General features: G+C 64.5%; 36 protein-coding genes and 1 pseudogene. 23 read left to right on the top strand and 14 right to left on the bottom strand.

From position 1 onward, the window contains the following. Positions 1-129: 129 nt before the first annotated feature. The 3 genes from ABE456_RS18030 to ABE456_RS18020 all read right to left on the bottom strand — a co-directional run bounded on the left by ABE456_RS18030 (position 130) and on the right by ABE456_RS18020 (position 2945). Positions 130-945, bottom strand: a complete 816-nt coding sequence (locus tag ABE456_RS18030) for a sugar phosphate isomerase/epimerase (RefSeq protein WP_346645115.1) — start codon at positions 943-945, stop codon at positions 130-132. 30 nt (positions 946-975) lie between these two features. Then, on the bottom strand, positions 976-2028 hold the full coding sequence (locus ABE456_RS18025; RefSeq protein ID WP_346645114.1) for a Gfo/Idh/MocA family oxidoreductase: 1053 nt from the start codon (positions 2026-2028) through the stop codon (positions 976-978). Positions 2029-2168: 140 nt separating this feature from the next. Continuing rightward, positions 2169-2945 carry an IclR family transcriptional regulator gene (locus tag ABE456_RS18020; protein WP_346645113.1) on the bottom strand — a complete coding sequence of 259 codons (777 nt, stop codon included), beginning with the start codon at positions 2943-2945 and terminating at the stop codon, positions 2169-2171. Positions 2946-3139: 194 nt separating this feature from the next. Between ABE456_RS18020 and ABE456_RS18015 the strand changes: the two genes are divergently transcribed. The 5 genes from ABE456_RS18015 (at position 3140) to ABE456_RS17995 (ending at position 10626) form a co-directional block, all read left to right on the top strand. Then, positions 3140-4852 carry an FAD-dependent oxidoreductase gene (locus ABE456_RS18015; RefSeq protein ID WP_346645112.1) on the top strand — a complete coding sequence of 571 codons (1713 nt, stop codon included), beginning with the start codon at positions 3140-3142 and terminating at the stop codon, positions 4850-4852. Positions 4853-5185: 333 nt separating this feature from the next. Further along, a complete protein-coding gene (locus tag ABE456_RS18010; protein ID WP_346645111.1) occupies positions 5186-6655 on the top strand; it encodes a benzaldehyde dehydrogenase in 1470 nt (489 codons plus the stop codon). An 18-nt stretch (positions 6656-6673) separates the two neighbouring features. Continuing rightward, complete coding sequence (locus ABE456_RS18005; protein WP_346645110.1) at positions 6674-7798, top strand: NAD(P)-dependent alcohol dehydrogenase; 1125 nt, start codon at positions 6674-6676, stop codon at positions 7796-7798. Positions 7799-7859: 61 nt separating this feature from the next. Continuing rightward, positions 7860-8750, top strand: a complete 891-nt coding sequence (locus ABE456_RS18000; protein ID WP_346645109.1) for a transporter — start codon at positions 7860-7862, stop codon at positions 8748-8750. A gap of 85 nt (positions 8751-8835) precedes the next feature. After that, positions 8836-10626, top strand: coding sequence for a sigma-54-dependent Fis family transcriptional regulator (locus ABE456_RS17995; protein WP_346645108.1), 1791 nt, complete (start codon positions 8836-8838; stop codon positions 10624-10626). 3 nt (positions 10627-10629) lie between these two features. On the opposite strand, the gene ABE456_RS17990 is transcribed toward ABE456_RS17995, so the two are convergent. From ABE456_RS17990 to ABE456_RS17975, 4 genes are all read right to left on the bottom strand, one after another. Then, on the bottom strand, positions 10630-13515 hold the full coding sequence (locus ABE456_RS17990; RefSeq protein ID WP_346645116.1) for an HD domain-containing phosphohydrolase: 2886 nt from the start codon (positions 13513-13515) through the stop codon (positions 10630-10632). 110 nt (positions 13516-13625) lie between these two features. Beyond that, on the bottom strand, positions 13626-15119 hold the full coding sequence (locus tag ABE456_RS17985) for an aldehyde dehydrogenase (protein ID WP_346645107.1): 1494 nt from the start codon (positions 15117-15119) through the stop codon (positions 13626-13628). Between the two features lie 192 nt (positions 15120-15311). Beyond that, on the bottom strand, positions 15312-16694 hold the full coding sequence (locus ABE456_RS17980; RefSeq protein ID WP_346645106.1) for an aspartate aminotransferase family protein: 1383 nt from the start codon (positions 16692-16694) through the stop codon (positions 15312-15314). Positions 16695-16736: 42 nt separating this feature from the next. Further along, positions 16737-17579, bottom strand: a complete 843-nt coding sequence (locus ABE456_RS17975) for a helix-turn-helix transcriptional regulator (protein WP_346645105.1) — start codon at positions 17577-17579, stop codon at positions 16737-16739. A 280-nt stretch (positions 17580-17859) separates the two neighbouring features. On the opposite strand from ABE456_RS17975, the gene ABE456_RS17970 reads away from it, so the two are divergent. The 4 genes from ABE456_RS17970 (at position 17860) to ABE456_RS17955 (ending at position 23738) form a co-directional block, all read left to right on the top strand. Further along, positions 17860-19248: an APC family permease gene (locus ABE456_RS17970; protein WP_346645104.1), complete on the top strand. Its 1389-nt coding sequence runs from the start codon at positions 17860-17862 to the stop codon at positions 19246-19248. An 88-nt stretch (positions 19249-19336) separates the two neighbouring features. Next, positions 19337-20281 carry a LysR family transcriptional regulator gene (locus ABE456_RS17965; RefSeq protein ID WP_346645103.1) on the top strand — a complete coding sequence of 315 codons (945 nt, stop codon included), beginning with the start codon at positions 19337-19339 and terminating at the stop codon, positions 20279-20281. A 110-nt stretch (positions 20282-20391) separates the two neighbouring features. Next, positions 20392-21972 (top strand): aldehyde dehydrogenase (NADP(+)), encoded by a 1581-nt coding sequence (locus ABE456_RS17960; RefSeq protein WP_346645102.1) that lies wholly within the window; start codon positions 20392-20394, stop codon positions 21970-21972. Between the two features lie 407 nt (positions 21973-22379). Continuing rightward, the gene (locus ABE456_RS17955) at positions 22380-23738 is read left to right on the top strand and encodes an 8-oxoguanine deaminase (protein WP_346645101.1); all 1359 of its coding nucleotides are present in this window, start codon (positions 22380-22382) and stop codon (positions 23736-23738) included. Between the two features lie 63 nt (positions 23739-23801). On the opposite strand, the gene ABE456_RS17950 is transcribed toward ABE456_RS17955, so the two are convergent. Next, on the bottom strand, positions 23802-24533 hold the full coding sequence (locus tag ABE456_RS17950) for an SDR family oxidoreductase (RefSeq protein ID WP_346645100.1): 732 nt from the start codon (positions 24531-24533) through the stop codon (positions 23802-23804). 122 nt (positions 24534-24655) lie between these two features. On the opposite strand from ABE456_RS17950, the pseudogene ABE456_RS17945 reads away from it, so the two are divergent. After that, positions 24656-25420: pseudogene (locus ABE456_RS17945) on the top strand (LysR family transcriptional regulator); the annotation flags it as partial. On the opposite strand, the gene ABE456_RS17940 reads toward ABE456_RS17945, so the two are convergent. From ABE456_RS17940 to ABE456_RS17930, 3 genes are all read right to left on the bottom strand, one after another. Next, entirely contained in the window at positions 25398-25937 is a 540-nt protein-coding gene (locus ABE456_RS17940; RefSeq protein ID WP_346645099.1) for a GNAT family N-acetyltransferase, read from the bottom strand. The pseudogene ABE456_RS17945 and the gene ABE456_RS17940 overlap by 23 nt on opposite strands. A gap of 214 nt (positions 25938-26151) precedes the next feature. Then, positions 26152-27387, bottom strand: coding sequence for an aromatic ring-hydroxylating dioxygenase subunit alpha (locus ABE456_RS17935; RefSeq protein WP_346645098.1), 1236 nt, complete (start codon positions 27385-27387; stop codon positions 26152-26154). A 168-nt stretch (positions 27388-27555) separates the two neighbouring features. Continuing rightward, positions 27556-28479, bottom strand: coding sequence for a LysR family transcriptional regulator (locus ABE456_RS17930; RefSeq protein WP_346645097.1), 924 nt, complete (start codon positions 28477-28479; stop codon positions 27556-27558). A gap of 329 nt (positions 28480-28808) precedes the next feature. On the opposite strand from ABE456_RS17930, the gene ABE456_RS17925 reads away from it, so the two are divergent. After that, positions 28809-29822 carry a GlxA family transcriptional regulator gene (locus tag ABE456_RS17925; protein ID WP_346645096.1) on the top strand — a complete coding sequence of 338 codons (1014 nt, stop codon included), beginning with the start codon at positions 28809-28811 and terminating at the stop codon, positions 29820-29822. 163 nt (positions 29823-29985) lie between these two features. Next, positions 29986-31314 (top strand): MFS transporter, encoded by a 1329-nt coding sequence (locus ABE456_RS17920; protein WP_346645095.1) that lies wholly within the window; start codon positions 29986-29988, stop codon positions 31312-31314. A gap of 87 nt (positions 31315-31401) precedes the next feature. On the opposite strand, the gene glcC is transcribed toward ABE456_RS17920, so the two are convergent. Continuing rightward, the gene (gene glcC / locus ABE456_RS17915) at positions 31402-32166 is read right to left on the bottom strand and encodes a transcriptional regulator GlcC (RefSeq protein ID WP_346645094.1); all 765 of its coding nucleotides are present in this window, start codon (positions 32164-32166) and stop codon (positions 31402-31404) included. A gap of 196 nt (positions 32167-32362) precedes the next feature. Here glcC and glcD point away from each other — a divergent pair, with 196 nt between their 5' ends. The 7 genes from glcD (at position 32363) to ABE456_RS17880 (ending at position 40903) form a co-directional block, all read left to right on the top strand. Further along, on the top strand, positions 32363-33862 hold the full coding sequence (gene glcD / locus ABE456_RS17910) for a glycolate oxidase subunit GlcD (protein WP_346645093.1): 1500 nt from the start codon (positions 32363-32365) through the stop codon (positions 33860-33862). Further along, positions 33862-34914 (top strand): glycolate oxidase subunit GlcE, encoded by a 1053-nt coding sequence (glcE, locus tag ABE456_RS17905; RefSeq protein ID WP_346645092.1) that lies wholly within the window; start codon positions 33862-33864, stop codon positions 34912-34914. Before glcD ends, glcE begins: the two co-directional genes overlap by 1 nt. A gap of 9 nt (positions 34915-34923) precedes the next feature. Then, the gene (gene glcF / locus ABE456_RS17900) at positions 34924-36159 is read left to right on the top strand and encodes a glycolate oxidase subunit GlcF (protein ID WP_346645091.1); all 1236 of its coding nucleotides are present in this window, start codon (positions 34924-34926) and stop codon (positions 36157-36159) included. Continuing rightward, positions 36152-36550, top strand: coding sequence for a heme-binding protein (locus ABE456_RS17895; RefSeq protein WP_346645090.1), 399 nt, complete (start codon positions 36152-36154; stop codon positions 36548-36550). Before glcF ends, ABE456_RS17895 begins: the two co-directional genes overlap by 8 nt. Positions 36551-36702: 152 nt before the next feature. Further along, on the top strand, positions 36703-38874 hold the full coding sequence (locus ABE456_RS17890; protein ID WP_346645089.1) for a malate synthase G: 2172 nt from the start codon (positions 36703-36705) through the stop codon (positions 38872-38874). A gap of 163 nt (positions 38875-39037) precedes the next feature. After that, complete coding sequence (locus ABE456_RS17885) at positions 39038-39376, top strand: hypothetical protein (RefSeq protein WP_346645088.1); 339 nt, start codon at positions 39038-39040, stop codon at positions 39374-39376. Positions 39377-39469: 93 nt separating this feature from the next. Continuing rightward, positions 39470-40903, top strand: a complete 1434-nt coding sequence (locus ABE456_RS17880) for a PLP-dependent aminotransferase family protein (RefSeq protein ID WP_346645087.1) — start codon at positions 39470-39472, stop codon at positions 40901-40903. Here the strand turns inward: ABE456_RS17880 and ABE456_RS17875 are convergent. Next, on the bottom strand, positions 40896-42092 hold the full coding sequence (locus ABE456_RS17875; RefSeq protein ID WP_346645086.1) for a CynX/NimT family MFS transporter: 1197 nt from the start codon (positions 42090-42092) through the stop codon (positions 40896-40898). The two genes, ABE456_RS17880 and ABE456_RS17875, sit on opposite strands and share 8 nt — an antisense overlap. Before the next feature lie 201 nt (positions 42093-42293). On the opposite strand from ABE456_RS17875, the gene ABE456_RS17870 reads away from it, so the two are divergent. Beyond that, positions 42294-42731, top strand: coding sequence for a carboxymuconolactone decarboxylase family protein (locus ABE456_RS17870; RefSeq protein ID WP_346645085.1), 438 nt, complete (start codon positions 42294-42296; stop codon positions 42729-42731). A 131-nt stretch (positions 42732-42862) separates the two neighbouring features. Here ABE456_RS17870 and ABE456_RS17865 read toward each other — a convergent pair whose 3' ends face one another. After that, positions 42863-43873 carry an AraC family transcriptional regulator ligand-binding domain-containing protein gene (locus ABE456_RS17865; protein WP_346645084.1) on the bottom strand — a complete coding sequence of 337 codons (1011 nt, stop codon included), beginning with the start codon at positions 43871-43873 and terminating at the stop codon, positions 42863-42865. 168 nt (positions 43874-44041) lie between these two features. Here ABE456_RS17865 and ABE456_RS17860 point away from each other — a divergent pair, with 168 nt between their 5' ends. The 3 genes from ABE456_RS17860 to ABE456_RS17850 are packed head-to-tail and all read left to right on the top strand — an operon-like array spanning position 44042 to position 46682. Next, a complete protein-coding gene (locus ABE456_RS17860) occupies positions 44042-45226 on the top strand; it encodes an acetyl-CoA C-acyltransferase family protein (protein ID WP_346645083.1) in 1185 nt (394 codons plus the stop codon). A 13-nt stretch (positions 45227-45239) separates the two neighbouring features. Further along, positions 45240-46088: a 3-hydroxybutyryl-CoA dehydrogenase gene (locus tag ABE456_RS17855; RefSeq protein ID WP_346645082.1), complete on the top strand. Its 849-nt coding sequence runs from the start codon at positions 45240-45242 to the stop codon at positions 46086-46088. A 12-nt stretch (positions 46089-46100) separates the two neighbouring features. Then, complete coding sequence (locus tag ABE456_RS17850) at positions 46101-46682, top strand: TetR/AcrR family transcriptional regulator (RefSeq protein ID WP_346645081.1); 582 nt, start codon at positions 46101-46103, stop codon at positions 46680-46682. Positions 46683-46760 lie beyond the last annotated feature (78 nt).

The raw sequence follows: 46760 nt of genomic DNA, 5'->3' as shown, positions 1-46760 counted from the left end.
GGCTGCAACGCAGCCCCAGGGTTTCAGCACAGATGCACAAATTGCCGGGACTGCTTCGCAGCCCATCGCGACACAAGGCCGCTCCTACAAAGACTGCGCAAGCTTTTAGATTTTGAACAGGTATTACCGTCAGACCCTGGCCAACACCGCCTTGGCCTTCTCCAGCGCCATGCGTGCGCGCTGTTCACCGCTGATGCCCTGCTCCAGCAACTGGCGCGTGGGGATTTCCAGGCTCAGCGGAACAGTTGCCGGCAATGCCCGCAGCAGGCCGACCAGGTCGGCATCGCCCTCGCCTGGGAAGCGCCGCTCGTTACGGGCCTGGCGCAGGATTTCGTCCATGTCGGCCGGCACCGGGCCGGCAACGTCACACAGCTGCGCATAGCGCATGCGCTGCGGCGCCAGCTGTGCCAGGTCGTCCAGCGAAGACCGGGAACGATTGAAGTGGAAGGCATCCACCAGCACGCAACCATTGCCGTGGTCGGCATTGGCCACTACCCGCATGGCCTGGCGCAGGTCACGCACGTCGGTCCATGGCATGAACTCCAGGTGCGGATGAATGCCGTACCCCGCCGCCAGCTCGCACAAGGCAGCAAAGCGCTCGGTCAGGCGCGCTTCGTCCGGGTCATTGCCAGCCACCAGCAGTTCAGTGCCACCCAACTCGGCGCCCACCGCCAGGATCGGTTCGAAGTCGGCCACGGAGGTTTCCGGCTTCAGGCGCAGGATCTCCAGGTCGAGTACCTTGATGCCGGTGTCGCGCAGACGCGCCTGGGTCTGCCGGCGCAGCCCGCTATCAGCTACCAACGGGAAGTGCTGCTCCTGCTCGGTGGCCGGCACCAGGCGCAGGCCAACATGGCTGTAACCGGCGCGGGCTGCTGCCTCGACCATATCCGGCGGGGATAGCTCCAGCACCGTGAGGGCGGCGAGGGAAAAAATTCGATCAGTCATTGTTCGTCACCAACAAAAGTAGAGGTCGCACTAGGCAATGTGTTCGGGCGCACAGGCCCGGCCGCTTTCGGCTGCCTGGCGAATCGCTTCGATCAGCGCCAGCGTACGGCCACCGTCTGCAGCATCGATCAGCGGCGCCTGCTCACCACGGGCTACCCGCACGAAATGCTGCAACTGCAGGGTCAATGCTTCGCCGGCGGGGATGTTCTCCTCGCTCTGTAGCAGTGGCGTGTGCCAACCCGAGCCGGCCTCGGCGTAGTGCCAGCGCTTGAGCTGGGGAATGCTCAGCGCCCCTTGAGTGCCGGCCAGCAGGTAGCACGGCTGGCCATCCTGGCGCGGGTACACCGGGCTTTCGCCAGAGTCCAGCTCCCAGCTCCACGGTGCGGCGACCGCATCGGAGCCAGTCAGGCTGCCCAACGCGCCATTGGCAAACTGCAGCAGCACTGCGGCGCTGTCTTCGTTGGCGAAACCACGCACATCGTTGCGGGTGAAGGCCTGTACCTGCACCACCTCGCCGCACAGGTGGCGCAGCAGGTCGAGGTCGTGAATCAGGTTGGTCAGCAAAAAGCCGGCTCCCGGCTCGCGGCGCCAGGGTGTTTCGAAATAGCTGTCGGGCTTTTGCAGCTGCCACAGCGCGGTGACGTTAATCAGCCGGCCCAGCTTGCCTTCGCTGATCACCTGGTGCGCCTTGGCGATCAGCGGATTGTGCCGCCGGTGATGGCCGACCAGTACTGGAACACCCCGGCGGCGCGAGGCTTCAACCAGCGCGCGAACCTCATCCAGGTGCACGCCCACCGGTTTCTCGACCAGCACCGGCACGCCGGCTTCGACGCAGTCCAGCGCAGTGGCGACGTGCAGGTTGTTGGGGTTGGCGACAATCACCGCCTCGGGGCGCACGCGCTCCAGCATCTGGCGGTGGTCGGCAAAACAGGGCACGCCGCATTCGGCGGCAAAGGCCTCGGCCTGCGGGCCGGGGTCGGCAACGGCGCACAGCTGGGCTTGCGGCACATTGAGCAAATGCTGGTAATGCTGGCGGCCCATGATGCCGGCGCCGATCAAGGCGATACGTAGGGGTGCGTTCAACAGCCTGTCCTCTTGTCATTGTTGTTGTGAAGATTCTGAAACCAAGTTCCACAATCAGCATTCAACAATTTAGAACCAAGTTCAGCTTTCCAGAAGAACCGGCAGAACAGACTGTGCGGTAATCGACCAGAAATGCACCGTCAGGCGAACAGCTCGCTTGCCCGGCTGGCTGCCGACAGCTCTTGCGCTGCTGCCAGCAGCAATGGCGCCAGCTCTGCCAGGCGGCTTTGCGCCATGCGCGCACTGGGCCCGGCGATGCTCAGCACGCCAATCACTTCATTACTTTGGGGGCGGCGCACCACGGCGGCCAAGGCAGAGGTACCGACCGCCGAGGTTTCCTCGACCCAGGCATAGCCGCACTCGCGGGCGCGGCGCAGGTAGGCGAGCAGCTCGTCGGTGGAGCGTGGCGCGTTCGGGCCAAACTGCGCAGGGTCAGCGATGCCTTGGCGCAACACCATCTGCAGCGCCTGCTCGTCGTCCAGGCTGGCCAGCCAGGCATGCCCGGAGGCGGTATAGAACAGTGGCGCGTCGCGGCCCATGTCCGGGTCGTAGCGCAACCCCGAGCGGGCCCCCTGGGACTTGGCGATCCAGGTCTGGCGGGCACCTTCGATCACGCCCAGGCGCACCAGTTCGCCGCTGTCCTGGGCCAAGCGGTCGAGAATTGGCTGGATGACGTCGGCACCACTGCTGGACAGGTAACGGAAGCCCAGCGCCACCAGCTTGGCCGACAGCTGGTAACGGTTGTTATCACGGTTTTGCCGTACATAGCCCAGCCGCACCAGCTCGGCAAGCATGCGGTGGGCGGCGCTCTTGGGGATGTCCAGGCGCTCGGCCAAGGTTTGCAAAGGCAGCCCCTGCGGTTCACCGGTAAGGCTTTCTACAAGACTGAAGGCGCGTTCGATCTGACTACCAGCCATGACACAGGTCCCTGAAGTTTTTTGCGGATTCTAGAAGATCATTCCACATCGCTGATAGCCACCGCAGCTTAGGCCGTGACTAATGTCCGGTGATCGCCCATTACTTGCTCAACGTGGCCACCCTACCCTTGCAGGCCGCCCCATGACAGTAAGAATATGGAACCTTGTTCCAATAACAACACAGGAATCTCGCAATGCCTTCCGCTCCCTTCGAAACCGAATGCGATGTACTGGTCATAGGTTCTGGCGCCGCCGGGCTGGCAGCGGCCGTGACGGCGGCCTGGCATGGGCAGAAAGTGATCGTGGTGGAGAAGGAACCGGTGTTTGGCGGCGCCACCGCCTGGTCTGGGGGCTGGGCCTGGGTGCCGCGCAACCCGCTGGCGCGCAGGGCCGGCATCGTGGAAGACATCGAGCAACCACGTACTTACCTGCGCAATGAGCTGGGGGCGTATTACAACGCCGAGCGCGTCGACGCCTTTCTTGAAGCCTGCCCGCACATGGTGGCGTTTTTCGAAAAACATACGGCGCTGCAGTTTGCCGACGGCAATGGCATCCCGGACATGCATGGCGACACGCCGGGCGCGGCCCAGGGCGGGCACCAGGTGATTGCCGCACCGTATGATGCCCGCGAGGTTGGCGCCCTGCTGCCACGCCTGCGCAAGACCATGCGCGAAACCTCGTTCATGGGCATGCCGATCATGGCCGGCGCCGACCTTGCCGCATTCCTCAATATGACCCGCTCACCCAAAGCCTTGCTGCATGTGTGCAAACGCTTTGGCCGCCACCTGTACCACTTGGCCCGGCATGGCCGGGCGATGCACCTGGTCAACGGCGTGGCGCTGGTGGCGCGCCTGGCAAAGTCAGCACAAGACTTGGGCGTGCACCTGCAGGAATCGGCGCCGGCCAAACGCCTGCTGGTAGAGGATGGCAAGGTATGTGGGGCGCTGGTGGCTACGCCGCAGGGTGAGCAACTGATCCGCGCCAAGGCTGTGGTGCTCGCAGCGGGGGGATTCCCCAACGACAGCGCCCGGCGCCGGCAGCTGTTCCCGCGCGATGCCAGCGGCCAGGACAACCTGGCCTTGCCGCCCAACGGGTGTTCGGGCGATGGCCTGCGCCTGGGCGAATCGGCCGGCGGCGTGGTGGCTACCGACCTGAAGTCGCCAGTGGCCTGGGCGCCGGTTTCGCAGGTGCCGCACCGCGATGGCAGCATCGGCCACTTCCCGCACATCATCGAGCGCGGAAAGCCGGGCATCATTGGTGTGCTGGCCAACGGCAAGCGCTTCGTCAATGAAGCGCACGGTTACTACGACTATGTATCGGCCATGGTCGCGGCAGTGCCGCAGGATGAAGAGGTTTGTTCGTGGCTGGTCTGCGACCACCGCTTCCTGCGTCGCTACGGCCTGGGCCATGCCCGCCCGGCGCCGCTGCCGGTATGGCCGCATGTGCGCAGTGGCTACCTCAAGCAAGGCTCCACGCTTGAAGCCTTGGCTAACGCCTGTGGCATCGACGCAGCCGGGTTGTGTGCCACAGTTAATGAATTCAACAGCCATGCCCGCAACGGCCAGGACCCGGAATTTGGCCGTGGTTCCACACCGTTCAACCGCAAGCAGGGCGACCCGCAGCACAAAGGGCCCAACCCTTGTGTGGCGCCGATCGAGCATGGGCCGTTCTACGCGGTGAAGGTAAAGCCTGGCTGCTTTGGTACGTTTGCCGGGTTGCGCACCGACGGCCATGCCCGGGTGCTGGATGAGGCTGGGCAGCCTGTTGCTGGCCTGTATGCGGCGGGTACCGACATGGCCAGTGTGTTTGGTGGGTGGTACCCGTCTGGTGGCATCAACCTGGGCCCGGCGCTGACCTTTGGTTATGTGGCCGGTCGGCATACTGCCGGGGTGCGGGGGTATGAGTGAGGCGGGCGCTTTCTCACAGTTTCTGCCCTGATCGCCCTGGAAACGCGATTCATGTGGGAGCGGCCTTGCGTCGCGATAGGGGTGCGAAGCGCCCCCACATTCTCTGCATCATCGCAAAATCGCCGGGGCCGCTTTGCGGCCCTTTCGCGACACAAGGCCGCTCCCACAGGGGCCGCGTAGCAATTGCCTGAAGTGTCCAGAATCTGAACACCGCAAAAGCGGGCCTATGTTCAATTTCTGGACAGCCCTGCAGCCAAAAGCCCGGTATTTTGCCCCCGCACCGTCTTGGCACACCCCCTGCAACAAGCATCCGTGAACACAACAACACACAGGATGCTTCGCGTGAATACCTTACTGCCCAACGAACTCTGGAATGAGCGGCTGTTCACCGGTACCTGGGTACCCGGTGAACTGCCCGCCACCGCCGTCACCTCCCCCGGCAACGGCCAACCACTGGGTACCCTGGCCAACGCCGGTGCCAAACAGGTGGAGCAAAGCGCCCGCGAGGCTGCCAAGGCCCAGCGCAGCTGGTATGCCCTGCCCTACGACGAGCGCGCCAAGGTCCTGCGCCAGGCGGCAGCCATTGCCGAGCAATACCAGGCCGAGATTGCCGACTGGATCGTACGCGAAAGCGGCTCGACCCAGGCCAAGGCCGGCTTTGAAGCGTCCATCACCCTCAAATCGCTGCACGAAGCCTGCGCCCTGCCCTCACGCAGCCAGGGCGAAGTACTGCCCTCCACAGCCGGCCGCCTGAGCATCGCCCGGCGCCGCCCCCTGGGCGTGATCGGGGTGATTTCGCCGTTCAACTTCCCGCTGTACCTGGCCATGCGCGCCGTTGCCCCGGCACTGGCCACGGGCAATGCGGTAGTGCTCAAGCCCGACCCGCGCACCGCCGTGTGCGGCGGCCATGTAATTGCCCGCATCTTCGAGCTGGCCGGTTTGCCGGCAGGTGTGCTGCATGTGCTGCCGGGTGGCGCCGAAGCTGGCGCTGCGCTCACCGCTTCACCCAGCGTGGCAATGATCCAGTTCACCGGCTCCACCGCCGCTGGCCGCAAGGTTGGCGAGGCCGCCGGCCGCCACCTGAAAAAGGTCTCGCTGGAACTCGGCGGCAAGAACTCGCTGATCATCCTCGACGATGCCGACCTTGACCTGGCCATCGCCAACGCTACCTGGGGGGTGTACCTGCACCAGGGGCAAATCTGCATGTCGACCGGTCGCCTGCTGGTGCAACGTGGCATCTATGCCGCCTTCGTCGAGCGCCTGGTGGCCAAGGCGCGCAGCCTTACCGTGGGTGACCCGGCCAGCGGCCAGGTTCACCTGGGCCCGCTGATCAACACCGCCCAGCGCGACAACGCCTTGCGTATCGTCGAAGCCGCACACGCTGCAGGGGCAACGCTGGCTACCGGTGGCTCGGCTGATGGGTTGTTCTTCCAGCCAACGGTGCTCAGTGACGTGCAACGCGACAACCCGGCGTTCCACGAAGAAATCTTCGGCCCCGTGGCGGTGGTGGTGCCGTTCGACAGCGACGAGCAAGCGGTGGAGTTGGCCAACGACACCGAATACGGCCTGAGTGCCGCGATTCTGTCGCGCGATACCGGCCGCGCCTTGCGCCTGGGCGAGCAGCTGCGCACCGGGCTGTTGCATATCAATGACCAGACCGTCAACGACGAGGTCATCAACCCGTTTGGCGGCGTCGGCGCGTCCGGCAACGGCACCAGCATCGGTGGTGCCACCAACTGGGAAGAGTTCACCCAATGGCAATGGCTGACCCTCAAGGGCGAAGCACCTGCCTACCCCCTGTAAACCCGGAGAACAATAACAATGACAACACCCCTTTTCCGCCCCGTTCAAGCTGCCGTCACCCGTGGCAAAGGCGCCCCCTTCGTGCTGGAGCAGGCGCGTATTCGTGCCCCGCAAGGTGACGAGGTGCTGGTGCGTATCGTCGCCACCGGCATGTGCCACACCGACATGATCGTGCGCGACCAGTATTACCCGGTGCCGCTGCCGGCTGTGCTGGGGCATGAAGGTTCGGGCATCGTCGAGGCAGTCGGCCCGCTGGTACAGAACCTGGCCGTGGGTGACCACGTGGTGATGACCTACGGCCACTGCGGCCACTGCCTGGCCTGCGACGCGGGCCAGGCGGCCTACTGCCAGGACTTCTTCGGGCGCAACTTCAGTGGCGCAGGCCCCGAAGGCCAGCACGCCCTGCAGGACGCACAGGGCCATGCCTTGAATGACCATTTCTTCGCCCAGTCGTCATTCGCCAGCTACGCGCTGGGGCGCGAGAACAACACCGTGCGCGTGCCCAAGGAGGCGCCCATCGAGCTGCTCGGCCCGCTGGGCTGCGGTATCCAGACCGGCGCCGGGGCAGTGATCAACTCGCTGAAAGTCACCCCGGGCAGCGCCTTTGCCGCCTTTGGCGGTGGCGCAGTGGGCCTTTCCGCCGTGCTGGCAGCGCAAGTAGCCGGCGCGGCGACCATCATCGCGGTCGATGTGGTGCCTTCGCGCCTGGCGCTGGCGCTGGAGCTGGGTGCCACCCATGTGGTCAACAGCCGCGAGGCCGACCCGGTGGCCGCCATCCGCGAAATCACTGGCGGCGGCGTGCAGTTTGCCCTCGAGTCCACCGGGCGCCCGGAAGTGCTGCGCCAGGCCGTGGATGCCCTTGGCAGCCGTGGCGCGCTGGGGGTGGTCGGCGCGCCGCCGCTGGGCACCACCGCGCAGTTCGACGTCAACGACCTGCTGCTGGGCGGCAAGGTCATCCGGGGCATTGTCGAGGGTGACAGCGTGCCGAAGAAGTTCATCCCCGAGTTGGTCAACCTGTACCTGCAAGGCCGCTTCGCCTTTGACAAGCTGGTCCGTTTCTACGACTTCGAGCAGATCAACCAGGCCGCCGAGGACAGCGAAAAAGGCCTGACCCTCAAGCCGATCATCCGTATTCACAAGTAAGCCCCCAGGGGGCAGCCGCGCGCTGCCCCCGCCCTATAACAAGAACAACGGAAACCCTGTCATGACAAGACTCTCCAGCCTTGCCTGGGGCACGCTGGCCTGCGCGCTGGTTTCGGCCAAGGCCCAAGCCGTGGACGTGAATGCCGGCGACTACACCGCGCTGCCACCGGGCACCAACGTCGCCGCCTGGTACCAGCAATTCAGCCGCGCCGACCGCTTCAATGGCGACGGCACGCCTGACGCCAAACACGCTACCAGCCTGCGCTCCAACATCAGCATCCTGCGCTTGATCCACTTCACCGAGGTCGGCGGCATCACCGTCGACCCGCAAATCCTCCTGCCCTTTGGTCATGTCTATGACGCGAAGGTTGGCGGGCAATCGCTGGGCAGCAACAGCGGCATGGCCGACCCGATCATCGGCGCCACTTTCTGGCTGGTGAACCAGCCGGGCGTCGGCGCCAGTGGCCGCTACTTCGGCATTACCCCGCTGCTGTACCTGCCGTGGGGCCAGTACGACCGCGACGCTGGCGTGAACCTGGGCGAAAACCGCTGGAAAGGTGACCTGCAACTGGGCTGGGTAGAACCACTGTGGGGGCGCTGGTCGATGGAGTGGTATGCCGATGCGGTGTTCTATGGCAGTAACGACAATGCCGGCAGCGGCAGCCAGACCTTACGCCAGGACCCGACCTATCAACTGCAAACCAACCTGCGCTATGACTTCAACCCGGCCCAGCGCCTGGCCTTGGGCTTCTCCGCCAGCGAAGGCGGCAAACAGCACCTGTCGGGCGATTACACCGGGCAGAAGACCGAGGTGCAGCAAGTGCGCCTGGAGTTCCAGCAAATGGTCGGCAACAGCGTGCAGCTGAGCGGCCAGTTGACCCACGACACCCGCGTAGTGGGCGGCTTCCAGGAGGACACCGGGGTCAACCTGCGGGCGTTGCTGCTGTTCTGATTGCCCTGCCAGCCTTGACGCGCTGCTGGCAGCGGCGCAACGTGCGCAGTCAGTAGCGTGCAGATCAACATCACAAGGTGTACCCATGGATCGCCTACAGCTCCAGTTGCATAGCGCTCGCCAACAGTTTGCCGACGGCCTGCCCTTGCCGGCCGGGTTGCTGCCCGAACCCATCGCGCGTTCGTGGGAGCGCTCCCGGGCCGCCGGGCTGAGCCCCTGGCAGCCACGCCTGGCGCGTGGGCAGCTGGATGTGCTGCCGCTGACCGAGGCCGACACCCAGTTGGCCGCGTGTGTGCAGCCAGAGCTGGAGCGCCTTTGGGAGTTGATCGGCGATTCACACTGGATGCTGTTTTGCGTCAACCCGGATAACCGCATCGTGCAAACCCGCAAGCCGGCGGGCATCGACAGCCCGTTGTCAGCGCTGCACGCCGGGCGCCGGGTAAGCGAGGTGGACGTCGGCACCACCGCCCCGGCCTGCACATTGATGGACGGCCTGCCGGCGATCGTTGCCGGCAACCAGCATTACCTGCAGGAGTTCTCGCAGTTTTTCTGTGTCAGCGTGCCGTTGCGCGGGGTGAACGGCGAACTGCTGGGGGCGCTGGACCTGACCGGCATCGGCACACGCAATGCCGGCACCATGCTCGAACGCCTCAAGCATGCAGCGCTGGCCACCGAAAACAACTTCTTCCTCGGTTTGCCTGACTGCCGCATCCTGGAGCTGCAACACGACCCCAGGCTGCTCGGCTCGCCACTGCAGGCGCTGCTGGCGGTACAGGATGATGGCACGGTGTACGCAGCCAACCGCGCCGCGCAGCAATTGCTCGGCGTGCCCAGCTACCGCCCTGAAGGGCTGACGCTGGAGCACTTGTTCGACCGCCCCAGCCACAATGGCCTCGACGGTTCAGCGCAGTTGCTGGCACTGGCCGATGGCTCACGCCTGTACGGCAGGCTGTTGGCGCGCCCTGAGGCCAAGCCGCGGCCGCTGCGCGCCAGGCGCACGTCGCTGGGCAGCGACCGACGCGTCAACGCACGCTTCGAAGATGCCTGCAAGGCCGTGGCCGGTAACCTGCCAGTCTTGATCACCGGGCCTACCGGCTCGGGCAAGGAGGTGTTTGCCAAAGCGCTGCATGAACACTGCTGCCCGCAAGCTCCGTTCGTTGCGATCAACTGCGCGGCCCTGCCCGAGAGCCTGATCGAAGCCGAACTGTTCGGCTACACCGAAGGCAGCTTCACCGGTGCCCGCAAAGGCGGGGCCATGGGCCTGCTGGAAGCCGCAGGCGACGGCATCCTCCTGCTCGACGAAATCGGCGACATGCCACTGGCCCTGCAAAGCCGGCTGCTGCGGGCCCTGCAGGAACGGCAGATCACCCGCGTTGGCAGCACCACCACGGTGCCCTTGAAGGCGCACATCATCGCGGCTACCCACAAGGACCTTGGCGCCCTGGTGAGCACCGGTGGCTTCCGTGAGGACCTGTTCTACCGCCTGGACGGCCTGCGCGTCGCCCTGCCCGCCCTTGAGCAGCGGCTGGACAAAACCCAGTTGATCGATACGTTCTTCCAGCGCCCAGGCTTTGCGCGGCTGGAGGCCGAAGCCAGGCGCCTGCTACAGGCTTACCACTGGCCAGGCAACTTGCGGCAACTGGAGAACGTGGCACGCCTGGTCGGGGTACTGGCTGCCGGCGAGCCATACATCGGCGTGCAGCACCTGCCAGAAGACCTGCAAGGCCTGGCGGTGGCGACTTCGCGCAACCTTGCCGACGCCACCCAGGACGTTATCGAGCGCGTGCTGCTGGCCCATGACGGCAACGTCAGCGCCGCCGCCAAGGAGCTGGGTATCTCGCGCACTACCTTGTACAAGCGCCTGAGCAAACAGTAACGCTCAGGCCGGGCAGTGCACCTGCCCCAGCCAGTACGCCACATCCACCTCGTCGATCTGCTCAGGAAGCAGGAAGCGCTCGGCATACTGGAGGTACACCCCGCTGCTCAGGAACAGCTGCAGCAGTTGCCCGTCGATGTGCCCGTCGCGGGCCATGAACACCAGGATCTTCACCGACTCGGACAAGGTCTTCGGCGCCTTGTAGGGGCGGTCAGCCGCCGTCAGCGCCTCGAAGATGTCAGCAATCGCCATCACCCGCTCGGCAATGCTCAGGTCCCGCTGGCCCAGCCGGCGCGGGTAACCGCTGCCGTCCATTTTCTCGTGGTGGTTGCCGGCGATATCCGGAACCCGCTTGAGCTGCCGCGGGAACGGCAGCGAGCTGAGCATGATGATGGTCTGCACAATGTGTTCGTTGATCTTGAAGCGTTCCTCGTCATTCAGTGTGCCGCGGCGGATCGCCAGGTTATACAGCTCGCCAAAGTTGCTGGCGTGGGCCGGCAGGCGCATATCGAAACCCCAGGTGTTGCGAGGGTCGTCCTTGGCCACTGGCGGCTTGCGTGCCCCCCAGGGCACGCGATGCTCGGGGCGGTCGGCCAGCAGCGGTTCGTCGACTGGCAATGCTGGCTGCGCCACGCCGGCAAAGCGTTCCGCTTCATCACGGGAGATCCCCTGGCGGTTGTCGAAATGACGCTGCCAGCGGTGCTGGCCAATTTGCTGCAGGCGCTCGATGTCGGCGTCCTGCATGAACTCGCCGCCGATGTTGGCCTGGGCGACGAAGGCAAAGTCGTCCTGCAGCTGCGCCTGGCTGCGCGCCAGGCTGGCTTGCAGCACTTGTTGGTCGCCACCGCTGGCCAGGCCTTGCCAGTAGGCCAGCTCTGCATCGCGCCACAGCACCTCGAAACGCATGCGTACCTCGTGGATGCGGTTGTACAAGGTTTCCAGCTTGGTCGCCTTGTCCACCACGTACTCGGGGCTGGTGACCTTGCCGCAATCATGCAGCCAGGCCGCCACGCGAAACTCATAGCGTTCGCCTTCGGTCATGCTGAAGCTGGCATACGGGCCGCTGTCGGCCGCCACTGCCTGGTCCAGCAGCATCTGCGCCAGCTGCGGCACTCGCTCGCAGTGGCCGCCGGTATAGGGGCTCTTGGCATCGATGGCGTCGGCCAGCAGCTTGATCATGGCGTCGAGCAGGCGTTGCTGGGCTTCAGCCAGCTGGCGTGTCTCGATGGCCACCGCTGCCACCCCGGACAACTCTTCGACAAAGCGCCGGAACGGTTGGCCGACCTGCTCGCGCACATATTCATCGTCCAGTTGCAGGACCAGGATACCCAACAGCGCCTGGCTACGGTCATTCAGCACCACAGCCAGGCTGCGCTCGTGCAGGCCGAGGGCTTGGGTTACCGCAGCGGCCAGGTTGTGCTGGGCGTCTTCGTCCACGGCCAGCTCGCCCAGGTACTGCTCGCCACGGCATGCGGCGGCCAGGCGCAGCAGCGCGTGTTCGGCATCAAACAAGTACACCACCCCAGCATTGACCCCGGCGGCCTCCACCAGGTGGGTCAGTACGCCGTCCAGCATACGCTCCAGGTTGCGCTCGCGGCTGAGGGTAAGGGTGATTGCCTGGAAACTGCGGATGGTGCCGGACATGCGGCTCAGCACGCGGCTCAATTCACGTACTTCGGACACCCGTGAATGCACGCCCACTTCATGGCTGAAATCGAAGCCGGCCAAGCCTTGCACTTGCTCGGCCAGCAACCGCAGCGGGCGGCCGATGCGCCGGCCGAGCAGCCCGCCGAGCACCACCAGCACCGCGATCAACGCTATAGTCCAGAGCAGCTGCTCGAACAATACATTGCGCGCCCCCGCCAGTAACTCGTCGCCTGGCACGGCAATCAACACCTGCAAGTCACGCCCGGCCAGGCTGGTCAGCTGTAGGCGAATGCCATACCAGGTCTGGCCGTCCACCTGATAGGGCTGTGGCTGGGTACCTTGAGACGGGTCAGCGTAGAGATGCTCAAGGCTGGGGATGCCCAGCTCGGCAACGCGTGACAGGCGCACGGCTTGCCCTTCATGCACGATCGCCCGCTGCAGGTCCGGGTAGGCCACTACAACGCCCTGGTCATCGACCACGGCAATCTCGGTGCCGGGGGTCATGCGCAGGTCCTGGGTCTCGCTGGCAAGGTCGTTGACCGAGACGTCGATGCCGATCACCGCCCCGCCGTCGACGCTGCGTTGCGCCATGGTCACGCCGATTTCGCGGGTGGTAAAGAACACATAGGGGCGGGTCAGTACGGTGGTGGCTTGTGCACTGGCCTCGGCGAACCACGGACGCATGCGCGGGTCGTAGCGATACTCGGGTTTGGCCTGGGTCTGCAACAGGTTCAGCGCAGGGTCGTAGAAACGCCATTCGCCCTGTACCGTACCGCCATCACGGCTAACGCTTTGCACCAGGAACGCCGTGCCCGGCGGCGCAGCAAACCGCTGCAGCAACTGTGGGTCACGCAAGCGACGCACCAGCAGGAACTCGCCGTTGGGGTAACCCATATAGGCAGCACTGAGCATGCGGTTGGCGTCCATCGCCTCGACCAGCTGTGGCAGCCTCTCCAGGCGCTGCGCCAGGCTCTGCGCGGTCGGGTTGAAGGCGAGCAGGCGGATACTGCTGTGTGCCGGGTCGAGCAGGCGCCGGGCACGCTCGTCGATGGTCTTGCCAATTTGCTGAGCAGAGTCACCCGCCGCAGCTACCAAGGTCTGGCGAATGCCGCGATAGCCCTGCCAGGCAAGGGCCGCGCCGAGCAGCAACATGCCCAGCACGATGGCCAGCGCCACCAGCCACTGCAGTGAAATCCCACGTCTGGTATTACCAACAGCACGACCATTCGGCACGTAGCCCATCCCAGGTACTCCATGCATGGCACATTGCCTTGGCTGATATCCGCAGCAGTTTAGAGGGCGGGTGGGCTTTTTGCCGGGCTGGTGGAAAAAATTAACATGGGTTGGGGCGCTCAGCCGCGCAACTGGTACCAGGTGGTCTTGAGCTGCGAATACTTGTCGAACGAATGCAGTGACAGGTCGCGGCCAAAGCCCGACTGCTTACCCCCACCAAACGGCACCGTGACATCCAGCGCATCAACCGTGTTGACAGACACCGTGCCGGCCTTCAACGCCCGTGCTACCCGGTGCACCTGGTTGAAGTCATCGCTCCACACCGAGGCTGCCAGGCCATAGATGCTGTCGTTGGCCAGGCGCACTGCCTGCTCTTCGGTGTCGAAGGCGCTGACCGCCAGTACCGGCCCGAACACCTCCTCCCGTGCCAGGCTCATGCGCCCATCAACGTTCGCGAAAATGGTCGGTTCAATGTAATTGTCCGAGCCTTCAATGGTCAGGCGCCGGCCACCACATACCAACTGCGCGCCTTCCTGCCCGGCACGTGCAATGGCTGCTTCGATGCGCCCGGTCTGCTCGGCGTCGACGATGGCACCCGCGCGGCTTGCCGGGTCCAGCGGGTTGCCAGGCAACCACTGGCGGGCCTTGGCCTGTAGGCGCTCGATGAACTCGTCATGGATGGAGCGCTGCACATACAGCCGCGAGTTGGCCGAGCACACCTCGCCCTGGTTGAAGAAAATGCCGAATGCCGCCTTTTCCGCAGCCAGGTCCAGGTCCTGGCAGTTTTCAAACACCAGGTTGGGGCTCTTGCCGCCACACTCCAGCCACACCTGCTTGAGGTTGGATTGCGCCGAGTACTGCATGAAGTACTTGCCTACCTGGGTGGAACCGGTAAACACCAGGCAGTCCACATCCGGGTGCAGGCCCAGCGCCTGCCCGGCCTGCTCGCCAAGGCCCGGCACCACGTTCAACACGCCCTCCGGCAAACCCGCTTCCAGCGCCAGCTGGGCCAGGCGCAGGGCCGAGAACGGTGACTGCTCGGCGGGCTTTAGCACCACGCTGTTGCCGGCAGCCAGCGCCGGGGCCAGCTTCCAGGCGGCCATGTCGAGGGGGAAGTTCCACGGCACCACGGCCGCGACCACACCGAGCGCTTCACGGGTGATGGTGGCCAGCGCGTTGGCCGCAGTGGGGGCTACCTGGTCGTACAGTTTGTCCAGTGCCTCGCCGTACCAGGCGAACACATGCGCCGAGCCTGGCACGTCGATGTTGTAGGCGTCCATCACCGGCTTGCCCATGTTCAGCGAGTCCAGCAGTGCCAGTTCTTCGCGATGGGCCATGATCAGTTCAGCCAGGCGCAGCAGCACTTTCTTGCGCTCGCCCGGCGCCATGCGCGGCCATGGGCCTTGCTCAAAGGCCCGACGGGCACTGGCGACGGCTAGGTCGACCTCGGCCTGGCCGCAGGCGGCGACCTGCGCAAGCACGTTGTTGGTGGCGGGGTTGATGGCGGCGAAGGTGGCGCCACCCTGTGCGTTGACGGGCTTGCCGTCGATCAGCGCGTTGGCCGGGAGGTACAGGTCCGAGGCGCGTTGTTGCCAGAATTCGAGGGTGTACATTTGTACTCCTGGTGAACGTTGGAGCAGATTTTTTGTTAGTGGCGTCGTCCCGCAGGTGGATCGCCGGGGCTGTTTTGCAGCCCTTTCGCGACACAAGGCCGCTCCTACAGGAGACCGCGTATTAGCGGACAGACGCGGTCCCTGTAGGAGCGGCCTTGTGTCGCGATGGGGCGCAAAGCGCCCCCAAAGGGTTTACAGCTTGCCGACCAGGCGCGCCGTACGGTCCACGGCAATGCGGGTCTTCTCCACCAGCTCATCCAGCTCGCTGTGGTTGGCGATCAATGCCGGCGCCATGATCATCCGCCCCAGGGTCGAGCGAATGATCACCCCTTCCTCGAAACCAAAGGTGCGGCATTGCCAGGCCAGGTCGTTCTCGTTGGCAAAGCGCTTGCGCGTCGGTTTGTGCTCGGCGAACTGCAGCGCCGCCACCAGCCCTGCGCCCTGTACCTGGCCGATCAACGGGTGATCGGCAAACACCTCGCGCAGGATGCGCTGCAAGTACGGCCCGGTGTCGTCCTTTACCTGGCGCACGATGCCTTCGTCACGCAGCGCCTTGAGGTTGGCGATGGCCACTGCCGCCGCCACCGGGTGGCCGGAATAGGTCAGGCCGTGGGCAAACACCCCGCCACGCTCCACCAGCGCTTCGGCAATACGCTTGCTCAGCACCAGGCCACCCATGGGCACGTAGCCGCTGGTCAGGCCCTTGGCGATCGACAAGGTGTCGGGCTCGAAGCCGAAGTACTCATGGGCAAACCACTCGCCGGTGCGGCCAAAGCCACCAATCACCTCATCGGCACACAGCAGCACGTCGTACTGGCGGCAGATGCGCTGGATTTCCGGCCAGTAGCTTTCCGGTGGGAAGATCATCCCGCCCGCGCCCTGGAACGGTTCGGCGATAAAGCCGGCGACGTTTTCGGCACCCAGCTCAAGGATCTTTTCCTCCAGCTGCAGGGCGCAGCGGCGGCCGAACTCGGCCGGGGTCAGCTCGCCGCCCTCGGCGTACCAGTACGGCTCGTCAATGTGCGCAACATCCGGGATCAGCCCGCCCATTTCGTGCATGAACTTCATGCCGCCCAGCGCCGTGGCTGCCAGGGTCGAGCCGTGGTAACCATTCCAGCGGCCGATCATGATCTTCTTGCTCGGCTGGCCGACCACCTGCCAATAGCGGCGTACGGTACGGATCAGCACCTCGTTGGCCTCGGAGCCGGAGTTGGTGTAGATCGCGTGGCTGTAGTGCCCCGGCAGCAGGCTGAACAGCAGTTCGGACAGCTCGATCACCGCCGGGTGGGTGGTGTGGAAGAACATGTTGTAGTAGGCCAGCTGGTCCATCTGCGCGGCGGCGGCAGCGGTCAGGTCGCGGCGGCCATAACCGAGCTGGGTGCACCACAGGCCGGACATGCCATCCAGGTAGCGCTTGCCCTCGCTGTCCCACAGGTGCAGGCGTTCGCCACCGACGATCACCCGCGGCCCTTCGGCGTTCAGCGCCTTCTGGTCGAGGAAGGCATGGATGTGGTGCGCGGCATCGGCCGCCTGGTAGTCACGGGTCTGGCGTTGCGGGGCGAAAGGCGCATTCATTGTTGGTTTTCCTTTGCGGTGGGGTTGCAGGGTGGCTGGCGCTCAGCGCAGCTTGCCCATGTAGCTTTCCAGCGGGTCCTTGCCCAGCACGCCCTGGGCATTGGCCAACGCGTCGATGAACAAGGAGAACAGCTCGGACTGGGTGCCGATGTCGAGCTTGGCGTAGACGTTCTTGCGGTGCGATTTGATGGTGTCTTCCGACACCCCCAGGCGCTCGGCCAGCGACTTGGTCGAATGGCCTCGTAATATCAGCTGGGCAATACGGCATTCACGCTCGGTCAGCAGCGAGCTGCCAAAGTTGTTCAGCGCAGCGTGGATGCGTTGTTCGAGGATGTTCTCGAAGCGCCCGGCGCGGCTGTCCAGCCCGGCGAAGTGCTTGCCGAGTACCGCCAACACCCAGGGCGTGATGCGCCCGAACAGCTCGCGGCATTGCGGGTCGAGCTTGTCGGTGAAGGCCAGCGACACTGCCAGGCTCTGCCCGGGCGCTACCTGGAGGATGTAGTTGAGCTCATCCTCCAGGTGTGAGTGCCGGTAGAACGACTGGTAGTACTCGCTCACCTCGAAATGGTCGGGCGCGACTTCGAACAGGCCGTAGCAGCCGGATTCGACCTGCTCCACGCAGGCACCGTAGAACGGGTCGAGCAGGTAGAAGCCCGACAGGTAGCGGCTGACGTTGCCCTCGGGCTGCCAGGGCGCCTTGTCGTCCTGCTCGAAGAGTGCGCAAGGCATGCCGTCGTGCGGGTACAGGTACACCGTGGTGGCCTGGATCGGCCGGATCACGCCCAGTGCCGCAAACAGGTTGGCGGCAAAGCCCGGCCGGCCGATCGACTCGGTGACCTTGGCCAGGTGCTCGAACCACTGTTCTGAAAGCAATTGATTAGTCACTGTGGGCCTGCCGTATGAAGTAAGGCACCGCCGCCAGTGCGGTGCGTTGTTGGCCAGATACTCCCATGGCATTGCAAACACCGAAATCACCCTTTGGGGTGAGCAAATGCGTTGCTGCTTCGGCTCACCCCAAAGGGTGATTCCGGGTACCGGCGGGGTGTGGGAGCATCAACCCGCCCCAGCGCTGCGAGCCTTCCGCTCGACCTCCTTGCACAACGCCCACCGGTAGCGAGCCTGCTCGCCTGCCGCGGTGTCCTGCATCCCTTTCCAGGAGTTAGCAATGCATACAACAACAAGTACAGCCCAAAGCCCTGCACATGACACCGCTTCGCATGCACCTTCACAACCCAGTACCGGTCGCTTCCGCAAGTCCATGGGGCTGACCGCCCTGGTGCTGTTCGGCCTGGCCTACATGGTGCCCCTGGCTGTCTTCACCACCTACGGGCTGGTCACCCAGATGACCAAAGGGCACCTGCCCACCGCCTACCTGCTGACCCTCGCCGCCATGCTGCTGACCGCCTACAGCTACGGCCGCATGGTCCAGGCCCACCCTTACTCCGGCTCGGTCTACACCTACACACGCAAGGCCTTCGGTAGCCATATCGGCTTCATCACCGGCTGGACACTGCTGCTCGACTACATCTTCCTGCCGCTGCTCAGCTACCTGCTGATCGGTATCTACATGTCGGAATACTTCCCGGCCATCCATGCCTGGGTATGGGTGGCGGGCTCCATTGCCCTGGTCACCTTCCTCAACCTGATCGGCATCGAGTCGATCACCCGGGTCAACTGGATCCTGGTGGTGGCGCAGTTGGTGTTCATCATCGTCTTCGTCGCTTTGTCCATCCTCAAGCTCAACGGGCAGGCAGAGCCGGTGTCGCTGCTGGCACCCTTCCACCACGAAGGCTTCAGCGCACCATTGATCATGACTGGCGCTGCCGTGCTATGCCTGTCGTTCCTGGGCTTCGATGCGGTGTCGACCATGGCCGAGGAAACCAGCAACCCGACCTACCGCATTCCGGTGGCGATCCTCGCGGTGTCGCTGATCGGCGGCTTGCTGTTCCTGGTGGTGTCATATTGCGCGCAGATGGTGTTCCCCGACTGGGGCAGCTTCGCCGACCCGGACTCGGCCTCGGTGGACGTGATGCGCCGGGTTGGCGGCGAACTGCTGGTAACTGCTTTCACCGCCACCTACGTGGCCGGCTGCTTCGCCTCGGCCATGGTGTCCCAGGCCAGCGTGTCGCGGGTGCTGTTTGCCATGGGCCGTGACGGTGCGCTACCGCGGGCATTCGGCCAACTGGTGACGAAAAAGCGCGTGCCAGCCGTGGCCATCCTGCTGGTCAGCCTGCTGTCATTGATTGCCCTGGTGATCACCCTCGACACCGTGGCCAACATGATCAGCTTTGGCGCACTGTTCGCCTTCTCGGCGGTAAACCTGGCGGTGGTCAAGCACTACCTGGTCGACCAGAAGCTGCGTGGCGGCCGCAACTTCCTGCTGTACGGCGCCATTCCCGGCCTGGGCTTCCTCAGCACGCTGTGGCTGTGGAGCAGCCTGACCAGCCTGTCGTTCACCATCGGCCTGTGCTGGATGGGCATGGGCCTGGTGGTGCTGCTGGGGCTTACCCGGGCGTTCCGGGTTAAGCTGCCGGAGTTGCAGATGGCCGAGTGACCCGCTCCCACATGTTCGGTGGCAGCTTGCACCATTTGGCCCACATCGCCATGCTGGTGCGGCCTGCCTCCGACAAGACCGCCCCACGATGACCGCCGATATCACCTTCCAGCAGTTCTGCAACTGGCTCAAACTCAAGCACCTGGTACTGATCGATACCCTCGCTCGCACCCAGAACATGCACGTGGCCGCCGAGCAGATGAAGCTCACCCAGCCGGCGCTGAGCAAGATGCTGCGCGACCTGGAGGACATGCTCGGCTTCGCCCTGTTCGAGCGCCTGCCGCGCAGCATGAAGCCGACCGAACTGGGTGAGCAGGTGGCGCGCTATGCCCAGGTTACCCTCAACGACACCAAGAACTTCGTCGCCCAGATCAACAAGCTGCGCAAAGGCGGCCATGGCTACCTGAAGGTCGGCACCATTTTCGCGGCCACCTTCAATGTGCTGCCCGAGGCCATCACCCTCACCAAGGAGCAGCGCCCGCTGCTGTCGATCGAGGTGGTCGAGCAGACCAGTGACAACCTGCTGCAGATGCTCAAGCGCAAGGAAATCGACCTGATGATCGGGCGCTTCACCGAAGACCATTACCGCCAGCTGTTCGACTTCCGCTCATTGGGCCCAGAGCCGTTCGTGCTGGTAGTCAACCCGCGCCACCCGCTGGCAACTGCCCGTGCCATCGACCCGGCGGAGCTCAGCCGCTGGCCGTGGATCCTCTACCCTAGCGGTACGCCGATCCGCGCGCGCATCGAGCAGGCCTTCCACGAACATGGCATCCCCCTGCCCGACAACACCGTCGACACCATCTCCATGCCAACCTTCCTGCAGCTGCTGCAGTCCGGCCCGGCCGTGGCCATGCTGCCGGCGCCAATGGTGCAGCCGCACCTGGACACCCACGCCCTGTGCCAGCTCGACTGCGCGTTCGCGGTGGCGGCGCTGGACTTCGGCATCATCACCCGCAAGGACGACCCGCTGCCGCCCGCCGCCGCGATGTTCAGCGAAACCCTGCTGGCGCTGTATGCCCGGCGAAACCCGTAATACCAGCGCGATAACAAGCTGTTATCACCTGATCCAGATTAATCATTATTCAGCGTTCATTTCGCCCTCTACATTCCCGGCAACGACTGTCATTGCCTACTGGAGACGAAATGTCCATCGAACACCGCCTGAACCACATCGCCGGCCAGCTCAGCGGCCAGGGTGAAGTGCTGCTGAATAGTGTCGACGCCCAGACCGGCGAGCCACTGCCGTATGCCTTCCACCAGGCGACTGGCGGCGAAGTCGAGGCCGCCGTACTGGCCGCCGAAGCAGCCTACCCGGCCTACCGCAGCACCAGCCCGGGCCAACGCGCCACCTTCCTCGACGCCATCGCCAACGAGCTGGATGCCCTGGGCGATGACTTCGTGCAGCACGTGTGCCGCGAAACCGCCCTGCCGGAAGCACGCATCCGCGGTGAGCGTGCACGCACCAGCAACCAGCTGCGCCTGTTTGCCGAAGTGGTGCGCCGTGGCGACTTCCTCGGTGCGCGCATCGACCGTGCCCAGCCCGCGCGCACCCCGCTACCGCGCCCGGACCTGCGCCAATATCGTATCGGCGTGGGCCCGGTGGCGGTGTTCGGTGCCAGCAACTTCCCGCTGGCCTTCTCCACCGCAGGCGGTGACACCGCCTCGGCGCTGGCAGCCGGCTGCCCGGTAGTGTTCAAGGCCCACAGCGGGCACATGCTCACTGCCGCCCACGTGGCGGCGGCAATCGACCGTGCGGTAGCCAGCAGCGGCATGCCTGCGGGTGTGTTCAACCTGATCTACGGCGCTGGCGTAGGCGAGGCGCTGGTCAAGCACCCGGCCATCCAGGCAGTCGGCTTCACCGGCTCGCTGCGTGGCGGCCGCGCCCTGTGCGACATGGCCGCGGCGCGCCCGCAGCCGATCCCGGTGTTCGCCGAAATGAGCAGCATCAACCCGGTGATCGTGCTGCCTCAGGCGCTGCAGGCCCGTGGCGAACAAGTGGCTGCCGAACTGGCCGCCTCGGTGGTGCTGGGTTGCGGCCAGTTCTGCACCAACCCGGGCCTGGTGTTGGGCATCAAGTCGCCACAGTTCGAGCGTTTCCTGCACACGTTGGTGGCGCGCATGGCCGACCAAGGCCCGCAAACCATGCTCAATGCCGGCACCCTGCGCAGTTACGAAAACGGCGTGCAGCACCTGCTGGCGCACCCAGGCATCCAACACCTGGCCGGCCAGCCACAAACCGGCAACCAGGCCCGCCCGCAGCTGTTCAAGGCTGATGTGAGCCTGCTGCTCAACGGTGACCCGCTGCTGCAGGAAGAAGTGTTCGGCCCGACCACCGTGGTGGTGGAAGTGGACGATGCACAGCAGCTGGCCGAGGCCGTTCGCCACCTGCAGGGCCAACTGACCGCTACCCTGATCGCCGAACCGGACGACCTGCGTGCCTTTGCCAGCCTGGTGCCGCTGCTGGAGCGCAAGGCCGGGCGCCTGCTGCTGAACGGTTACCCGACGGGCGTGGAAGTGAGCGATGCGATGGTGCACGGCGGGCCTTACCCGGCTACTTCCGATACCCGTGGTACTTCGGTGGGTACCCTGGCCATCGACCGCTTCCTGCGCCCGGTATGCTTCCAGAACTACCCGGATGCACTGCTGCCGGACGCATTGAAAAGTGCCAACCCGCTGGGGATTGCGCGGTTGGTGGATGGTGTGAGCAGCCGTGAGGCGGTTTGATCGGACATTGAGGTAGCCTGAACCGGCCTCTTCGCGGGTAAACCAGCTCCTACAGGTATATCACCGCCTTGTAGGAGCGGGTTTACCCGCGAACACCGGCACAACCGGTGCCATACACCGGTTGCCACCACAGGTCCCGACCAAGTTCTTGTATACAACTTAAAAAAACTCTGTTTACACTGTTGCACGCCTACGACATCGGCAAACGCCGCTGCGTATTGCGACAGGCACAAGCCAATGCTATTCCCATGCTTGCCCGAATCCCTCGGGCACCCTCTGCAACACCCTTCCTGCTACACCTCCCCGCTGCTGTTGCGCCCCGGCTCACGCGCCCCTGAGCACCTGGCCTGCCACCGCTAATCTTTCTACAGCCAAGCTGAAACCAGCCCCAACGGGGAGAATTACCCATGCCCAAGACTTTACTGGTAAAAAACGCCGCACTTCTGGTCACCATGGACGGCGAACGCCGTGAGATCAAGAACGGCGGCCTGTACATCGAAGACAACCTGATCAAGCAGGTCGGCCCCAGCGATACCCTGCCACAGCACGCCGACGTGGTGCTGGACATGGCCGGCAAAGTGGTTATCCCTGGCCTGGTCAACACCCACCACCACATGTACCAGAGCCTTACCCGCGTGGTGCCGGCGGCCCAGGACGGTGAGCTGTTCAACTGGCTGACCAACCTGTACCCGATCTGGGCACGCCTGACCCCCGAGATGATCGCGGTGTCAACCCAGACCGCAATGGCCGAGCTGATCCTGTCCGGCTGCACCACCTCCAGCGACCACCTGTACATCTACCCCAACGGCTGCAAGCTCGACGACAGCATCCATGCCGCCGCCGAGATCGGCATGCGCTTCCACGCCGCCCGCGGCAGCATGAGCGTGGGCCAAAGCCAGGGCGGCCTGCCGCCTGATTCGGTGGTGGAGAAGGAAGCCGACATCCTCAAGGAATCCCAACGCCTGATCGAGGACTACCACGACGCCAGCCACGGCTCGATGCGCCGCATCGTGGTAGCGCCCTGCTCGCCATTCTCGGTCAGCCGCGACCTGATGCGCGAAGCCGCCGTGCTGGCGCGCCAGTACGGCGTGTCGCTACATACCCACCTGGCCGAGAACGTCAACGACATCGCCTACAGCCGCGAGAAGTTCGGCATGACCCCCGCCGAATACGCCGAAGACCTCGGCTGGGTCGGCCACGATGTCTGGCATGCCCACTGTGTGCAACTCGACCAGCACGGCATCGAGCTGTTCGCCCGCACCGGCACGGGTGTCGCCCACTGCCCATGTTCGAACATGCGCCTGGCTTCGGGCATAGCCCCGGTGCGCAAGATGCGCGACCACGGTGTGCCGGTTGGCCTGGGGGTTGACGGTTCGGCGTCCAACGACGGCGCCAGCATGATCGGTGAAGTGCGCCAGGCCCTGCTGCTGCAACGGGTGGGCTTCGGCCCCGACGCGATGACCGCACGCGAAGCGCTGGAAATCGCCACCCTAGGTGGTGCCAAGGTGCTCAACCGCAATGATATCGGCGCCTTGGCGCCGGGCATGGTCGCCGACTTCGTCGCCTTCGACCTCGGCCACGTGGCCTATGCCGGCGGCCACCACGACCCACTGGCGGCGCTGGTGTTCTGCACCCCGACCCAGGTGCACACCAGCGTGATCAACGGCCGTGTGGTGGTGAAGGACGGCCAGCTGGCCACCGTCGACCTGCCGCGCGTGCTGGAGCGCCACAACCAGCTGGCCTGCCAGTTGGTCAACGGCGCCTGATTTACCCGTTCGCAGTGCTAATACCAGTCACTTGAACAAAGCGGGGCTGCGCAGCAGCCCCGGTTACGCCTGCTGACGGGTAGCGCACACCACTATTTCCCGAATGCACACCGACTGCGGCTGGCCATAGGCAAAGCCGATGGTCTCGGCAATGGTCTCGGCCGTGAGTGCTCCGCCCATCTCCTGCTTCCAGTCGCTGTAGCCGGCCTTGATGGCCTCATCGGTGGTATGGCTAAGCAGTTCGGTATCGACTGCACCCGGCTCGATGGTGATCACCCGCACGTTGCTGGGCGACAGCTCTTCACGCAGGTTTTCCGACAGGCCGGTGACAGCGAACTTGGTGCCGACATAGGCGACATGGTTGGGGAAGGCCTTGCGCCCGGCCACGGAACTGACATTGATGATGGTGCCGTGCTTGCGCTCGACCATACCGCCAGCCACCGCATGGATACCATTGAGCAAACCACGAACGTTGACGTCGAGCATGCGGTCCCACTGTTCCGGGTCCTGTGTGGTGATATTGCCCAGCAGCATTACCCCGGCATTGTTGATGATCGCGTCAACCGGACCAAAGCGCGCCTCGGCCTCGGCAACGGCGGCCAGCACAGCCGCCCGGTCGGTGATATCAACCGCCAGCGCCAGGGTGTTTGGCAGCTGCAGTTGCTGCATCGGCGCCAGGCGGCGGGCCAGCAGCAACAGCGCGTGGCCGCGGCTGGACAGAAGCCTGGCAGTGGCCAGGCCGATGCCGGAGCTGGCACCGGTAATTACCACCAGGGGTTTATGGGTATTGGTCATGGTCGCAATCCTGTTATCCGATTTGCCTATGGGTAAGAAGTAGAGCGAGTATAGAAGCCGGTTTTTGTAGCGAAAAATGGGAAATTCCTCTCGCAACCATCGGCATCACTTATGGGTAACCCATGGACTATCGCCAGCTTCGTGCCTTCATCGCTGTGTTCGAAGAGCGCAACATCACCGCCGCCGCGCGTTCGATACACCTTAGCCAGCCAGCGCTATCCGGCAGCATCAAGGCACTGGAGGAGGCCTTGGGCACCACGCTGTTCGTGCGCCAGGCCCGCGGCGTCGCGGTGACCGAGGATGCCCGCGCGCTATACCCCGAGGCGCAGCGCATGGTCGCCGACGCCAATCGCCTGCTCGGCCGCTTCAAAGGTGATCGTGAACGTACGCCGTTGCAGATTGGTGTCGAGCAGGATGTAAGCGCGGCAGTGTTGGGCAAGGTGGTACTGGCGGCGGCGGCCATCCAGCCCTCGGTGCGCCTGCAACTGGTGACCGGCTGCATGGGCGCGGTGCGACTGGCTAGCGAAGAACTGCGCTGTGAGGATGAGTTGTTCCTGCCGTTGCACAGTGACCCGTTCGTGTTGGCCACTGCGGCCCAGGCAGGCGCTACCGAGCAATGGATTACCTGCCCTGCGCAACCCAGCCATCAGCGCCTGTTGCCGTTCTACAGCGCCAGCCCGGTGGCAGAAGCCGAAACTTTTGCCCTGGCCCTGGAAATGGTCGCCGCCGGGCTGGGCGCGGCAATCGTGCCGCAGTCGCTGGCCGCCGAGCATCGCGGCGTGCACAGCGAGCCCATGCCACAACTGGACCTGCGCCGGCGCATCGGCCTGTGCTACTCGGCCCAGGCGTTGGCGCTTGAAGGGGTTATTCAGCTGCGCGATGCATTGCAGCAGGCCTTCGCGATTGCGCGCTTACAGGACCAAGGATCATCTCATGCCAGGCCATGCCGCCGTGGTCCGACGGTGACGGTTTCACGTACTGGTAGCCCAGCTTCTGATACAGGGCCACATGCTGCTCCTTGCACATCAGGTGAATGGTCTGTTTGCCCGCCGCCTGCATGCGCGTGATGAATTCGTCCATCAGCCGCTTGGCGTAGCCTTTGCCCTGATGTGCCGGGTCCACCACCACCGACATGATCACCACATTCGGTGCAGCCGGGTCATGGCCGACCAGTTCCTTGAAGGCTTCGTCGGACATCACCACTTCGTGGGCGCAGCCGCTGTTGATGAAACCCACGATCTCGCGCGCATCTTCCAACAACAGGAAGCCTTCCGGGTATTGCGCGATACGGGTGCGGATCTTCTCCAGCGTGGCCGCTTCATCCCCTTCATAGGCGCCGATTTCGATGGCGTAGCAGCGTTCGGCGTCGGCGGCTGTGGGGGTGCGGAACTGGGGGGTGCTCATGGCGGGTTTCCTTGACGATGGGTGAAAGCAGCCGCCATGGTAAATGAGCACCAGCCTGCGCAGGCTGCAATTTTTCAGTGATAGGCCCCACAGGTACTGCGCACGCTTCGGGCTCACGCTGTACCTGTAGGAGCGGCTTTAGCCGCGAACACCGGCATCGCCGGTGCCATCAACCGCGTCGCCTGCATCGCGGGCAAGCCCGCTCCTGCAAGTATCAACCCACCGATTTCAACGGCACACGCCCACTCAAGCGCTCAAGCATGGTCGCACAGTACCAGTCGTCGAACTGGCACACCCCGTTCTCGGCATTTTCCGAGAATGGCCCCGGCTCATAGCTGGGCGACGACACCCCCGCATGCGTACCTTCCACCAGGCGGCGGTCCTGGTCGTTGGTGGCCAGCCATACCTTGGTCAACCGATCAAGGTCGTAGTCGACCCCTTCCACCGCCGACTCCGGCACCAGCCACTTGGTAGTCACCAGCGTTTCCCCCGGCCCGATCGGCAGTACGCGGAAGCTCAGTGCGTGGTCGCCCAAGAAGTGGTTCCAGGTAGACGGATAGTTGAAGTACAGCAACGCACCAATATCCGCCTCACCACTGGTATCCAGCCGCCCATTGACCGCAGGCTTACCGTCCATGGTGTAGCTGACGGCGCCAGCCGAAAGCGGGATACGTGTCATGCGGAAGCGCCCCAGCGGGTCCATGACCAGGCGGCTGGGCATGCCCGCTGTCTCGCAGCGGGTCCAGTGAGCAACCAGCTCGGGGTCATCATCGCCCCCCACACCGGCCACCGACAGGTTTTCAACGAATGAGTTGAGCAGCTCCGGGTGGGTGCCGTCGCAGTGGTAGCACTCGCGGTTGTTTTCGAACACCAGCTTCCAGTTGCCCTTTTCCACCAGGTTGGACTCGAAGGCAACCTTGCAGTTTTCCAGGCCGTGCGGGGCGATGAACGGGCTGACCGCTGCGCGGAAGCTGCCGAAGTCTGGCGCCTGCTGCGCCACGCACACGTAGATGTAGGTGTGGACGATTTCCACATGCACCGGCTTGAGGTTGTACTGTGATTTGTCGAAGTCCGCGCCCATGTTGCCGGCATAAATCAGGTTGCCGTCCAGTTCGAATGTCCACTTGTGGTACGGGCACACCAGCTTGGCCACTTTGCCAGTGGCGTGTTCACACACTTTGGCGCCGCGGTGACGGCAAGCATTGTGGAAGGCGCGCACTTCGCCATCCTTGCCACGGACAACGGCTACCGGGTAGTCGCCAATCTGCAGGGTGAAATACTGGCCTGCCTTGGGAATTTCGAATGTATGGCCGGCGAAGACCCAGTCCTTGTGCCAGATCTGTTCAAGGTCCTGGCGGTAAACTTCCGGGTCCAGATACAATTCACGGGGCAATACATGCCGAGGCTTGCGTTGATTGATCAGGCCAATGACGGATTCATTACTATTCATTATTATCCTCCAGCCACACGGTGTTCACGACGACCGTTGACAGTTACTGAACCATTATTCTTTTAACTACCCACTTGCAGTTGGCCGGCAAGTTAAGCCACAGCCTTGTCTGTTTCAAACGACATTTTCAACGCACAACCCATAATGCAACGTTATGTTTTGACGCCTTCACACTTTCCACCACGAAAACTTGGAAAGCACCCAGTCCCGCACCCGGCCACAGGCGTCGTCATCGGTATTTTCCTTGCAAGCCAGGTAGTGCAGGCTGTTGCGCAAGGTCACTTGCTCGCGCACCGGCCTGATCAGCCGGCCCTGCTCGACCAGGCCGGCCACCAGCTGGTTCCAGCCCAGTGCAACGCCCTGGTTGGCCAGCACCATGTTGATGATCAGGTTGTAGTCGTTGGCGTGGAACAGTGGCGGGCAGTCGGCGCCCCGCTCATCGATGTCCACGTTGTGGAATGCCAGCCACACACTCCAGTCCACATGTTCAGCCACGCCAGCCCGGCCATACGGGCTCAGGTCCAGCAGCGCGCTTTTGCGCAGGCCTTCCAGCGTGCCGATCTCCGGGTGGCGCCTGAGGTACTCCGGGGAGCACACCGGGTAAATCACGTCATGGCACAGCGGGTAGAGCGTGTAGGCCTCCCCGACATTGGCGAACTTGGAAATGATCACATCCGGCTCCACGCCTGGCTCCCGCGTCAGAAAGTTCTGCGTGGTGATCAGGTTGAGTTCGATATCCGGGTTGTTGGCCCGAAACTCATTGATGTGATGCGACAGCCAGAACGCCGAAAATGCCGGAGAACAGCAAATCGTCAGCAGGTGTTTTTCCTGCGGTGTATGGCGTATCCGTTCCGCCGCTTGGGCAATGTTGACGAACGATAACTGAGACGCCTCGAAAAACACCGAACCGGCCGGTGTAAGTTCAACCGCACGGCCCACGCGCTCGAACAACTGGGCGCTCAGGTAAGTTTCCAGTTCGCGGATCTGCCGGCTGATCGCCGCCTGCGAAACACACAAGGCCTCCGCAGCCCGGGTAAAACTCTGGTACTTGGCCGCCGCCACAAATGCTTTAACCGCGCGCAACGAGGGCATGCGAAGTAACAAAGTATCAGGATCAACTTGGCGCTGCGACATCCTGGTAGGTGCTCCTCGTTCTGCGTACCCGTCCATTGAATCGTACACAGCGGTAAAAAAAACACATCAGCACTTAAATTACTTTACGCATAACCTTGAGTTATGCGAGCACTCGCGCACCCCATGGATAACACTGGGTTATCAAAAAAACCGTGTAAATGTCGTTGGACTTTATCCATGCCGCACACTTACATTAGGCGCCGACCTGTATGCCAAAGCCTCCCGCTCGGAATGGCTTTCACACTCTATAGTCAGCCGAGCCTCAGGCATCGGCATCTGGGTGACCCATGACAATAACTACAAGAGCATTCAGCCACACCTTCAAAGAGCGCAACTTCGGTTTCATGGCGCAGCCCGTTGCGCGGGCCAAACCTTCACGGGTCGGTTTCCTGTTGCTGGAAAACTTCTCCTTGCCCAGTTTCACCCAGGCCCTGGATGTATTGGTCACCGCCAACCTGATCGCTCCCGGCTCGATCAGGGTGCATACCTTCAGCCACAACCACAACGAAGTGATGAGCGACCTGGCCATCCCCATCCGCCCGGACACGCCGCTGACCGACGTACGCCTGTGCGACCTGGACATCATGGTGGTCTGCGGCGGCTTGCGTGCCGCCCGCACGGTACCTGCCTGGTTGATCGCCCTGCTGAAACGCCTGGCCAAGTTCCCCGTGGTGCTGGGTGGGTTGTGGAACGGCGCCTGGTACCTGGGCAGCGCCGGCCTGCTCGATGGTTACCGCTGTGCCATCCACCCAGAGCAGCGCATTGCCCTGGCTGAGCGAGTGCCGCACGCCTTGGTTACCCACGATGCCCTGGTGTTCGACAGGGACCGGCTGACCGCCGCTTCGCCAGCGGGGGCCTTCGAAATGATGCTGCAGTGGCTAAACATCGGCTGCAACCAAACGCTGGCCGATGCCGTGCTCGACACGCTGGACCATGATCAAAGCAAGTTCCGCAGTGTTCAAAAACCCCTGCAACCCAAGGTCAGCCGCCCCCTGCGCGAAATCATCAAGCTTATGGAAGCCAACCTTGAAGAGCCACTGGAACCCGGGCAATTGGCCCAGGCCGTCGGTTTGTCCGTGCGCCAGGTTCAGCGGATGTTCAAGGACCAACTCGATACCACCCCGCAGAAATACTACTTCCAGTTGCGCATTACCGAAGCGCGGCGCCTGATCCAAAACTCCAACGCGTCGATCTTCGAGGTTTCCATCGCCTGCGGCTTTGTGTCGTGCACCCACTTCAGCAGGTCCTACAGTGCGTTCTTCGGCCACCCACCTTCCAAAGAAGTGCGCTACGAAATCTGAAATACAAGGAGCACCAAAGGAAGGTTTCTGAACACGCCGTCGCCGGCACGGACAATAAAAATAATCGTATAGCCATCGATCACTGATTTTCGAGATGGCTTCACGGCCCCGTTTTGGGGGTCGCGCTGCCCCTTTTGCTCGAATATCATATCGGGAGACAACTATGACACGTCCTAATATCTCAGTCGAAGATGTACCGCTAAACAACTTCCACAAACTTCTCACGCTGCGCTCCGGCGGCGGTTCGTTCGTTGATGGCTATGTACTGAGCATCATCGGCGTTGCCCTGGCGCATATCAGCACGGCGTTGTCACTGAACAGCTTCTGGGAAGGCCTGATCGCCGCCTCGGCCCTGATCGGCATTTTCTTTGGCGGTTTCCTCGGCGGCTGGCTGACCGACCGCCTTGGCCGCAAGCGTTTATTCTTCGTCGGGCCCACCTTGTTCATCGTAGCGTCGCTGGGGCAGTTCTGGGCCGACTCGGCCCTGGCCATCTTCCTGCTGCGGCTGGTGATCGGTATTGCGGTGGGCATCGAATACCCGGTTGCCACTTCGCTGCTGGTCGAATTCATGCCCAGAAAGTACCGCGGCCCTCGCCTGGCCATGCTCACCATCCTCTGGTTTGCCGGTGCCGCAGCTGCCTATATTGTTGGCGAACTGCTGCTGCGCACGGGTGCAGAGGACGCCTGGCGCCTGGTGCTGGCCAGCTCCGCGACCATTGGCCTGGCCCTTTTCGTGGTACGTATCGGTACACCAGAATCGCCACGCTGGCTGCTCAGCAAAGGCCGCAGCACCGAAGCAGAACGGGTGATCAAGGCTGTGTACGGCAATGACTTCTCGCTGCGCAACCTGCCCGAACAAAGCGCCAGCCACACGGTGAACATCTGGAGCCTGCTGTATGCCGGTTATGGCAAGCGCATGCTGTTTGTCATTGTGTTCTGGACCTGCTGCATCATCCCGCTGTTCTCGGTCTACGCGTTTGCGCCCAAGGTGCTGTCGGCCCTGAACGTGAAAGGTGACAGTGCCTCGATCGGCTCGGTACTGATCACCCTGTTCTTCGTGGTCGGCTGCATGGTCGCTACCCGGCTGATCAACGTCATCGGCCGGCGCAACCTGTTGCTGTACAGCTTCCTGGTATCGGGCCTGGCCCTACTGTGCCTCGGCGCGTTCCACAGCAGCGCGGGCATCTGGATCCTGGTGTTCTTCGCCCTCTATGCGTTGTTCATTGGTGGTGCACAGGTGCTCACGCTGGTGTACCCGAACGAAATCTTCCCCACCGAAATCCGCGCCTTCGCGGTCGGCATGGGTACGTCCATCTCGCGCATCGGCGCCGCGGTGGGTACTTACCTGGTGCCGATGTCCCTCGATGTGCTGGGTATCGCACAGACCATGTACGTGGCCGCTGCCATCACCTTCTTCGGCCTGCTGCTGTCCTGGGCCCTGGCCCCGGAAACCCGCTCGCTGAACCTGCAGCAGGCAGCCGCCCTCGGCTAAGGCGGTAGTGTGGCGCTTGATGCGTGCCAGGGAAGGCAAGCATCATGGCGCCGGCTTGGCCGGCGATAGGGCCAGCGCAGCCCAACCTCAACCCCAGCCATCCATGCGCATGGTCGCCCGCACCAAACGCTGCTCCTCTTGTTCTATCTCGCGCAAGCTGTCGCGTATCCCGTTGATATGCTCCCGCGCTGCGCGCTGCGCCTGCTCGGGCAACTGCTCCATCACCGCGTGATACAACCGCGCATGCTGGCGGTCGATCTGGCGCTTCTGCGCTGGCCGGCAATACAGGTTGTTGACCGAAGCAAACACCGTGCTCAAGGTCAGGTCGCTAAGCGATTGCAAGGTATGCACCAGCACCGGGTTGTGCGACGCCTCGCTGATCGCCCGGTGGAAGGCGTGGTCGCGGCGGGCATGCTCGCGGGGATCGAGCGCTTCCTGGGCGGCGTGCGCGGCAAGCATCTCTTCATAGCGCCGGCGGATCAGCAATCGGTCGACATCGGTAGCACGCAACGCCGCCAGGCGCGCCGACTCTGCCTCCAGCAACGCCCGCACCTCCAGCAGGTCGAACAGCGTGCGCGGCTGCGAGCTGAACAAGTGCATCAACGGCGTGGCGCCCGCCTGCCCCGTCAGGTCGGCAACAAACGACCCGCGCCCCTGCTCGGTGTCGATGATGCCCCGCCCACGCAGAATACGCAGGCCCTCACGCAAGGCCGAGCGCGAGCAGCCAAGCTTTTCTACCAGCCGCCGCTCCGATGGCAGGGCCTGGCCCACCTTGAGCACGCCTTCGACGATCAGCCGCTCGACCCGTTCGGCCACCTGGTCGGCGACCTTGGCCTTGCCTTCAGCACCCACTACGCACCCTCCTGCTGGTAGGACCACTTCGAACACCTTGGTCTAATCTAGCCAGTTGAAGCCGCCAATGACCAGTGCCTGCAACGCAAACTGGTAGGACCAGTACTGCCAGCAGTCGACCTCGGCCGTTGGCACGCGCAGGCTGCAACGGTGATCGCTTCGCCAACAATTACAAGAACCGCTGCCGAGTGAGCCCATGAATATCCTGTACGACGAACGCGTCGATGGCGCGCTGCCCGCTGTTGACCAAGCGGCACTGCTGCAGGCGCTGCGTGCTGCCCTGCCGGACTTGGAGGTGCTGCACCGCGAGGAAGACCTCAAGCCCTATGAATGCGACGGCCTCTCCGCCTACCGCACGGTGCCACTGCTGGTGGTGCTGCCCGAGCGCCTGGAGCAGGTGCAGGCCCTGCTCAAGCTGTGTCACCAACGGGGCGTGCCGGTAGTGGCACGCGGCGCCGGCACCGGCCTGTCCGGTGGTGCCCTGCCGCTGGCCAAGGGCATCCTGCTGGTGATGGCACGCTTCAACCGCATCCTTGAAGTCAACCCGCAGGGCCGCTTCGCCCGTGTGCAGCCCGGGGTGCGCAACCTGGCCATTTCCCAGGCTGCCGCGCCCCATGGCCTGTACTACGCGCCAGACCCCTCCTCGCAAATCGCCTGCTCCATCGGCGGCAACGTGGCCGAAAACGCCGGTGGCGTGCATTGCCTCAAGTACGGCCTGACCGTGCACAACCTGCTCAAGGTGGAAATCCTCACGGTCGAGGGCGAATGCCTGACCCTGGGCAGCGACGCGCTGGACAGCCCCGGTTTCGACTTGCTGGCATTGTTCACCGGCTCCGAAGGCATGCTCGGCATCGTCACCGAAGTCACCGTCAAGTTGCTGCCCAAGCCCCAGGTGGCGCGGGTGCTGCTGGCCAGTTTCGACAGCGTCGAAGACGCCGGCCGGGCGGTGGCTGAAATCATCGCCGCCGGGATCATCCCTGGCGGCCTGGAGATGATGGACAACCTGGCGATCCGCGCCGCCGAAGACTTCATCCACGCCGGTTACCCGGTGGACGCGGCGGCCATCCTGCTGTGCGAACTGGATGGCGTGGAGGCCGATGTGCACGACGACTGCGAACGGGTCGCCACCGTACTGGCACAAGCCGGGGCACGCGAGGTGCGGCTGGCCTGCGACGAGGCCGAGCGTGTGCGCTTCTGGGCCGGGCGCAAGAACGCCTTCCCGGCGGTGGGGCGCATTTCCCCGGACTACTACTGCATGGACGGCACCATCCCCCGCCGCGAACTGCCGCGGGTGCTCAAGGGTATCAGCGACCTGTCCACGGAATACGGCCTGCGCGTGGCCAACGTGTTCCACGCCGGCGACGGCAACATGCACCCGCTGATCCTGTTCGATGCCAACCTGCCCGGTGAACTTGAGCGCGCCGAGGCCATCGGCGGCAAGATCCTTGAACTGTGCGTGGCGGTGGGCGGCAGCATCACCGGCGAGCACGGCGTGGGGCGCGAGAAAATCAACCAGATGTGCGCACAGTTCAACAGCGACGAAATCACCCTGTTCCACGCGGTCAAGGCCGCCTTCGACCCGCAGGGCCTGCTCAACCCCGGCAAGAACATCCCCACCCTGCACCGCTGCGCCGAGTTCGGCGCCATGCATGTGCACCATGGGCAACTGCCCTTCCCCGAGCTGGAGCGCTTCTGATGAGCATGGACCGCGATAACAGCCAGGCCCTGCTGGAGCAGGTCAACCAGGCGCTGAACCAGGCCAGGCCACTGCGCATTCAGGGCGGTAACAGCAAGGCCATGCTCGGCAACCCCGGAGCCGGCGAGGTGCTCGACACCCGCAGCCACCGTGGCATCGTCAGCTACGACCCGACCGAACTGGTGCTCACCGCCCGCGCCGGCACACCGCTGCGCGAGATCGAGGCGGCCCTGCACGAGGCTGGCCAGATGCTGCCCTGCGAACCCCCGCACCTGGGCCCCGATGCCACCTTGGGCGGCATGGTCGCGGCCGGCCTGTCTGGCCCTCGGCGGCCGTGGGCGGGGTCGGTGCGTGACTACGTGCTCGGTACGCGGGTGATCACCGGCCACGGCAAGCTGCTGCGCTTTGGTGGCGAAGTGATGAAGAACGTGGCCGGTTACGACGTATCGCGGCTGATGGCGGGCAGCTTCGGCTGCCTGGGGCTGCTGACCGAAGTTTCGCTGAAAGTACTGCCACGGCCGCGCCAGTGCCTGAGCCTGCGCCTGCCGATGGGCCGCCACGAGGCGCTGGCCGAGCTGGCCGCATGGGGCCAGCAGCCACTACCGATCAGCGCCGCCTGCCATGACGGCGATGCCCTGTACCTGCGCCTGGAAGGCGGTGAAGGCTCGGTGCAGTCGGCGCGTCAGCGCCTGGGCGGCGATGCACTCGACAGCCGCTTCTGGAGCGACCTGCGCGAACAACGCCTGGCGTTCTTTGCCGCCCCCGCACCGCTGTGGCGCTTGTCCGTGCCCAACGCCACCGGCGAGCTGCACCTGCCTGGCCAGCAGTTGATCGACTGGGGTGGTGCCCAACGTTGGCTCAAGACCACGGCAACCGCACAGGCCATACGTGACCAGGTCGCCAAAGTGGGCGGCCACGCCACCTGCTATGCCCCCGGAGCGGCCAGCAGCCCGCCGCTGCCCGCGGCGCTGATGCGCTACCACCGTGCCCTCAAGCAGCAACTCGACCCCCAGGGGGTGTTCAACCCTGGCCGCCTGTACCCAGACCTGTGAGGCCAGACCATGCAAACCAACCTGAGCGAAACATCCCGACGCCTGGCCCGCGCCGACGAGGCCGAAAGCATTCTGCGTTCCTGTGTGCACTGTGGCTTCTGCACTGCCACCTGCCCCACCTACCAGTTGCTGGGCGATGAACTGGACGGCCCTCGCGGGCGCATCTACCTGATCAAGCAGATGCTCGAAGGGGCGCCAATCACCGCCAGCACCCAACTGCACCTGGACCGCTGCCTGACCTGCCGCAACTGCGAAACCACCTGCCCTTCCGGGGTGAAGTACCACGACCTGCTGGACATCGGCCGCGCCGTGGTCGAACAGCAGGTGCCGCGCCCGCTCGGCCAGCGCCTGTTGCGCCAGGGCCTGCGGGCGGTGGTGCCGCGCCCGGCGCTGTTCAAGGCCCTGACCCGCAGCGGCCAGGCACTGCGCCCGTTGCTGCCGGCCACGCTCAAGCGCAAGCTGCCGGTGCGGGTCACCGACCCCGGTCAACGCCCCGCGCCGCGCCATGTGCGCCGGGTGCTGATGCTGGAAGGCTGCGTGCAGCCGGCATTGTCGCCCAACACCAATGCCGCCGCCGCGCGCCTGCTCGACCGCCTCGGCATCAGCGTTCAACCGATCCAGCAGGCCGGCTGCTGTGGCGCGGTGGACTACCACCTCAACGCTCAAGAGCAGGGCCTGCAACGTGCGCGGCGCAATATCGATGCCTGGTGGCCGGCCATCGAAGCCGGTGCCGAGGCCATCGTGCAAACCGCCAGTGGCTGCGGCGCGTTCGTGCGCGACTACGGCCACCTGCTGGAAAAGGACCCGCGCTACGCCGCCAAGGCCGCCCGGGTCAGCGCCCTGTCCCGTGACCTGGTGGAGGTGCTGCGCGACGAGCCGGTCGAGCAATTGGGCCTGTGCGCCGAACAGCGCCTGGCCTTCCATTGCCCATGCACCCTGCAACACGCGCTGAAGCTGGGCGGCGCGGTGGAGGCGTTACTGACGCGCCTGGGCTTTACTCTCACCCCGGTGCCGGACGGCCACCTGTGCTGCGGCTCGGCCGGCACCTATTCGCTGACCCAGCCCGAACTGTCGCTGCAACTGCGCGACAACCGCCTCAACGCGCTGGAAAGCGGCAAACCACAAGTCATTGCCACTGCCAACATCGGCTGCCAGGCCCACCTTGACGGGGCTGGGCGCACGCCAGTGCGGCACTGGATCGAAATCGTCGAAACAGCCTTGAACCCGGAGAATCGCCATGCATAGCAAGTCCGTGATCGGCCAGGCCGAAGTCGCCCGTGTGCTGACCGCCGCCCGCCAGGAAGCCTTGACCCAGCAATGGAACGTGACCATCGCCGTGGTCGACGACGGTGGCCACCCACTGGCCCTGGAGCGCCTGGACGGCTGCGCGCCAGCCAGTGCCTACATCGCGATGGAGAAGGCCCGTACCGCAGCGCTGGGGCGCAAGGAAACGCGGGATTACGAGGAGATGGTCAATGGCGGGCGTACCGCCTTCGTCACCGCACCGCTGCTGACCAGCCTGGAAGGTGGCGTGCCGCTGCGGGTGGATGGCCAGGTGGTGGGTGCCATTGGCGTGTCCGGGGTCAAGTCCGAGCAGGATGCCCAGGTGGCCAAGGCTGGGGCTGCGGCCCTCTGAGTCCTGCACTGGCCTCTTCGCGGGTGAACCCGCTCCCACAGGTACCCCACCGCCCTGGAGTTCTGTGGTGTCCCTGTGGGAGCGGGTTCACCCGCGAAGAGGCCGGTACAAGCAACAGATTTCCAGAAGACTGAACATCGAGCGAATAGACAATGCCAAACCACCAGCTTCAGGTCGCCCCCACCCTCCAGCGCTTCATCGAAGACGAAGTGCTCCCCGGCACCGGCATCCAGGCCGCCAGCTTCTGGCAAGGCTTCAGCACCCTGGTCCACGACCTCGCCCCGCAAAACCGCGCCCTGCTCGCCGAACGCGAGCGCCTGCAAGCCGAACTGGACAACTGGCACCGCCAGCACCCCGGCCCGATCAGCGACATGGCCGCCTACCAGCAGTACCTGCAAGGCATCGGCTACCTCGTCGACGCCCCGCAAAACGTGCAAGTCAGCACCCGTAACGTCGACCGCGAAATCGCCGTGCAAGCCGGCCCGCAACTGGTCGTGCCGCTGAGCAATGCTCGCTACGCCCTCAATGCCGCCAACGCTCGCTGGGGTTCGTTGTACGACGCGCTGTACGGCACCGATGCCATCGCCGAAACCGCTGGCGCCGAACGCGGCCAAGGCTACAACCCGGTACGCGGCGGCAAAGTGATCGCCTATGCCCGGCAGTTTCTCGACGCCGCAGCGCCCCTGGACGGTGCTTCACACAGCGATGCCAAGGCCTATGCAATCAACCAGGGCACGCTACGGGTAACGCTGGCCGATGGCCGCCAGGTCGGCTTGCAGAACCCCGCACAACTCAGTGGCTATCAAGGTGAACCGAACACCCCGACAGCGATCCTGCTGCAACATCACCAACTGCATTTCGAAATCCAGGTCGACCCGGCCAACGCGATCGGCCAGCAGGACCTCGCCGGGGTCAAGGACATCCTCCTGGAAGCTGCGCTGACCACCATCATCGACTGCGAAGACTCGGTGGCCGCCGTGGATGCCGACGACAAGGTCAACGTCTACCGCAACTGGCTGGGGCTGATGAAGGGTGACCTTAGCGAACAGGTCAGCAAAGGTGGCAAAACCTTCAGCCGTACCCTGGCCACCGACCGCCACTACCACGGCGCAGACGGCCAGCCTCTGACCCTGCCGGGCCGCTCGTTGCTGTTTATCCGCAACGTCGGCCACCTGATGACCAACCCCGCCATCCATGACCGCGATGGCCGGGAAATCCCGGAAGGCATCCTCGATGCCGTGGTCACCAGCCTGATTGGCCTGCATGACCTCAAGCGCCGCGGCAACTCCCGCGAGGGCAGCCTGTACATCGTCAAGCCGAAGATGCATGGGCCGGCCGAAGTGGCTTTTGCCGAGCAGCTGTTCAGCCGCGTCGAGGCCCTGCTGGGCCTGCCTGCGCATACCTTGAAAATGGGCATCATGGACGAAGAGCGACGCACCAGCGTCAACCTCAAGGCTTGTATCGCCAGTGCGGCGTCACGGGTGGTGTTCATCAACACCGGTTTCCTCGACCGTACCGGTGACGAGATGCACAGCGCCATGGAAGCCGGCGCCATGCTGCGCAAAGGTGACATGAAGGGCAGCGCCTGGATCCACGCCTACGAGCGCAGCAACGTGCTGGTGGGGCTGGCCTGCGGGTTGCGCGGCAAAGCGCAGATCGGCAAGGGCATGTGGGCCATGCCTGACCTGATGGCAGCCATGCTCGAACAGAAAGTTGCCCAGCCCCAGGCCGGCGCCAACACCGCCTGGGTGCCCTCGCCCACCGCCGCGACGCTGCATGCGCTGCACTACCACCAGGTGGATGTAGCAGCTGTGCAGCAGGCACTGGAACAGGTTGACCTGAATAGCCAACGCAGTGCGTTGCTGCACGACCTGCTCAGCGTGCCGGTCAGCCCTGAGCGGCCCTGGAGCGCCGCCGACATCCAGGCCGAACTGGACAACAACTGCCAAGGCATCCTCGGCTACGTGGTGCGCTGGGTCGAGCAAGGGGTCGGCTGCTCCAAGGTGCCGGACATTCACGATGTGGGCCTGATGGAAGACCGTGCAACCTTGCGGATTTCGGCGCAGCACATTGCCAACTGGCTGCACCATGGGGTGGTCGATGCCGAGCAGGTCGAGGCGACCTTGCAGCGCATGGCCGGCGTGGTCGACCAGCAGAATGCCGGGGACCCGGCGTACCGGCCGATGGCGGCCGGCTTCGAGGCATCGCATGCCTTGCGCGCCGCCCGCGAGCTGGTGTTCAAGGGGCGGGAACAGCCGAGCGGCTATACCGAGCCGTTGCTGCATGGCTGGCGCTTGCGCTTCAAGCAGGAGGTGCAACGCTAGCTCAGGCTGGGTGCATGCCTCCAACCAGACTCTCGCCTGATAGATTGGCCCCATCAGAGGAGAACCAGAAATCTCCTACAAGGCACTCAGATGCGTCCTACTTGTTGCCTCAGCCCGGAGAAAACAAGATCTGCACTGGATGACAATCCAGGGGAAACTCCGCATGCACCCGTACGCTCGCTCCATCGCCGAACTGCGCAGCAGCCTGCGCGAAATGCTGGCCCATGACATGAACAACCCTGATGAAGACCCGCATTTGTCGGGGGTGATGTTTTTCTGCGCTACCGATGAACGCACCCGGCAGCTGATTGAACGTATCGAGTTGTTGGCCAGCGAGGTGTTTTTCGACCCGAACGGGCGGGCCATTTCGGAACACATGAAAGCTGCGGCGGTAGAGGGCGTGCGCATCAAGCGCAACCGTAAGGCGCCGGTGGACGAGACAGTGATACGCATAGCGCTGGCGGACAAAGGCTACATCACGGTGAGTACGGCACGGTTCTGATCGCCGACTGCCTGGTTTGGGGCTGCTTTGCAGCCCCATGCCCTTGCCCGGCCAATCCGCTATCCTGAACACTCCCCCGCTCCGGACCGCCCCATGGAACTGCACATTCGCCTGGAGGGCCGCAAAGGCCTGGCCGACCAGCTTTACCAGCAACTGCGCGCCGGTATCGACAGCGGCCACCTGGCCGCCGGCACCCAGTTGCCACCAACCCGCCTGCTGGCCGAGCAACTGGGCGTGTCACGCAAGACCGTGGCCGAAGCCTATTCGCGGCTAACCTACGACAACCTGCTCAGTGGCGTGGTCGGCCGTGGCACCTTCATCACCCCGCGCCAGCCGCTACGCAGCAGCGAATCAGCCACCATCCCCCTGGCCGGCGCCGCGTCCCTTGAGCGCTGGCAGCAGCGCGCCACCGTACTCGGCCAACGCCAGCTGCAGGCGCCATCGCGTTATGACTTCGTCGGTGGTGCTTCGAGCAAGGCGCAGTTCCCGTTCGACCAGTGGCGCAGCTGCCTGAACTACGCCCTGCGCCGCAGCCAACGCCACCCCGAGCGGCAGTTCCCGGCCCAGGGCCTGCCGGAACTGCGCGAGGCCATTGCTCACCACATCGCCTATGCCCGCGGCGTGCACTGCAGCGCAGCCGACCTGCTGGTGTGCAACGGCGCCCAGCAGGCGCTGGACCTGATCGCCCGGGTGCTGGTCGAGCCAGGTTGCCAGGTGGCCATGGAAGACCCCGGCTACCCGCCGGCACGGCAACTGTTCCTGGCCCTGGGCGCCCGCCTGCAATCCGTGCCGGTGGATGATGAAGGCCTGTGCGTGGAGCAGATCGCCGAAGGCACCCGGCTGATCTACGTAACGCCCTCGCACCAGTTCCCGCTGGGCATGCCGATGAGCGAACCACGCCGGCACGCACTGCTGGCAAGGGCCGCCGAGCTGGGTGCGTTGATTATCGAAGACGATTACGACTGCGAGTTCCGCTACCACGGGCCGGCCTCGGACGCCTTGCAGCGCCTCGACCGGCATGGCCTGGTGGCTTATGTGGGGACCTTTTCCAAAACCCTGCTACCTGAGCTACGCCTGGGGTATGCCGTGCTGCCGCCTGCCGTGCTCCAGGCCGCCTGCGTGGCCAAGCACTTGAGTGACTGGCACAGCCCGACCCTGCTGCAGTGGGCGCTGGCGCGTTTCCTTGGCGAGGGCCACCTGAACAAGCATATCCGCCGTTGCCACGAGGTCTACAGCGCCCGCCGCGAGCGCATCCTGGCACGCCTGGGCGGCGACCTGGCGCCGTGGTTCAGCGCCATCCCCGCCAGCGCCGGCTTTCACCTCAGCGCCTTGGCCAAGCCTGGGGTCGATGTGGAGTTGTTGGCCAACCTCGCACGCAAGGTGGAGGTTGGCCTGTACTCGCTGGCGCCGTTCTTCAGCGAAGCGCCGGTGCGCCCAGGGCTGTTGCTGGGCTTTGGCGCCATCGAACTGCTGGACATCGACCCGGCACTGGACCGGGTGCGCGATACCCTGCAGCGCCTCAGCTGACCGCTGCAGCCTTGCCTGCCGCCGCCGGACGGGCGATGGCTGCGGCATAGCCACGTGGATTGAAGCAAGTAGTCACCAGCAACATTGCCAGCACGGTCACGGTCAGCAGCGCCCACGACGCCTGGAAATCGCCACTCACATCGCGCAACCAGCCGGTGATGTACGGCACGATGCCGGTAATGATGAAGCCGATGCCCTGTACGAACGCCGCCAAGCTGCCAGCCTCGGCGGGCGTCTTCAGGTGTTCCAGGGTCAGCGTCAGGCTCTGGCTGAAGCAGGCGCCCAGGCCAAAACCGATCATCGCTACCCACAGCCCCGAAGCCAGCGTGGGCGCCAGCAGCAGGCCGAGGAAGCCCCCCAGCTGGATCGCCAGCGCCAGCCACAGGCCTGGGCGACGGTCTGCCCAGCGTCGCAGCAACAGCGGCAGGCCCAGCGCACCGGCCACCTGGAAGATGGTCATCAGGCCCACCAGGTCGGCACCGCCCTGGGCGCTGCCGCCGTGCTCGATGTGATACGCCGGCAACCACGCCACCATGCTGGTGTAGCCGCCATTGATCAGGCCGAAGTACAGGGCCAGCAACCAGGCCCGACGCGTGCCGAACCAGTGCCCGCCCGTGGCGCCGGCCAGCTTTGGCGCTTCTTGCCGTGGCCGCAACACGGCCCAGGCCAGTACCGCCAGCACTGCCGGGATCGCCCACAGGCCCAGGCCGGCCTGCCAGTGGCCAAAGTAGCCGCTGATATGTGGCCCGAGCACTGCCGCCAGGCCACCGCCACTCATCAGCGCCGCAGAATACAGGCCCATCGCCCCGGCCAGGCGCGCGGGGAACCAGCGGTTGACCAGCCCCGGCATCATGCCCTGCACCACCGCCACGCCCAGGCCGGCGAGCACCGCACTGGCAATCAGCGCCCAGGCGCTATCCAGCTGCAGGCGCCACAGGCAGGCCAGGGCGATGGCGGCCAGGCCACCGAGCATGCCGCCATGTTCGCTGATCCAGCGCCGCAGCCACGGTTGCAGCAGCGGTACCAGGCCCATGCACAGTACCGGCAGCGCGGTCAGCAAGGCCGCTTGCTGGTAACCCAGGCCGGTACTGGCGCGCATGGGTTCGAGTAACGGGCCGATACTGGTCAGGATCGGCCGCAGGTTCAGCGCCAGCAGGATCACCAGCAACAGGTTCAGTGCAGCTCTCATTGTGAATCAGTTCTCTTGAAGCAAGACCTGGCCATTATCCCGGCTTGGCCGGCGTGGCAGAAATGAAGAGATTGGATGCCTGTCAGTGGCCACCTGAATGGTCGATTGGCCTCCCGCTTAAGTGCGCGATTGGCTATCGGGGTGGCCAATAGGCGGCGCTACAGTAGCGCCATCCCCACCCCACACCCTTTGGAGACAGCCATGCACAACCGTATCGAATGGGCCAAGCACGCCCCGGAGGCCTACAAGGCCATGGTCGGTCTGGAACAGGCCCTGGCCAAGAGCGGCCTGGAAAACTCGCTGCTGGAGCTGATACGCCTGCGGGCCTCGCAGATCAATGGCTGCGCCTACTGCGTCAACCTGCATGCCAACGATGCGCGCAAGGCCGGCGAGACCGAGGCACGCCTGCAGACCTTGTGCGCCTGGCAGGAAACCGCCTACTTCACCCCGCGCGAGCGTGCTGCGCTGGCCTGGGTGGAGAGCCTGACCCGCTTGCCTGAACAGGGCGCGCCGCAGAGTCAATACGAAGCCCTGCAGGAGCACTTCGAGCCGGCCGAGGTGGCCAACCTGACCTTGGCGATTGCCACCATCAATGCCTGGAACCGGTTCGGGGTCGGGTTTGCCATGGTGCCGGCCTGAACATTGATTGCTAGCCTGTGCCGGCCTCTTCGCGGGTAAACCCGCTCCCACAGGTACAGCACAGGTTTCAGATTTTGTGCGTTTCCTGTGGGAGCGGGTTTACCCGCGAAGAGGCCGGAACAGGCAATACATCAACGCCCGGCCAACCGCGCCCGATAACTCCCCGGGCTCTGCCCGGTCCATTTCTTGAACGCCCGATGAAATGCGCTGGGCTCCTGGAACCCTGCCTGTTCGGCAATTTCGGCAATGCTCAACTCGCCTTCGCGCAAGCGCTCGAAGGCCATCGCCCGGCGCACCTCATCCTTGATCTGCTGGTATGAACGCCCTTCCCGCTCCAACTGCCGGCGGAAGGTACTGGCGCTGACCCCCTGCTGCTGTGCCAACGCCGCCAGCGTCGGCCACTGCCCATAGCAGCGCGCACGCAAATGCCGGTACACCTCGGCCACCAGCCCGTTCTGGTTGCGAAAGCGGATCACCAACCCCTGCGGTGCGCTGCGCAGGAAGGTTTTCAGGGCCGCCAGGTCCTGCACCACCGGCAAGCGCAGGTAAGCACTGTCGAATTCCACCTCGGTGCGCCCACTGCCCAGGCGCAGGTCCGGGCCCCACAACAGCAGGTCGTCCTCCTGGGCCGGGCGCGACACCGCCAGCTCAGTGCGGTCGATGGCGATGCGCCGCCCGGCCAACCAGCACAGCATGCCGATCATCAGCACCAGGTAGGTTTCCTCGGCGTACACCCGGGTCAGCGGGTCGGCAATACTCGACTGCACGCTGATCAACGCCCGCCCGCCACGCACCGTCAGGCTGCCGCGCAGGTCCCGCAGGAACAGGCCGAAACCGCCCATACACTGGCGCAGGGCCTTTTCCAGGTTCGGCTCCAGGATCAGGCCCCGGCAGATCAGGGCAAAACTGCCCAGCGGCATGCCATGGCTGTCGAGGCGGAAGAACTCGTCATCCAGGCGCTGGATCAACGCCAGCCACAGCTGGGCAAAAGCCTTGGCCGGCACCCGCGCCTGGGGTTGCTCGAGCAACTGCGGGTCGATGCCCACCGCACGCAGCTGTGCATCGCGTTCGGCCGGGCAATCGCGCAGGGCGTGGAGCATGGCATTGAGAAAGTACACGGCGACCGAATCGCTATCGCGCATGGCGGTTTTCGCTGTCTATGCTGAGTGGCAAAAAGTGCCAGGTTGTTTGAGCAGTTCCGGCATAGGCTGTAACAGAGCCTTTGCCTAGACTCGATCCCACTCCGGGACCGCCGGCCATTCTCGCAGAGCCAGGCCCGGTCCCGCCATGCCTTCGCAATCGGAGCCTCTATGAGCAGCGCAGAAATTTACGTCGTCAGTGCCGTCCGTTCAGCCATTGGTGGCTTTGGCGGTTCCCTCAAGGACCTGCCGCTGGCCGACCTGGCCAGCGCCGTAACCCGTGCCGCCATCGAGCGTTCGGGCGTGGCCGCCGAGCACGTCGGCCACCTGGTGATGGGCACGGTGATCCCGACTGAAGCGCGTGACGCCTATCTGGCCCGGGTGGCAGCGATGAACGCCGGCATTCCCAAGGAAACCCCGGCGTTCAACGTCAACCGCCTGTGCGGTTCGGGCCTGCAGGCCATCGTCTCGGCGGCCCAGGGCCTGCTGCTGGGCGACACCGACGTGGCCGTGGCGGCCGGCGCCGAATCCATGAGCCGTGGCCCGTACCTGCTGCCACAGGCGCGCTGGGGCGCACGCATGGGTGACCTGCAAGGTATCGACTACACCGTCGGCGTGCTGCACGACCCGTTCCAGCACTTCCACATGGGCATCACCGCCGAGAACGTGGCGGCCAAACACGGCATTACCCGCGAAATGCAGGACGAACTGGCCCTGACCAGCCAGCGCCGCGCCGCCCGCGCCATCGCCGAAGGCCGTTTCGCCAGCCAGATCGTTCCAGTGGAGCTGAAAACCCGCAAAGGCAGCGTGCAATTCAGCGTCGATGAACATGTACGTGGCGACGTGACTGCCGAGCAGCTGGCCGGCATGAAACCTGTGTTCAAGAAAGACGGCAGCGTCACCGCCGGCAACGCCAGCGGCATCAACGATGGCGCGGCTGGCTTGGTGCTGGCCACCGGTGACGCTGTGCGCCGCCTGGGCCTGAAGCCGCTGGCACGCCTGGTAGGTTACGCGCATGCCGGGGTAGAACCTGAACTGATGGGCCTGGGGCCGATCCCGGCCACCCGCAAGGTACTGGAAAAGACCGGCCTGAACGTGCATGACCTGGACGTGATCGAGTCCAACGAAGCCTTCGCCGCCCAGGCCTGCGCCGTGGCCCGCGAGCTGGGCTTCGACCCGGAAAAGGTCAACCCCAATGGCTCGGGCATTTCCCTGGGCCACCCGGTGGGCGCCACCGGCGCGATCATCGCCACCAAGGCCATCCATGAACTGCAGCGCATCCAGGGCCGCTACGCCCTGGCCACCATGTGCATTGGCGGCGGCCAAGGCATCGCCGTGATCTTCGAGCGCGTCTGAGGGAACCTGACACATGAGCATTGAACAGATTGCCGTGATCGGCGCCGGTACCATGGGCAACGGCATTGCCCAAGTGTGCGCGGTGGCCGGCTACCCGGTGCTGCTGGTGGATGTTTCCGACGCAGCGCTGGAGCGCGGCGTGGCCACCTTGAGCAAGAACCTCGAGCGCCAGGTCAGCAAGGGCACCCTCGACGCCGACAAGGCCGCAGCGGCGAAAACGCGCATCCGCACCAGCACCGACTACGCCCAGCTCCGCGGCGCGCAGTTGGTAATCGAGGCTGCCACCGAAAACCTGCAGCTCAAGCAGCACATCCTGCAACAAGTGGCAGCCAACGTCGCCGCCGACTGCCTGATCGCCACCAACACTTCGTCGCTGTCGGTTACCCAGTTGGCCGCCAGCATCGAGCACCCCGAGCGCTTCATTGGCGTGCACTTCTTCAACCCGGTGCCGATGATGGCGCTGGTCGAGATCATTCGCGGCCTGCAGACCAGCGACAACACCTACGCCCAGGCGCTGGTGGTGACCGAAAAAGTTGGCAAGACCCCGATCACCGCCGGCAACCGCCCAGGCTTCGTGGTCAACCGCATCCTGGTGCCGATGATCAACGAAGCGATCTTCGTGCGCCAGGAAGGCCTGGCCAGTGCCGAGGACATCGATACCGGCATGCGCCTTGGCTGCAACCAGCCAATCGGCCCGCTGGCCCTGGCCGACCTGATCGGCCTGGACACCCTGCTGGCGATCATGGAGGCCTTCCATGAAGGCTTCAGCGACAGCAAGTACCGCCCCGCCCCACTGCTCAAGGAAATGGTCGCGGCCGGTTGGCTGGGGCGCAAGAGCGGTCGCGGTTTCTTTACCTACTGAGGAGCAAGCACCATGCCCCCGGTCAATGCCGCGATGCGCTGTGCCAACTTTGAAGAGCGACGTGACCGGGCCATGGCGCTGTTTGCCGAAAAGGGCTTTGGCCAGGTCAGCATGCGTGAGCTGGCGGCCCATGTGGGGCTGACCGCCGGCTCGCTATACCATCATTTCCCCAGCAAGCAAGACCTGCTGTACGACCTGATCGAGGAACTGTACGAAGAATTGCAGGCCACTTTGGACCAGGGCCGCAGAGCCATGGCTCGGGGGACTTCGGCGTTGAGCTGCCTGATTGCCGCGCACTGGCAGTTGCATGCAGAGCGGCCGTTGCAGTTTCGCTTGGCAGAGCGGGATTTCTGTTGCCTGAGCGACGATCAGCAGGGGCGCCTGGCCCAGCTGCGTGCGCGTTACGAGGCGGGGCTGCTGAGGCTGATTGCGCCGCAGGCGAAGTTGCAGGGGCAAGCCCTGGTGGCCACGGCGCATGTGGTGGCGACCTTGCTTAACCAGCTGCCGGGGATGTTGCAGGCGCTGCCCGAGACACAGGGGGTGGGGTTGATGGAGAGCCTGTTGGTGGGTGGGTTGGAGCGGACACTGGGTTAACCTGTCAGGGCCTCTTCGCGGGTGAACCCGCTCCCACAGGTTCTGCACCGCCTTCGAAACCGGTGCAATACCTGTGGG

Source organism: Pseudomonas sp. TWI929, from assembly GCF_039673335.1.
Taxonomy (GTDB): domain Bacteria; phylum Pseudomonadota; class Gammaproteobacteria; order Pseudomonadales; family Pseudomonadaceae; genus Aquipseudomonas.
This window is presented reverse-complemented; position numbering and strand designations above follow the sequence as displayed.

Coding starts and splice junctions, on each gene's coding strand:
- ABE456_RS18030 (WP_346645115.1), bottom strand. CDS start 945: ATGACTGATCGAATTTTTTCCCTCGCCGCCCTCACGGTGCTGGAGCTA.
- ABE456_RS18020 (WP_346645113.1), bottom strand. CDS start 2,945: ATGGCTGGTAGTCAGATCGAACGCGCCTTCAGTCTTGTAGAAAGCCTT.
- ABE456_RS18015 (WP_346645112.1), top strand. CDS start 3,140: ATGCCTTCCGCTCCCTTCGAAACCGAATGCGATGTACTGGTCATAGGT.
- ABE456_RS18010 (WP_346645111.1), top strand. CDS start 5,186: ATGCTTCGCGTGAATACCTTACTGCCCAACGAACTCTGGAATGAGCGG.
- ABE456_RS18005 (WP_346645110.1), top strand. CDS start 6,674: ATGACAACACCCCTTTTCCGCCCCGTTCAAGCTGCCGTCACCCGTGGC.
- ABE456_RS18000 (WP_346645109.1), top strand. CDS start 7,860: ATGACAAGACTCTCCAGCCTTGCCTGGGGCACGCTGGCCTGCGCGCTG.
- ABE456_RS17995 (WP_346645108.1), top strand. CDS start 8,836: ATGGATCGCCTACAGCTCCAGTTGCATAGCGCTCGCCAACAGTTTGCC.
- ABE456_RS17990 (WP_346645116.1), bottom strand. CDS start 13,515: ATGGGCTACGTGCCGAATGGTCGTGCTGTTGGTAATACCAGACGTGGG.
- ABE456_RS17985 (WP_346645107.1), bottom strand. CDS start 15,119: ATGTACACCCTCGAATTCTGGCAACAACGCGCCTCGGACCTGTACCTC.
- ABE456_RS17980 (WP_346645106.1), bottom strand. CDS start 16,694: ATGAATGCGCCTTTCGCCCCGCAACGCCAGACCCGTGACTACCAGGCG.
- ABE456_RS17970 (WP_346645104.1), top strand. CDS start 17,860: ATGCATACAACAACAAGTACAGCCCAAAGCCCTGCACATGACACCGCT.
- ABE456_RS17965 (WP_346645103.1), top strand. CDS start 19,337: ATGACCGCCGATATCACCTTCCAGCAGTTCTGCAACTGGCTCAAACTC.
- ABE456_RS17960 (WP_346645102.1), top strand. CDS start 20,392: ATGTCCATCGAACACCGCCTGAACCACATCGCCGGCCAGCTCAGCGGC.
- ABE456_RS17955 (WP_346645101.1), top strand. CDS start 22,380: ATGCCCAAGACTTTACTGGTAAAAAACGCCGCACTTCTGGTCACCATG.
- ABE456_RS17950 (WP_346645100.1), bottom strand. CDS start 24,533: ATGACCAATACCCATAAACCCCTGGTGGTAATTACCGGTGCCAGCTCC.
- ABE456_RS17940 (WP_346645099.1), bottom strand. CDS start 25,937: ATGAGCACCCCCCAGTTCCGCACCCCCACAGCCGCCGACGCCGAACGC.
- ABE456_RS17935 (WP_346645098.1), bottom strand. CDS start 27,387: ATGAATAGTAATGAATCCGTCATTGGCCTGATCAATCAACGCAAGCCT.
- ABE456_RS17930 (WP_346645097.1), bottom strand. CDS start 28,479: ATGCCCTCGTTGCGCGCGGTTAAAGCATTTGTGGCGGCGGCCAAGTAC.
- ABE456_RS17925 (WP_346645096.1), top strand. CDS start 28,809: ATGACAATAACTACAAGAGCATTCAGCCACACCTTCAAAGAGCGCAAC.
- ABE456_RS17920 (WP_346645095.1), top strand. CDS start 29,986: ATGACACGTCCTAATATCTCAGTCGAAGATGTACCGCTAAACAACTTC.
- glcD (WP_346645093.1), top strand. CDS start 32,363: ATGAATATCCTGTACGACGAACGCGTCGATGGCGCGCTGCCCGCTGTT.
- glcE (WP_346645092.1), top strand. CDS start 33,862: ATGAGCATGGACCGCGATAACAGCCAGGCCCTGCTGGAGCAGGTCAAC.
- glcF (WP_346645091.1), top strand. CDS start 34,924: ATGCAAACCAACCTGAGCGAAACATCCCGACGCCTGGCCCGCGCCGAC.
- ABE456_RS17895 (WP_346645090.1), top strand. CDS start 36,152: ATGCATAGCAAGTCCGTGATCGGCCAGGCCGAAGTCGCCCGTGTGCTG.
- ABE456_RS17890 (WP_346645089.1), top strand. CDS start 36,703: ATGCCAAACCACCAGCTTCAGGTCGCCCCCACCCTCCAGCGCTTCATC.
- ABE456_RS17885 (WP_346645088.1), top strand. CDS start 39,038: ATGCACCCGTACGCTCGCTCCATCGCCGAACTGCGCAGCAGCCTGCGC.
- ABE456_RS17880 (WP_346645087.1), top strand. CDS start 39,470: ATGGAACTGCACATTCGCCTGGAGGGCCGCAAAGGCCTGGCCGACCAG.
- ABE456_RS17875 (WP_346645086.1), bottom strand. CDS start 42,092: ATGAGAGCTGCACTGAACCTGTTGCTGGTGATCCTGCTGGCGCTGAAC.
- ABE456_RS17870 (WP_346645085.1), top strand. CDS start 42,294: ATGCACAACCGTATCGAATGGGCCAAGCACGCCCCGGAGGCCTACAAG.
- ABE456_RS17865 (WP_346645084.1), bottom strand. CDS start 43,873: ATGCGCGATAGCGATTCGGTCGCCGTGTACTTTCTCAATGCCATGCTC.
- ABE456_RS17860 (WP_346645083.1), top strand. CDS start 44,042: ATGAGCAGCGCAGAAATTTACGTCGTCAGTGCCGTCCGTTCAGCCATT.
- ABE456_RS17855 (WP_346645082.1), top strand. CDS start 45,240: ATGAGCATTGAACAGATTGCCGTGATCGGCGCCGGTACCATGGGCAAC.
- ABE456_RS17850 (WP_346645081.1), top strand. CDS start 46,101: ATGCCCCCGGTCAATGCCGCGATGCGCTGTGCCAACTTTGAAGAGCGA.